Annotated in this window: 49 protein-coding genes and 1 other RNA gene (1 of these 50 running past the window's edge); 27 read left to right on the top strand and 23 right to left on the bottom strand. The window is 68.6% G+C overall.

The features are described from left to right. The 4 genes from CAM01S_RS09330 to CAM01S_RS09315 form a co-directional block, all read right to left on the bottom strand. On the bottom strand, positions 1-454 hold the beginning of the coding sequence (locus CAM01S_RS09330; protein ID WP_066520198.1) for a glycosyltransferase. 884 nt of this gene lie to the left of the window's left edge; 454 of the gene's 1338 nt are visible here — the first part of the coding sequence; it begins with the start codon at positions 452-454; its stop codon lies off the left edge, out of view. Beyond that, the gene (locus tag CAM01S_RS09325; RefSeq protein WP_066520195.1) at positions 451-1494 is read right to left on the bottom strand and encodes a glycosyltransferase; all 1044 of its coding nucleotides are present in this window, start codon (positions 1492-1494) and stop codon (positions 451-453) included. Before CAM01S_RS09325 ends, CAM01S_RS09330 begins: the two co-directional genes overlap by 4 nt. A gap of 90 nt (positions 1495-1584) precedes the next feature. Further along, positions 1585-2643 (bottom strand): glycosyltransferase family 9 protein, encoded by a 1059-nt coding sequence (locus tag CAM01S_RS09320; RefSeq protein ID WP_169795859.1) that lies wholly within the window; start codon positions 2641-2643, stop codon positions 1585-1587. A 4-nt stretch (positions 2644-2647) separates the two neighbouring features. After that, entirely contained in the window at positions 2648-3199 is a 552-nt protein-coding gene (locus tag CAM01S_RS09315) for a D-glycero-alpha-D-manno-heptose-1,7-bisphosphate 7-phosphatase (protein ID WP_245631596.1), read from the bottom strand. A gap of 129 nt (positions 3200-3328) precedes the next feature. On the opposite strand from CAM01S_RS09315, the gene CAM01S_RS09310 reads away from it, so the two are divergent. Together CAM01S_RS09310 and CAM01S_RS09305 are read left to right on the top strand one after the other, a co-directional pair. Continuing rightward, positions 3329-4342: a glycosyltransferase family 9 protein gene (locus CAM01S_RS09310; protein WP_066520187.1), complete on the top strand. Its 1014-nt coding sequence runs from the start codon at positions 3329-3331 to the stop codon at positions 4340-4342. Beyond that, positions 4339-5004 carry an HAD family hydrolase gene (locus tag CAM01S_RS09305; protein ID WP_066520185.1) on the top strand — a complete coding sequence of 222 codons (666 nt, stop codon included), beginning with the start codon at positions 4339-4341 and terminating at the stop codon, positions 5002-5004. Before CAM01S_RS09310 ends, CAM01S_RS09305 begins: the two co-directional genes overlap by 4 nt. Before the next feature lie 34 nt (positions 5005-5038). Here the strand turns inward: CAM01S_RS09305 and CAM01S_RS09300 are convergent, their stop codons facing one another. From CAM01S_RS09300 to CAM01S_RS09280, 5 genes are all read right to left on the bottom strand, one after another. Then, positions 5039-6181, bottom strand: a complete 1143-nt coding sequence (locus tag CAM01S_RS09300) for an enolase C-terminal domain-like protein (RefSeq protein WP_066520182.1) — start codon at positions 6179-6181, stop codon at positions 5039-5041. Continuing rightward, on the bottom strand, positions 6178-8001 hold the full coding sequence (locus tag CAM01S_RS09295; RefSeq protein WP_066520168.1) for a thiamine pyrophosphate-requiring protein: 1824 nt from the start codon (positions 7999-8001) through the stop codon (positions 6178-6180). The genes CAM01S_RS09300 and CAM01S_RS09295 overlap by 4 nt, the downstream gene beginning before the upstream one ends. A 65-nt stretch (positions 8002-8066) precedes the next feature. Next, on the bottom strand, positions 8067-9731 hold the full coding sequence (locus CAM01S_RS09290; protein ID WP_066520165.1) for a GMC family oxidoreductase: 1665 nt from the start codon (positions 9729-9731) through the stop codon (positions 8067-8069). Further along, on the bottom strand, positions 9728-10606 hold the full coding sequence (locus tag CAM01S_RS09285; protein ID WP_245631595.1) for a gluconate 2-dehydrogenase subunit 3 family protein: 879 nt from the start codon (positions 10604-10606) through the stop codon (positions 9728-9730). Before CAM01S_RS09285 ends, CAM01S_RS09290 begins: the two co-directional genes overlap by 4 nt. Then, a complete protein-coding gene (locus CAM01S_RS09280; RefSeq protein ID WP_217999728.1) occupies positions 10603-11121 on the bottom strand; it encodes a hypothetical protein in 519 nt (172 codons plus the stop codon). The genes CAM01S_RS09285 and CAM01S_RS09280 overlap by 4 nt, the downstream gene beginning before the upstream one ends. A 250-nt stretch (positions 11122-11371) precedes the next feature. Here CAM01S_RS09280 and CAM01S_RS09275 point away from each other — a divergent pair, with 250 nt between their 5' ends. Together CAM01S_RS09275 and CAM01S_RS09270 are read left to right on the top strand one after the other, a co-directional pair. Further along, positions 11372-12778, top strand: coding sequence for an MFS transporter (locus tag CAM01S_RS09275; protein ID WP_066520156.1), 1407 nt, complete (start codon positions 11372-11374; stop codon positions 12776-12778). Between the two features lie 168 nt (positions 12779-12946). After that, complete coding sequence (locus CAM01S_RS09270) at positions 12947-13315, top strand: hypothetical protein (RefSeq protein WP_157071502.1); 369 nt, start codon at positions 12947-12949, stop codon at positions 13313-13315. Positions 13316-13354: 39 nt separating this feature from the next. On the opposite strand, the gene CAM01S_RS09265 is transcribed toward CAM01S_RS09270, so the two are convergent. From CAM01S_RS09265 to CAM01S_RS09255, 3 genes are all read right to left on the bottom strand, one after another. Continuing rightward, positions 13355-13813 carry a hypothetical protein gene (locus CAM01S_RS09265; protein ID WP_066520150.1) on the bottom strand — a complete coding sequence of 153 codons (459 nt, stop codon included), beginning with the start codon at positions 13811-13813 and terminating at the stop codon, positions 13355-13357. 121 nt (positions 13814-13934) lie between these two features. Then, complete coding sequence (locus CAM01S_RS09260; RefSeq protein ID WP_066520146.1) at positions 13935-15383, bottom strand: phytoene desaturase family protein; 1449 nt, start codon at positions 15381-15383, stop codon at positions 13935-13937. 98 nt (positions 15384-15481) lie between these two features. After that, positions 15482-17104 carry an alpha/beta hydrolase gene (locus CAM01S_RS09255; protein ID WP_169795858.1) on the bottom strand — a complete coding sequence of 541 codons (1623 nt, stop codon included), beginning with the start codon at positions 17102-17104 and terminating at the stop codon, positions 15482-15484. 175 nt (positions 17105-17279) lie between these two features. Here CAM01S_RS09255 and CAM01S_RS09250 point away from each other — a divergent pair, with 175 nt between their 5' ends. The 3 genes from CAM01S_RS09250 (at position 17280) to CAM01S_RS09240 (ending at position 19836) form a co-directional block, all read left to right on the top strand. Further along, the gene (locus CAM01S_RS09250; protein ID WP_217999727.1) at positions 17280-17948 is read left to right on the top strand and encodes a DedA family protein; all 669 of its coding nucleotides are present in this window, start codon (positions 17280-17282) and stop codon (positions 17946-17948) included. 120 nt (positions 17949-18068) lie between these two features. Continuing rightward, positions 18069-18869: a universal stress protein gene (locus CAM01S_RS09245; protein ID WP_066520138.1), complete on the top strand. Its 801-nt coding sequence runs from the start codon at positions 18069-18071 to the stop codon at positions 18867-18869. A gap of 46 nt (positions 18870-18915) precedes the next feature. Continuing rightward, entirely contained in the window at positions 18916-19836 is a 921-nt protein-coding gene (locus CAM01S_RS09240; protein ID WP_066520136.1) for a putative endonuclease domain-containing protein, read from the top strand. Positions 19837-19879: 43 nt separating this feature from the next. Here the strand turns inward: CAM01S_RS09240 and CAM01S_RS15230 are convergent, their stop codons facing one another. Further along, complete coding sequence (locus tag CAM01S_RS15230) at positions 19880-20173, bottom strand: hypothetical protein (RefSeq protein WP_306306288.1); 294 nt, start codon at positions 20171-20173, stop codon at positions 19880-19882. Between the two features lie 380 nt (positions 20174-20553). Between CAM01S_RS15230 and CAM01S_RS09230 the strand changes: the two genes are divergently transcribed. Both CAM01S_RS09230 and CAM01S_RS09225 read left to right on the top strand, forming a co-directional pair. Next, on the top strand, positions 20554-21720 hold the full coding sequence (locus CAM01S_RS09230) for a SpoIIE family protein phosphatase (protein ID WP_169795857.1): 1167 nt from the start codon (positions 20554-20556) through the stop codon (positions 21718-21720). Positions 21721-21785: 65 nt separating this feature from the next. Beyond that, the gene (locus CAM01S_RS09225; protein ID WP_066521133.1) at positions 21786-24458 is read left to right on the top strand and encodes a phosphoenolpyruvate carboxylase; all 2673 of its coding nucleotides are present in this window, start codon (positions 21786-21788) and stop codon (positions 24456-24458) included. Positions 24459-24489: 31 nt separating this feature from the next. On the opposite strand, the gene CAM01S_RS09220 is transcribed toward CAM01S_RS09225, so the two are convergent. Next, positions 24490-25803, bottom strand: a complete 1314-nt coding sequence (locus CAM01S_RS09220; protein WP_157071501.1) for a PP2C family protein-serine/threonine phosphatase — start codon at positions 25801-25803, stop codon at positions 24490-24492. 137 nt (positions 25804-25940) lie between these two features. Between CAM01S_RS09220 and CAM01S_RS09215 the strand changes: the two genes are divergently transcribed. The 8 genes from CAM01S_RS09215 (at position 25941) to CAM01S_RS09180 (ending at position 34130) form a co-directional block, all read left to right on the top strand. Further along, complete coding sequence (locus tag CAM01S_RS09215; protein WP_083527909.1) at positions 25941-27935, top strand: glycosyltransferase; 1995 nt, start codon at positions 25941-25943, stop codon at positions 27933-27935. Further along, positions 27935-28267 (top strand): STAS domain-containing protein, encoded by a 333-nt coding sequence (locus CAM01S_RS09210; RefSeq protein WP_066520123.1) that lies wholly within the window; start codon positions 27935-27937, stop codon positions 28265-28267. Before CAM01S_RS09215 ends, CAM01S_RS09210 begins: the two co-directional genes overlap by 1 nt. 4 nt (positions 28268-28271) lie before the next feature. Beyond that, positions 28272-28685, top strand: coding sequence for an ATP-binding protein (locus CAM01S_RS09205; protein WP_066520120.1), 414 nt, complete (start codon positions 28272-28274; stop codon positions 28683-28685). A 109-nt stretch (positions 28686-28794) separates the two neighbouring features. Beyond that, the gene (locus CAM01S_RS09200; protein ID WP_169795856.1) at positions 28795-29757 is read left to right on the top strand and encodes an AraC family transcriptional regulator; all 963 of its coding nucleotides are present in this window, start codon (positions 28795-28797) and stop codon (positions 29755-29757) included. A gap of 65 nt (positions 29758-29822) precedes the next feature. Then, the gene (locus tag CAM01S_RS09195; protein WP_066520102.1) at positions 29823-31415 is read left to right on the top strand and encodes a S53 family peptidase; all 1593 of its coding nucleotides are present in this window, start codon (positions 29823-29825) and stop codon (positions 31413-31415) included. A 68-nt stretch (positions 31416-31483) separates the two neighbouring features. After that, on the top strand, positions 31484-32515 hold the full coding sequence (locus tag CAM01S_RS09190; RefSeq protein WP_066520100.1) for a hypothetical protein: 1032 nt from the start codon (positions 31484-31486) through the stop codon (positions 32513-32515). A gap of 24 nt (positions 32516-32539) precedes the next feature. Continuing rightward, positions 32540-33382 carry a Nif3-like dinuclear metal center hexameric protein gene (locus CAM01S_RS09185; protein ID WP_066520097.1) on the top strand — a complete coding sequence of 281 codons (843 nt, stop codon included), beginning with the start codon at positions 32540-32542 and terminating at the stop codon, positions 33380-33382. Positions 33383-33395: 13 nt separating this feature from the next. Continuing rightward, positions 33396-34130: a zinc ribbon domain-containing protein gene (locus tag CAM01S_RS09180; protein WP_066520092.1), complete on the top strand. Its 735-nt coding sequence runs from the start codon at positions 33396-33398 to the stop codon at positions 34128-34130. Between the two features lie 168 nt (positions 34131-34298). Here the strand turns inward: CAM01S_RS09180 and rnpB are convergent. The 3 genes from rnpB to map all read right to left on the bottom strand — a co-directional run bounded on the left by rnpB (position 34299) and on the right by map (position 36323). Then, positions 34299-34659, bottom strand: an RNA gene (gene rnpB, locus CAM01S_RS09175) — RNase P RNA component class A. 26 nt (positions 34660-34685) lie between these two features. Continuing rightward, on the bottom strand, positions 34686-35444 hold the full coding sequence (gene ppgK / locus CAM01S_RS09170) for a polyphosphate--glucose phosphotransferase (RefSeq protein ID WP_066520090.1): 759 nt from the start codon (positions 35442-35444) through the stop codon (positions 34686-34688). 3 nt (positions 35445-35447) lie between these two features. Further along, entirely contained in the window at positions 35448-36323 is an 876-nt protein-coding gene (map, locus tag CAM01S_RS09165) for a type I methionyl aminopeptidase (protein WP_066520089.1), read from the bottom strand. A gap of 59 nt (positions 36324-36382) precedes the next feature. On the opposite strand from map, the gene CAM01S_RS09160 reads away from it, so the two are divergent. Continuing rightward, positions 36383-36568, top strand: coding sequence for an SPOR domain-containing protein (locus CAM01S_RS09160; RefSeq protein ID WP_066520087.1), 186 nt, complete (start codon positions 36383-36385; stop codon positions 36566-36568). Positions 36569-36631: 63 nt separating this feature from the next. On the opposite strand, the gene CAM01S_RS09155 is transcribed toward CAM01S_RS09160, so the two are convergent. Beyond that, on the bottom strand, positions 36632-38395 hold the full coding sequence (locus CAM01S_RS09155; protein WP_066521128.1) for an NAD+ synthase: 1764 nt from the start codon (positions 38393-38395) through the stop codon (positions 36632-36634). 101 nt (positions 38396-38496) lie between these two features. On the opposite strand from CAM01S_RS09155, the gene CAM01S_RS09150 reads away from it, so the two are divergent. Continuing rightward, complete coding sequence (locus tag CAM01S_RS09150; protein ID WP_066520085.1) at positions 38497-39834, top strand: glutamine synthetase family protein; 1338 nt, start codon at positions 38497-38499, stop codon at positions 39832-39834. A 29-nt stretch (positions 39835-39863) separates the two neighbouring features. Then, entirely contained in the window at positions 39864-42812 is a 2949-nt protein-coding gene (locus CAM01S_RS09145) for a bifunctional [glutamine synthetase] adenylyltransferase/[glutamine synthetase]-adenylyl-L-tyrosine phosphorylase (protein ID WP_066520083.1), read from the top strand. A 54-nt stretch (positions 42813-42866) separates the two neighbouring features. Here CAM01S_RS09145 and glnA read toward each other — a convergent pair whose 3' ends face one another. After that, positions 42867-44291 (bottom strand): type I glutamate--ammonia ligase, encoded by a 1425-nt coding sequence (gene glnA / locus CAM01S_RS09140; RefSeq protein WP_066520080.1) that lies wholly within the window; start codon positions 44289-44291, stop codon positions 42867-42869. A gap of 149 nt (positions 44292-44440) precedes the next feature. Here glnA and CAM01S_RS09135 point away from each other — a divergent pair, with 149 nt between their 5' ends. Further along, the gene (locus CAM01S_RS09135) at positions 44441-44902 is read left to right on the top strand and encodes an RDD family protein (protein ID WP_066520079.1); all 462 of its coding nucleotides are present in this window, start codon (positions 44441-44443) and stop codon (positions 44900-44902) included. 73 nt (positions 44903-44975) lie between these two features. Here CAM01S_RS09135 and CAM01S_RS09130 read toward each other — a convergent pair whose 3' ends face one another. After that, positions 44976-45686: a DUF4191 domain-containing protein gene (locus tag CAM01S_RS09130; protein WP_066520078.1), complete on the bottom strand. Its 711-nt coding sequence runs from the start codon at positions 45684-45686 to the stop codon at positions 44976-44978. Between the two features lie 137 nt (positions 45687-45823). Between CAM01S_RS09130 and CAM01S_RS09125 the strand changes: the two genes are divergently transcribed. Then, on the top strand, positions 45824-47152 hold the full coding sequence (locus tag CAM01S_RS09125) for a hypothetical protein (protein WP_066520075.1): 1329 nt from the start codon (positions 45824-45826) through the stop codon (positions 47150-47152). Here CAM01S_RS09125 and sucB read toward each other — a convergent pair. From sucB to CAM01S_RS09110, 3 genes are all read right to left on the bottom strand, one after another. Next, the gene (gene sucB, locus CAM01S_RS09120) at positions 47146-48630 is read right to left on the bottom strand and encodes a 2-oxoglutarate dehydrogenase, E2 component, dihydrolipoamide succinyltransferase (RefSeq protein WP_066520073.1); all 1485 of its coding nucleotides are present in this window, start codon (positions 48628-48630) and stop codon (positions 47146-47148) included. The genes CAM01S_RS09125 and sucB overlap by 7 nt on opposite strands. 68 nt (positions 48631-48698) lie before the next feature. Further along, on the bottom strand, positions 48699-50072 hold the full coding sequence (gene lpdA, locus CAM01S_RS09115) for a dihydrolipoyl dehydrogenase (RefSeq protein ID WP_066520070.1): 1374 nt from the start codon (positions 50070-50072) through the stop codon (positions 48699-48701). Between the two features lie 138 nt (positions 50073-50210). After that, positions 50211-51695, bottom strand: a complete 1485-nt coding sequence (locus CAM01S_RS09110; protein WP_066520067.1) for a leucyl aminopeptidase — start codon at positions 51693-51695, stop codon at positions 50211-50213. A 117-nt stretch (positions 51696-51812) separates the two neighbouring features. Between CAM01S_RS09110 and CAM01S_RS09105 the strand changes: the two genes are divergently transcribed. The 5 genes from CAM01S_RS09105 to CAM01S_RS09085 all read left to right on the top strand — a co-directional run bounded on the left by CAM01S_RS09105 (position 51813) and on the right by CAM01S_RS09085 (position 57636). Further along, positions 51813-52727 carry a proteasome assembly chaperone family protein gene (locus CAM01S_RS09105; RefSeq protein ID WP_066520065.1) on the top strand — a complete coding sequence of 305 codons (915 nt, stop codon included), beginning with the start codon at positions 51813-51815 and terminating at the stop codon, positions 52725-52727. A 28-nt stretch (positions 52728-52755) separates the two neighbouring features. Beyond that, positions 52756-54096, top strand: coding sequence for an MFS transporter (locus CAM01S_RS09100; protein ID WP_066521125.1), 1341 nt, complete (start codon positions 52756-52758; stop codon positions 54094-54096). Positions 54097-54302: 206 nt separating this feature from the next. Beyond that, complete coding sequence (locus CAM01S_RS09095) at positions 54303-55598, top strand: RNA polymerase sigma factor (protein WP_174520427.1); 1296 nt, start codon at positions 54303-54305, stop codon at positions 55596-55598. Between the two features lie 5 nt (positions 55599-55603). Beyond that, complete coding sequence (locus CAM01S_RS09090; protein WP_066520061.1) at positions 55604-56863, top strand: MurT ligase domain-containing protein; 1260 nt, start codon at positions 55604-55606, stop codon at positions 56861-56863. Continuing rightward, positions 56860-57636 carry a type 1 glutamine amidotransferase gene (locus CAM01S_RS09085; protein ID WP_066520058.1) on the top strand — a complete coding sequence of 259 codons (777 nt, stop codon included), beginning with the start codon at positions 56860-56862 and terminating at the stop codon, positions 57634-57636. Before CAM01S_RS09090 ends, CAM01S_RS09085 begins: the two co-directional genes overlap by 4 nt. Positions 57637-57671 lie beyond the last annotated feature (35 nt).

Raw genomic sequence — 57671 nt, 5'->3', positions numbered from 1 at the left:
CTGCGGCCCCCTGATGGCGCCGCTTCACGACGCCGAGCGCATGGAACGTGTGCACGACCGGGATGCGCTGCCGTCCGTCGCGAGCCGCGAGACGGTCGGCAGCATCGAGCGCAGCCACGCCGGACATCCAGAAGTGACCGTGCACGATGTCGGGGCGCTCGATCGTCCACGCATCGACGAGGAACGCGGCGAAATCGCCCATGTACGGCAGCAGCGAGTCCTTCGAGATCCGTGTCGCCGGTCCGGCGTCGACGTGCACGACGTCGACGCCCGGTCGGAGCGGCACACGCGTCGGAACCGACGGATCGTCCCGCCGCGTGTAGACCGTGACCTGGTGTCCCCGGTCGGCGAGCGCTCCGGACAGTGCGGCAACGTGGACGTTCTGTCCGCCCGCGTCGACGCCGCCGAGCGTCGCCAGCGGGCTGGCATGCTCTGAGACCATCGCAATTCTCATGCCGGAGTCCTCTCGTGCAGTGGGATGGCAGGGGCGTCGGAGGCCGAGGGCCTGCCGGAGGGTCGGTGTCGGTGCTGCGCGCTGACGACGTCGTCGAGGAGCGCGTCCCAATCGGCCAGGAACCGGGCGAGCGAGTATTTGGCGAGCGCAGCCTCCCTGGCGACGCGTCCTCGACGCGCCGCTTCGTCTGGATCTTCCAGGAGGCGTCGCGCCGCGGCGACCAGGTCGGCGACGTCGGTGGAGATCGCTCCGGCGTCCGGTGGGACGAGACGTGCCGCTTCGGTGGTTCCAAGGACCAGCACCGGCATGGCGAGATGCATCGCCTCGATGAGGGAGAGCCCGAGCGATGTCCACCGATTGAGATGCAGGTAGGCGCGCCGCTCGGCGAGCGCCGCGTGCATCGGATCCGGCTTGACGTCGCCGAGCAGCGTGAGTCGATCCTCCGGCAGGCCGAGCGCGTCGCCGAGCCCGTCGCTGCCCATCCCGAACAGGTCGATCGGCGCCGCGGCAGCGAACGCGGGAAGGAGGTCCGCGCCTGCGACTCGCATCCGGCGCACCGGGTCGTTCACGACGACGCCGAAGCGCTCGAGCGCGCCGGTGTACTGCGGTCCGGGGTCGACGACGCCATGCTCGATCACGGTGGTGCGAGCACGACCCGTGTCCCACATCAGGGCGTTGAAGTGCGTGACGTGCGCGATGGTGATGGTCGGATCGTCGCGCAATGGGTGCAGCGACGCGGGCACGTCGACACGAGGCGTGTTGTGTTCCACGAACACGGCCGGGATGTCACGTCCGAGGCGGACGCCGAGCAGACGCTCCGCGGCCTCGATCTCCTCGGTCCGCTGCAGGACGACGACATCGATGTCGTCCGCCGAGATCAGCGCGGGATCGCGCTCGACGGCACCGTCCGGCCATTCGCGACCACCGCGCCCGAGGCCCCATGCGTCGCGCGCGTCAGTCGTGGGGATCACGTACGTGTGCGCGCCGCGGACGAACGCGTCCATCCAGCCGCCGTGGACGTGCCACACGAGAATGCGCACCCGATGCCTCCCTGTCTCCCGGGCGGGCAGGTCCCCGGGGCTCGAACGCTACGCACGGGGTCAGCGGGGCGGTGCGCGATCAGCCGCTTCTCAGTCCTCGTGTCCAGGAGGCGAAGCAGGACGTACCCCGAAGTCGTCGAGGAGTGTCCGCAGGACGCAGTCGGGGGACACCGACGCGAGGCATGGGTGGCCTGCGATCGGGCATTCCCGTGCTCGGGAGCCGCGACAGGCCGCGTTCTGGTCGCCCAGGAGCGCAACGCGCGTGCCGTAGGGTGCCCACCGGATCGCCGGGACGACCGGCGAGAACAGGCTGACGATGGGGGCGCCGACCGCTGCTGCGAGGTGCGCGGGACCGGTGTTGCCGACCACGACGGCGTCGGCGTGTGCGAGCACGACGGCGAGTTCGGCGGGTGTCGTCGCGCCGCCGAGGTCGATGGCAGTGGTGCCTGCGACGCGTGCGGTGAGCGCCCGTTCACCGGGCGAGCCGGTCACCACGACGGCGATGCCGTGCTGCGCGAGGAGGTTCACGAGCGCCGCGTGATGCTCGGGTGCCCACGATCGGGCAGGCACGCTTGCCCCCGGATGGACGACCACGTAGCGGGGTAGCGCTGCGACCGATTCGGGAAGGCGCGCGTCCGCAACGACGACCCGGAGCAGGCCGTCATCGTCGACGGGAAGCCTGTAGCCCGCCGCCGCCGCGATCTGCAGTGCTCGCTCCGGCTCCGGCTGGTCCTCGTCGAGGTCCTCACCGGGGCGAAGGCGGACGTCGAGCAGTGTGCCCGGATGGTCCACGCTCGCACCGCTGATCCGCGAGACGCCGGCGATACGTAGGAACAGCGCCGTCGGCAGCGGTGACTGGTGGAACGAGGTCAGGACGATCGCCTCGTCCGGAGCGATATCCGCAATCATCGTGCGGAACTCGTCGAGGACGCCGTCGTCGACGGGACGAGCCGATTCCGTCACCCATGGAGCGCCCCAGACGACCACGCGGGCGACACCGGGAAGCAGGGTGCCCGCCGGCGCTCCTTGCGGCCCGCACAGGAGGACCACCTCCGTATCGGGCGCGGCGGCAACGGCCCGGATGGCTGGCCCGCACACCAGGACGTCACCGAAGCTGTCCAACCGGACGACGAGTACGCGTCGCGGCATCGGCTCACCGCTCGCTGACGGCGCGCGCGGCATGCAATACGAGGGCGACCGCGTCGACGAGGGTGTCGGCCACGATCTCGGCAGCCTCCACCTCTTCGACCCGGGTCACGTCCGTGGGAACGAGGATGCTCGCGGCGCCGGCAGCGCGCGCTGCGGCGACGTCGGCGCCGATGTCGCCGATCATCACCACGTCCGCCGTCGACACGCCGAGCTGCTCCGCCGCGTGCACGATCATGCCGGGCTGCGGCTTCCGACAGGCGCAGTGGGCGTCGGGCCCGTGGGGACAGACCTCCCAGGCATCGAAGGGGCCGAGCAGCGCTTCGACGCGGTCGTTCACCGCGTCGACCTGGTCGCGCGAGACGATCCCGCGGGCGATGCCGGATTGGTTCGTCACCACCGCTGTGGCGAGTCCTGCAGCCCGGACCGCGGCAACGGCACGGCGTGCACCCGCGACCGGTTCGACCCGCCCCGGATCGCCGTTGTAGGGCACGTCATGCACGAGTGTGCCATCGCGGTCGAAGAAGACAGCTCGGACGGTCGAAGGGATGCGGCTCACTGGTCCACTGCATACCGCGTCTCGGCTGCTCTGGCCCATCCCGTCGGCGACTGCGGCGCAACGCGGATACCGGCCGACGCCGACTGGCGTGATCGGCCCGCGATCCCGTGTCCCCGATAGCGTCGTGCTGTGCCCGCACTCGCGCAACTGCCTCCGTCCGACGGCCGACCCGACTTGCTCGTGCTGCGCGCGATCAAGCTCGGGGATGTGCTCGTCGGCGTTCCCGCGCTCCGGGCGCTCCGGCGGTCCTTCCCCGACCACCGGATCGCGCTCGCGACGACCGCATGGCTCGCTCCCCTTGTCGAGCTGCTGCCGGTGGACGTGCACATCGCGCAGCACGGGTTGGACCACCCGATCGCCGCCCCCGACGCGCAGATCGACATCGCGGTGAACTTGCACGGCTCCGGCCCGGAGTCCGCCGACCTCATCGAGGCGCTCGGCGCCCATCGCGAGATCCGTCACGCCCGACCCGACGAAGCACCGGGGAGTCCGCATCCGCCGTGGGTTCGCGGCGTCCACGAGCGTGCCCGCTGGGCGGATCTCATGACGGCGCACGGCATCCCGGCGAATGCGGACGATGTGGCGATCGCCGTACCGAGCACACCGCCGATGGTGGGTGATGCCGCGATCGTGCACGTGGGGGCGTTCTACGGTGCGCGGCATTGGCCGGTCGACCGATTCGCGGCGGTCGCCCGGAGTCTCGCGCAGAACGGCGAGCACGTCGTGGTCACCGGGGGCGCCGAGGACCGAGATCGCGCGCTCGCCGTCGCACGGCAGGCCGGGCTCTCCGAGGATTCCGTCCTCGCCGGTCGCGCGGATCTCACCGCGTTCGCGGCGCTCATCGCTGCGGCACGCGCGGTCGTGACCGTCGACACCGGGGCGGCGCATCTCGCGTCCGCATACGGTCGGCCGTCGGTCGTGCTCTTCGGTCCGGCGCTGCCCGAGGAGTGGGGCCCGCCCGCCTCCGGCCCGCACGTCGTGCTCACGGATGCGCGCGTGCGGCGCGGGGACGTGTTCGCGTCCGACCCGGATCCCGCACTGCTCGCCGTGACCCCGGACGACGTTCTGGAGGCGCTCGCCGGCGTCATCGATCGGCCCACGCTGAGAGATCGGCAGGCCGCAGGGCGTTCGCTGGACCGATGAGCACTGCAGTTCTCTTCGATATCGACGGCACGCTGGTGGACTCGAACTTTGCACACGTCGACGCGTGGTCGCGGGCGTTCCGCAGCGTCGGCGCGGAGGTCGACGACTGGCGGATCCACCGCGCGATCGGCATGGACTCGGATCGTCTCCTCGGTACGCTCCTCGGCGCTGCCGACTCGGACCAGGCCCAGCAGGCGAAGGCGTTCCACACCGCCTACTACGCCGAGCGGTTTCCCACGCTGCGTCCGCTTCCCGGAGCGCGCGAGCTCCTGGCAGCGGTGGCGGCCGCGGGGCATGCGGTTGTGCTGGCGACGAGCGCTCCGGAGCGGGAGTTCGCCGTGCTGCGGGAGGTGCTCGACAGCGACGACGTCATCGCTGCGGTGACCTCGAGCGGCGATGTCGACGACGCGAAGCCGGCGCCGGGGATCCTCGAGATCGCCATGCAGCGCGCGGGCACCGGTCCCGGGTCCACCGTGATGGTGGGCGATGCGGTCTGGGACGTCGTAGCCGCGAAGAACGCGGCAGTGCCGTGCCTCGCACTCCGATCGGGTGGCACCGGCCCGGAGGAGCTCCGCGCCGCCGGCGCGATCGGCGTCTGGGAGGATCCCGCGGACCTGCTCGCGCACCTTGCCGACTCGGCGATCGGCTCCCTCCGCCGGTGACTCGACGCCGGCGCGGCGCGGCCGGTGCCTCGGCTCAGTCCGCCGAATCCCAGGCGCCGACGCGGTAGTGCGCCACCGCGTCGCTGCGGAGGGACAACCCGAGCCCCGGTGCCGTCGCATCCGGCACGAGATCCCCGTCGATGAGTGCGGGCAGTCCGTCGAACAGCTGTCGTTCGATGACGAGGTGATCGTGGAACGCTTCGACGTTGACCACACCGGGCATGGCGGCGCCGATGGTCGCGTGCAAAGCGGGTGACGTATGCGCGCTCGACGGGATGCCGACCGCCCATGCCTGAAGAGCCGCGCTGCGGAACCCGGTCACGCCACCGCACCGCGTCGCGTCGGCCTGGATCGTGTCGACCGCCTCGGCGGCGAGCATGTGGTGGAAGTATGCGGGCGTGTACCCGTACTCGCCCGCGGCGATCTGCATGCCGGCCGGTCCGCGATCTCGGATGAGGTGAAGGCCGGCGAGGTCGTCGCTCGACACCGGCTCCTCGAACCACGTGACGTGCGACTCGTCCATGAATCGGTCGGCGAGCTCGAGCGCCTGCTTGCGGCTGTAGGCGCCGTTCGCATCGACGAACACCTGTACGTCGTCTCCGACGGCGTTCCGCACGAGTGCGACCCGTCGGGGGTCGTCCTCGGGATGCGTACCGATCTTCAGCTTGACGGCGCGGTACCCCTCCTCCGCCCATCGCGACATCTGCTCGGTGAGCTCGCGATCGCTGCGGTCCGTGAACCCGCCGCTGCCGTACGCCATCACCCGATCCCGCGCCGCTCCGAGCATCCGGAGGAGCGACACATCGGACAGCCGGGCCGCGAGGTCGTGGAGGGCGACGTCGATCGCCGAGATCGCGGACGCGCACACGCCGGGCCAGCCCGCATTCCGGACGGCCGCCGCCATGGCCAGCCACGTGCCTCCGGACGCGTACGGATCGGTGCCGAGTACGACGTCCGCGAGCAGGCCGGACGCGATCGGCAGCGCTGCCGGGCTGGTGTAGGCGTAGCCGAGCCCGGTTCGACCACCCGCGCTGATTTCGGCCAGGAGGATCGTGGTGCTGTCCCAGGTCGCCGTCCCGTCCGACTCCGGCTGCGGCTTTCCGTCGAAGGTCGTGGGGATGGTGCAGGCCGTCAGCCGGATCCGGTCGACGGCCTGCTCGTGGGCCGTGCTGCTCACTTGCGGTCGCCGATGTGGAGCGCGTCCTTCACCCGCTCGACGCCCTCTGCCGCGAGGGCCTGCGCGGAGTCACGGATCGCGCCGACCTCGTGCGGGTCGCCCTTCACGAACGCCTCGAGGGTGTGCATCGCATATTCGCGGGTGATGTGCGGGGGAAGCGGCGGGACGTTCCGTGACACGTGCGCGTCGACGACGGTGACGCCCTGGTGGGCGAGCACGTCGTCCCAGACAGCGTCGATGTCGGTGTCCTTGTCCATGCGCACGCCCTTGAACCCGAGGAGTTCCGCGTAGCCGGCATAGTCGACGGACTCGACATCCTGCGAGCCGCGCCAGACGGGGTTGCCGTCTTCGGTGCGCATCTCCCACGAGACCTGATCGAGGTCGTCGTTGTGCATGATGAGGATCACGAACTGCTTGTTCGTCCACTCGTTCATGTACTTCTTGATCGTGATCAGCTCGTTCATACCGAGCATCTGGAACGCGCCGTCGCCGATGGTGCAGAACACCGGCCGGTCCGGGAACGCGAACTTCGCTGCCTCCGCATACGGCATCGCGGCGAGCATGGTCGCGAGTCGACCGGACAGGTCGCCCCGCATCTCGCCGCGCAGCCGGATGTGGTGCCCGTACCAGTCGGCGGTGGTGCCGGCGTCGCAGGTCACGATCGCGTTGTTCGGGAGGCGCGTGTTCAGCGACGCGAAGAGGCGCCGCGGGTTGGCGCCCACCTTGTACTCGACGTCCGCCTGGTCCTGCATCTCGCGTTCCCAGCTGGCCATGTCGTTCGCAGCCTTCTCCTGCCACGACTTGTCCGGTGCCTCGTGCAGGAGCGGGAGGACCGCGTCCATCACCGCTCCGACGTCGCCCCATACGTTGAGCTCGGTCGGGTATCGGAGTCCCATCTGCTCGGGCTTCAGATCGACCTGGACGGCTCGCGCCTGACCGGTCTTCGGCAGGTACTCCCCGTACGGGTAGTTCGTGCCGAGCAGCACGAGCGTGTCGCAGCCTTTCATCTGGTGGTGGCTGGCGAGCGTTCCGAGCAGGCCGACCTGCTGCGTGTGGAACGGGACGTCGGAGGAGATCACGTCTTTGCCGCGGAGCGCCGTGATGATGCCGGCGCCCACCTTCTCCGCTGCCGCGACGATCTGTTCCGAGGCACCGCGCGCACCGGCTCCGACGAGGAACGTCACCTTGGAGCCCGCGTTGATGATCTCGGCCATCTGCTCGATGACTGCCATCGGAGGGGCGACCTTGGTCGACGGCGCGACCGGGGAGGACCGCGACACCCAGTGGGCCGCGGGCGGGGGAGTGAACTCCATCGCCTGGACGTCGTGGGGGAGGATGACGACGGCCGGCTGCTTGCGCACGATCGCCGTCCGGAAGGCGGTGTCGACGACGGCTTGCGCCTGCTCCGGCTGGACGACGGTCTGTACGTAGCAGGCGACGTCCGCGAAGAGGCGCTCGAGGTTCGACTCCTGCTGATTGAACGTGCCGAACGCGTCCAGGCCCTGCTGGCCGACGATCGCGACGACCGGCTGGTTGTCCATCTGCGCGTCGTAGAGCCCGTTCACCATGTGGAACGCGCCGGGACTGGACGTGGCTGCGCAGACGCCGACCTCGCCCGTGAACTTCGCGTGCGCGGTCGCCATCAGCGCCGCGATCTCCTCGTGCGTCGGACGCACGTACTCGAGGCCGTCGCCGTCGCGGGAGGTCTTGCCGAGCGCTCCGTCGAACGCTCCGAGCCCATCGCCCGGATACCCGAACATGCGCGTGACGCCCCACGCTCGGATGCGTTCGATGACGAATTCGCTGACCGTTTGACTCATGGTCTCCCTTTCCTGATCTGTGGAAGGTCGTCCGTCCAGCGTCCTCGGACGGCGATCTGAGAATTTCAGCGACTGGCGGCTACGACGCTCGGCGCGCCCCGGTCTCCCGTCGGGTCGGCGATGAGGAGATCGGCGATGCGCGCGGCGTTCGCCATGATCGTCAGGGCTGGGTTCGCGCTGCCCTGCGTCGGCAGGATGCTGCCGTCGGCGATGAGCAGGTTCGGTACCGCGAACGATCGACCTGCGCCGTTCACCACGCCCTCTTCGGGCGTCGCCCCCATCCGGGCGCCGCCGACGAGGTGCGCGTAGCGGTTGATGGTGATGACCTCTTCGGCACCCGCTGCTCGGAGGACGTCCTCCATCACGCCGGTGGCCGCTTTCACCAGCTGCTTGTCGTTGTCGCACTGCGAATATGAGAAGTGCGCGACCGGCAGGCCGTACCGGTCCTTCTCATCGGACAGCGTCACCCGGTTCTCGGGAAGCGCCAGGAACTCGCAGAGGGCGCCGAGCGTCGACCAGTGCACGAAGTCGGACATGTATTGCCGAAGCTTCGGACCCCAGTAGCCCTGCGCCATCACGTGCTCGGCCCAGGTGATGGGCAGTGGCGACACCGTCTGGATCGAGAACCCGCGCTTGTACGGCTTCGTCGGATCCGTCTCGTAGTAGGCCTCGGTCGACACCTCCGGCGGCGGCGCCTTGTACATCCGAATCTCCTCGGCGAACCGGCCGGATGTCTGCGGCGCCCCCTGCACCATCAGGTATCGGCCGACGATGTCGTGCTCGTTGCACAGCCCGTCCGGGAATTGCGCGTTCGCCGAGTTCAGAAGCAGCCGAGGCGTCTCGATCGAATAGCCGGCGACGATCACCATGCGTGCCCGCTGGAAGCGGTGCTGGCCGTGGTTCATGTAGTGCACGCCCGTGGCGCGACCCGTCTTCGGATCGACCTCGATCTTCGTCACCATGCTCTCGGCGCGAATCTCGGCGCCGTGCGCGAGCGCATCAGGAATATGCGTGATGAGCGGCGACGCTTTCGCGTTCACCTTGCAGCCCTGCAGGCAGAACCCGCGGTAGATGCAGTGCGGACGGTTCCCGAAACGCCCGTTGGAGATCGCGACGGGGCCGACCTTGGCCTCCAGACCGAGCGCGAACGCGCCCCGCAGGAAGATCTGACCATTGCCGCCGACCGGATGCGGACGTTGCGGATACTGGTGCGGATACCCCCACGGCCAGTCCTCGCCCGCGACCGGGAGCTCGCCTTCGATGTCCTCGTAATACGGACGGAGGTCCTCGTAGTCGATCGGCCAGTCCTGGCCGACGCCGTCAGACGACCGGGTGTGCATGTCGCTCGGATGGAACCGGGGGACGTAGCCCGCGTAGTGGACCATCGATCCACCGACGCCACGACCCGAGTTGTTCGACCCGAGCGGCACCGGATCCGCGCCGCCGATCTGTCGTGGCTCGGTCCAATACAGCGTGTGCGATCCGGCCTCGTCGCTGACCCAGTCGCGCTCCGGATCCCAGAACGGGCCCGCGTCGAGCGCGACCACCTTCCAGCCCTGCCGAGCCAGGCGCTGCAGCATCGTGCCGCCGCCCGCACCCGCGCCGACGATCACCGCGTCGATCTCCTCGTCGTCCGAGAACCGGCGCATGTCGTGCCGGAGGCCGTGGTCGACTCCGCCCCGCGGCGTCAGCAGCCACGCGCTCTCGTTGCGATCCCTGACGGAACTCATCCGTGCCTCCCATCCGAGCCACGGCCCGCTCGCGGTGCCTCCGACCCATGCTTGTCGTCATCGAGCATCGGTGCGCCGTTCGGCCCCTGCCGATGCAACGGATCGTCCGCGGGCTGCGCGTCGCGAACCTCGTAGGTCTCGAGCTTGTTGACGCCCGCGTTCTTGTAGCCGCGCGGATAGGCCGGCCCGCTGAACCCGATTTCATTCCACGCCCACGGGTGCGCGTAGAACGCGGTGGCCGCGTACCGAGTCCACAGGCTCCAAACGCGCGCTCGCGGCAACTCGTGCCAGTGCTTGTCCTTCCCGTTCTCGATCGACTCGAGCAGTGCGTGCTGGTCGTCCCAGTCGAGCTCGGCGAACGAGCGTCCGTGCACGGCGACAGCATCCTCGTCGAGCGCGGCGAGCGATTGCCGCCAGGCGTTCGGATCGGTCGGCATGTCGTCGTAGTGCCAGCCATCGGTCTGATCCTCGGCGAGCCGACCATCGACCATGCGCACGAGCTCGATCTGGTCCTCCCCTCCGCGGACATGCTGATCCATCAGCTGATTGAGGAGGCACGTGGCCGCCGCTTCCTCCGCCGTCGAGAAGAAGCGGATCGGCGGCAGATCGTGCAAGCGGTCCGTGACCACGGCGCGCGTCGCGTCGTCCCAATGCGTGCGCTGCGCCATGACATCGAAGCCGGGGAACCGCGGACCCTGCGAATTCGCGGGCAGCGGCCCCGTTCCTCCGCGGCGATCCGGATCGCCGGAGCGCCCCCAGACGTGCCGGGCGCCTTCGTCGCCGCGCAACATCGCGCGGCGGGCATGCTCGCGATCCTCCTCGTTGCCGGTCGAAGGCTCGCCGGTCATCTTGCCGTTCGACGGCTCGCCGGTCATCGTTCCCGCCGCAGCACCGCAGCGAGCAGACCCATGCCGCCGACGAGGGTGACGAGCAGCGGCGCGAGGAGCGGCGGCCCCATCTCCATGTTGTAACGGAAGTTCGACCACCCCCCGGGCTTCTGCCCGATGCCCCGTGCGTGGAGGAACGTGCCCTGCAATCCGTTGGCGACCACGATGGCGCTCGCCGCCGGCAGCACCGTCTTCGCGGCCCGCTTGGACGTGTAGCCAGCGAGGCCGGCAGCTGCGGCAATCGGTCCGATCACGATCGGAGCCCACATCCACCGGTTCCCGAAGCTCGCCTTGTCGTGCTCGAAGAAGATTTCCCCCGTGGTGACGACGGCGCCCACGGCGGTGAGGCCGGAGAGCAACCGTTCGAATCGGCCGTGCCGGATTCGTTCGAGCTCACGCGCCGCGAGGAACCCGGTCTTCCGGACGCGTCGCCGCTTCGAGGCGGCGCCCACGCCGATCAGCAGGGCGTTCAGGGCTGGACGCTTGCGTCCGCGGGGACTCATTCGGTGTCCTCGGTCATGCGTTCCTCCTTGTCCAGGTTCGATCGTGCTCGCGACCACCTGATGGCGGTGCGCGTTTCGTTCTGCTCGGAGCCAGCACCACATGCGGCTGCTGTACCCCGTCCCGCGTCGCATTCGCCGTCTGCTGCATGAATACAAGCGATCGGCGGCTGAATGCAGTCACAGGCGCGCCCGACGTCGGGGCTCGGAGGCGTGGCTGCTGCATCGTGCCCAGTGGCTACGCTCGAATCCGATGACCCCACCGCCACGCGCCGAGCTGACGACCCGCCGCCGCGTTCTTTCGATGGTGGCGATCCTGCTCTCGACACTGATCAGCACGATCGACACGTCCATCGTCAACGTCGCCTTGCCGAAGCTGTCACGCGAATTGCATGCGCCTCCCAGCGAGACCGTGTGGATCGCCACGGCGTTCCTGCTGGCGGTCGCGTGCGCGGTGCCGGCGACGAGCGCGCTCGGAGACCAGTTCGGCCGGCGGCGCCTGTTCCTCATCGGGGTGCCGGTGTTCACCTTGGCCTCACTCGGCTGCGCGCTGTCGCCGACGCTGCCGGTCCTCGTCGGCTTCCGTATCGCGCAAGGTCTCGGCTCTGCCGTCGTGCTCGCCGTCGCGATCCCGCTGATCCGGCGCTTGTTCTCGCACGAGCAGCTCGGTCAGATGCTGGGCTTCAATGCGATGACCGTCGCCCTCGGCACCTCCCTCGGCCCGACGCTCGGCGGGGTCATTCTCGCCACGCTCAGCTGGCCGTGGCTGTTCCTCATCAATGTGCCGATCGGCGCAATCTCGTTCACGCTCGCGTACATCGTCATGCCACCCAGCCGACCCGAACGCGGCGACTACGACGTGCCCGGCGCGCTCTGGGCCGCGACGGCGATCGCCGCGACGCTCCTTGCCGTCCGGCAACTCGCCGAACCGCGCACGCTCTGGCAGGCCGCGGTGCTCCTCCTCCTCGCGGCGGCTGCGGTGATCTTCTTCATCCGACGCGAGCGTGTGGCACCACGGCCGCTGATCCCACTCGGGCTGTTCACCGAGACCTTCAGCCTGACCGTCGCGACGGCGTGGTCGTCGTTCCTCGGACAGGGAATCGCGTTCATCGCACTCCCGTTCCTGTTCCAGAGCGCGTACGGGGCGACACCGTTGCAGTCGGCGCTGCTGTTCACGCCGTGGCCACTGGTCATCGTGTTCGTCGCGCCGCTGTCCGGGCGTCTTGCCGACCGCGTCCGGCCCGCGGTGCTCGCTGTCAGCGGGCTCAGTGTGTTCACGATCGGACTCGTCATGCTCGCGACGCTCGGTGCCTCCCCACCGATCTGGCTGGTGCTCGTCGCGACCGCGGTGTGCGGCGCAGGCTACGGCCTGTTCCAGAGTCCGAACAATCGGGACATGATGGCGGCGGCTCCGCTTCGATTCTCAGCGAGCGCCTCCGCGGTGCTCAACACGAATCGGTCGGTCGGTCAGTCCGCGGGCGCGGCAGCGGTGAGCATCGCGCTCGTCCTCACCGGCGCGGGGACCGGCTCGATCGCTGCCCAGGCCAGCGCGGCGAGCGGCGTGCTCTGGGTGGCGGTGGCCGCGGCAGCCGCGGCGACGATCGTCAGCCTCACCAAGCTGCGCGTCGTCGTTCGCGCGGATCTCGGAGAGCTTTCCTGACACCGCCGTTGCGCGACCGGCTATACCGGTATGGAGGCCCGTGCGGAGCGCGGGCGGGATTGGCGGAGTCCGGCAGGGATCTGGTTCACGCTCGTCCCACTCGTCGGTTCGTGACACATCGGTGCGACGAACCTGACGATGATCGTTCGCGGCAATGAGGAGTTTCACGTGGCAAAGAAGATGAGCCGGCAGACCGTCGCTCTGCAGGAGCGGTCGGCGCTCGTCGAGGGAGCGAGGGCCGTCATCGGGGCCGCTCACCTCGTCGCCCCTGGGCGCGGCCCGCACGCGACCCGCGGAACGATCGCCGTCTCGCGGATCCTCGGGGCGCGCCAGATCGTCCAGGCGATCCTGATCCGCCGGAGCCGGACCGCGGACGCGCACACACTCGGCGCTGCGGTCGACGCGACGCACGCCGTCTCGATGCTGCCGCTGATGCTGGTCAGCGGTCGCTTCCGTCGGTTCGCCGGCCGACAGTTCGTGACCGCGATCGTGTTCGCCGTCCTCGAGATCTCGATGGTCGGACGCGGCGAGCACTGACCGCAGCCGATCCAGCGCACCGCGCGCCCCGAGGGCGGCTCAGGCGCGGAGCGTCTCCCGGTCGATCCGGTACTTTCCGGCGGCGATGTCGCCGAGCCTCCGGAGCGTTTCGCGGTTGCGGAGCCACACGATCGGATCGAGGAGGCGCCGGACGAGTCGGCCGGGACCGCGCTCGGCGTATTCCGTGATGCGAACAACGCAGCCACGATCCCGGGGCTTCACCTCGATCACCACACGTGCCTCCCCGAGCGGCCACCCGCGAGCCTGGAACGCTGCGCGTCGCTCCGGCTCCCAGACCAGGCTGCTCGTCGTGTCATTGATGAGGAACGGCCAGATGCCGAAGCTGTGGTGAATCAGGGTGTCTTTCTCGGGCCACTGCGCGTGCACGGCGCGCGTCCTCGCGGTGCCGACCACCCACGCCGTGTACAGCCAGCCGTCGGCAAGGACGTCGAACACGTAGCGCGGCGGACATTCGAAATACGCGGTTGTGGTTGCCATGGTGTCGCTTCCCTGTCAGGTCGGTTGGGTGTGTGGGGGAGTCCAAGATGTGTCGGCGTCATCGGAGCCATCGACGTCATCGGCGTGATCGCTGTGGCGCGGGACCGAGCTGGCCCGCGAATCAGCGCCCGATGCCGAGGTCGGGGCCCTCGGTCTGGCCGAAGCGGTCGCGGAGTGCGGTGCGAGCGGCATGCCAGCCGGCGAGTCCGTGGACGCCAGGACCGGGCGGTGTCGACTCGGAGCAGAGGTAGATTCCGCGTGCCGGCGTTCGCCACGGCGTGGGACTCACTGTCGGGCGTGCGAGGAGCTGTCGGACGGTCGCCTTTCCGGCCGCGATGTCCCCTGCCACGTAATTCGGGTTGTACCGCTCCATGTCCATAGCGGTGTGCGAGGCGGAGGCGAGGATCGTGTCGCGGAACCCGGGTGCGAAGCGTTCGATCTGGCGGATCACGGTCTCGGTCTGATCGATCGTGGAGCCGGCTGGAACGTGGCAGTACGTCCAGAGCACGTGCCGTCCCTCCGGCGCTCGGCTCGGGTCGACGATGGTCGGCTCCGACGCGAGCACGAACGGGAAGTCGGAGTGGCGACCTCGCGAGATTGCGCGCTCGGCCGCGGCGATCTCCGCCCGTGTCCCGCCGACGTGCACGGTTCCCGCTGCACGGAGCCCCGGGTTTGTCCACGGCACCGGTGCATCGAGCGCGAAGTCGACTTTGGCCACGCCGTTGCCGTATCGGAACCGGCGGAGCGATCGGCGATACCGGTCAGGAAGCCGAGTACCTGCGATCTCCACCAGTGCCCGCGGCGTCGTGTCGAACATCACGAGATCGGCAGGGGGAAGCTCGTCGATGGAGCGTATTTCGGTGTTGGTGACGATGGTGCCGCCGTGGTCGATGAGGTCTGCTGCCAGGGCGTCGACGATCACCTGGCTGCCGCCGACGGGAATCGGCCAGCCGCGCGCATGAGCGTACGCGCCCAGTGAGAACGCTGCAGCTGCCGTCGCGGGGCTGGGCATCGGGAGGATCGCGTGCGCGCCGACGCCGGAGATCATGGCCGGCGCGACCACATCCTCGAATCGGGCGTCCCACGCCGGCGAGCCCTGTTCGAGTACCCGGAGTCCGAACCGGACGGTGGTGATCGGGTGATGCGGGACGCGGAGGAGCGCCGAGCCGGTGAACGACGAGACGGCGTCCGCGTGCGCCGACATGGGGCCCATCAGCGCACGGAACGCGGGGCCGTCGACGCCGAGTTCGGCAACCGTCCGTTCGATGTCGGGGTAGGCGAGGCCTGCGCGCCCCCCGTCGATCGGATGGCCGTAGGAGATCTCGGGCTGGCGGAGTTCGATGCGTCGCTCGAGTTCGAAGGCCCGGAAGAAGGCCGATGCGAGCGCCATCGGGTGGACCGCTGAGCACACGTCGTGGAGGAAGCCGGGAAGTGTCAGCTCCTTCGTGCGGGCGCCGCCACCGATGGTGTCGTTTCGTTCGAACACGTGCACCCGCAGTCCTGCTCGAGCGAGGGTGACTGCGGCCGCGAGCCCGTTCGGGCCGGCACCGACGACGACCGCCTCGCTCATCGCTTCGCGTCCTCGCGGTGCCGGTCCTTGCGCTCGGGGTGCTGATGCATGAAGGGGACGCTAGTCGGCGTGCCCTGGACGGCCAGGGAGCGCGGCCGTCAGGAACAGCGTGTGCCCACTGCGGGCAGGGAGCCGCTCAGCAAATAGTTGTCGACGTCGGAGTTGATGCACGAGTCTCCGTGGTCGTATGCGGTGTGGCCTTCGCCCACGTGCGTGAGCAAGCGGGCGGTCGGCATCAACTTGGCGAGCGCCTGCGCGTCGTTATACGGAGTAGCCGGGTCACCAGTTGTTCCGACCACCAGCACCGGATCCATTCCATGGGCTGTTGGAGCTGCCGGCGCGGCCACCGGAGGTGCTTTCCAGACGTTGCATGTCAGCTCGCCAAAGGCCTCGTACTTGCCGAGCGTGGGCGCTGCCTGTTCCAGTTTCGTCGCTTCCTTGCGCATCTCGGCGAGCGAGGTCACGCCGCCGCTATCGAGGCATCCGATCGCGTTGAACGCTTCCGTCGAGTTGTCGTAATACTTGCCGCCGGGCCCGCGGCTGTTGTAGTCGTCGGCGAGCGCGAATGCACGGCTCGGATCGTTGGCCAGCGTCGCGCGGAACATCGCGGTGAGCTCCGGCCAACTCGACGTGGAATACAGCGGATCGATGATCGCGAGCGCGAGTGTCGCATCGCTGAGCTCACGACCGTCGGAGGCGCGAAGCGGGTGCGCGTGCACTCGGCGGAGCAGCGCGCGAATCGCCGCCATGCCCGACGTGACGCTCCCCGAGAACGGGCAGGTGCCTCCCGGCCCGATCGCGCTCGGGCGCTCAGCGAGGCACGCGGCCATCCACGCGCGGAGGTCACCCTCGAAGCCTCTCGCCTGGCCGACCACGCTGTCCGTGGACGATGTCGACCAGACATCGATCGCGCCATCGAGGACGAAGCGACCAACGTGCTGGGGGAACAGGCCCGCGTACACGCTCCCGAGCTCGGTGCCGTAGGAATAGCCGAGGTAGTTCAACCGGGCTTCACCGAGGTCGGCGCGAATGAGGTCCATGTCGCGGGCGGCGCTGACGGTGTCGACGTGGTCGAGCAGCGGCCCGGTGTCCTTCGCGCAGTCATCCGCGAATCGACGATCCGTGGCGGTGGCAGCGCTCAGCCACGCGGGGGAGCCGATGGTGCCCGGAAGGACCCCATACAGGTACTGGTCGAGTTCGGCAGCGCCACCGCAGTGCACCGCGCTCGAGTAGCCGACACCGCGCGGGTCGAACCCGATGACGTCGTAGTGGGCCGCCACCGCCGACGTCACCGCGTTCTGGACGTCCGAGCCGACGAGGTCGACCCCCGAACCGCCGGGGCCGCCCGGGTTCACAAGGAGCGTGCCGTCGCGCGTGTCGGTCGCCGGGTGCTCGATGAGCGCGAGGTGGATGGCGCCCGAGGCCGGATTGCCCCAGTCGAGCGGAGCGCGGATCGCGCCGCACCGGTACCCCTGCCCGCAGTCACTCCACGCGATCGACGAGGTGTACCGCGCGGTGAGAACCCGAGCGGCGAAGGCCGGGCTGTTCCACGTGACGACTGCCGCGACCACGAGGAGCACCAGCACGACGAGCGCGGCGATCCCGAACCGGAGGCCGCTCCGTCGACGCCGCCTGCGCCTCCCGCCCCACTGCGCATGCATCCAGTGATCGGGCGTCCGCTCCGGCGGAAGTGGAGAAGGGGTATCGGCCCAGATGCTCACAGGGTCCTTTCGTCGTGCGCTGACGGTATCAAGTCGAGCCGACATCCAAGCCCCCACCTTCGGGGCCGTGCGCCGTTGATGACGTGTAGGGTCCGGCACCAGGGCGTTCGACCAGGAGTGCATGTGAGAGTTCTTGGTCCGCGCCATCCAGAGTCGAGGCGACGAGAGGACCCTCATGCCGCTGACCATGCCGATGGTGTCGATCCTGAACGCGAGTTCGCTGCTGCACGCATTCGGACCGGCCGTGCTCATCGGGATCGCTGTCGTGATCTTCATCGAGTCCGGCATTCTCTTTCCGTTCCTGCCGGGCGACTCCCTGCTCGTGACGGGCGCCATCCTCGCGGGCGCCCTCAACGTGCAGATCTGGGAGATCATCGTCGTGGCGATCGTGGCCGCGTTCCTCGGTGACCAAGCGGGATTCTGGCTTGGACGTCGCTTCGGCCGTCGTCTCTTTCGCGACAACGCCCGGGTCCTGAAGACCGAACGGCTGCGCGACGCCGAGGCGTTCTTCGCCAAGTACGGGCCGGCCTCGCTCGTCATCGGTCGATTCGTTCCGATCATCCGCACGTACGTTCCGCTCGCGGCAGGGACGGCGCGCCTGTCCTGGCCCCGGTTCGTCCGTTGGAACGCCATCGGCGGCGTGGGCTGGGTCATCGTGATGGTGTTCGTCGGCGTCTTCCTCGGGAAGATCCCGTTTGTCGCGAACAATATCGACGCGCTGTCTGTCGTGATCGTCATCGTGTCGGTGCTCCCGATCGTCATCGGCGGCCTCCGTGCCCGGTCGAAGGCGAAGGCCGCGGCGCGCGCGCAGGTCGATCTCGACGAGGCGGACGCGCAACGCTAGCCGCGATTCGCCTCCGCCTGACCAGGGTTCCCAGCCCTGGATGCGGAAGTCGGGACGTTCGTCTCTTCGACTGACGCGCGACCCGACGGATCCTTGCTGCCTCTGCAGAAAGGGCCGGACATGAATCGAGTCGTCGTCGCGTGGAACGGATCGGAGGCGGCGCGAGCCGGACTCCGTTGGGCCGTGGAGCACGCTCGTGCTGCATCGAGTCATCTCATCGTCGTGCACGCGGTTCCCGACGATGGGGTGGCCGTGCCGCTCGAGAGCGCTGATGCGCACATTCGTGGGGCGGTCGGTGGTCTCGCGGAGGCGGGAATCGATATCGATGTGCAGGTCGAGCGCGGCGATCCGGTCGACGTGCTGGTTCGCTCGATGGACTCCGCGACGATGCTGGTCGTCGGCCAGGATCGCTCGGCGCCCGAGACATACCGACACCGCGCGACCGTCAGCCGAGTCCTCGCGCGCGTCGCGGGCTCGGTGGCACTCGTTCCGACGCCCCCACCGGAGCGGCCGGCCCGCGCCGATGTCGTCGTGGGTGTCGACGACGTCACCGGCTCTGCCGCTGCGATCCGATTCGCGGGCCAGGAAGCCGCCCGACGGGGTGTTGCGCTCCGCGCCATCACCGCGTGGTCGGCTCCCCTCGGCACCCGTCACGACCCGTCCTCGGAACGACGGCTCCGGGAGCGCGAGCGGATCCTGCAGCTCCTCGAAGAGCACGTCGAGCGCGCGCTGACAGCGCTGCCGAACCTGAACGTCGTGCGATCGGCGCCCGAGGACGGCGTGATCGCCGAACTGCTGCGTGCTGCCGACGAGGCGCAACTGGTGGTCGTCGGCTCGGGCCGTCACGACGGGCCCGGGGTCGGCACGGTTGCCCGCGCCGTTGCGACCGCATCGCCCGTTCCCGCCGTGATCGTCGCATGACGTGGGGGCCCGCGGAGATGTCGGCAGTCGTGCCTAGCCTCGACCCGTGCCCGAACCGATCAGCGCCTGGTGGGCGCGACGCCAGTGGTCGCGCTCCAGCGCCGTGCCCTACGCGGTGGGCACGTTTTCGGCCGCCTGGTCGGCGTTTCCCGTACTGATCCAGCAGTTCCACCCGGATCTCAACGCCGGCATCGTGCTCACGCAGATCCCGCCCGCCGCAGAGGTCTGGGTCATGTGGGAATGCGACCTCGGCCACCGGTTCATCGCGACACCCGCCGAACAGCGAAGCCGCCCTGGACGGGAGCGCCGTCGCTCGGCCTGGTGCCCCGAGTGCCACGAGATGGCGCGTCCGAAGCCATGGATCGAACGACCAGGGGCGTGGCCAGACGGCATACCGACGCCCGCGCGCCGTGCACGATCAAGTGGACCGCGCACACTGCCGAATGGCATCCGATCCGCGAGCAGCCCGCAGCGGACGTCAGAGGGCAGCCGCCGCCCTCGCCCACTGTGCTCGCGGACGCCGCCGCTCGCGCCGGGAACCGCGTTCGTGAGCACCTGCGCACCTGCGCCCGCCTCGGCGGCGGAAGGAGCGCTTCGCGAGGGACTTCGAGCGCGCTTCATTCTCCCGCTGACGGACAACGCGATCCGGCTGCGGAATCCGTTCTTCGATCATCTCGAGGTGTGGCCGGACATTCTCATCCCTGAGCTGCGGATCGCGGTCGAGTACGACACGCTCGGCCGGCACGGGCTGGAACATGTCGGGCGGCGGGAGGCAGTCGATCGCCGAAAGGATCGCGCAATCCGCGCCTCCGGCTGGGAGGTTGTCCGCGTCCGCATCGGACGACTCTCACCGATCGGTCCGTACGACCTCGCCCTCGGATCGGACTCCAATCGGCTCCCGGCTCTGCTCATTGATCGCTTTCGGGACATCCGCGGACCGCTGCTCGTGGATGCGTATCTCCGCTGATCGGCACTCGCAGCGCTCGCAATCCTGACGCCGCTCCGTGCCGCTACCGCGCGGCGGCGGCCTCTGCCATCCATCGTGCATACAGCCGCCACGGATCATCGATCCCGCATCGCAGTGTGTCGATGTGGTGCTCGAGCTCGTCACACGTTCTGAACCACTCCGTCGAGCCGATGCGAGCGAACGCGAACTGCCGATGGCGACGCTGCTCGGCCACGCGATCGCCACGCTCGAACGCCAACAGCGCGTCATGCCAGAGCACGCGAAGCCGGCGCCGAGGGTTCGCGCTCGTCCCGATCTTGATGCGGTCCTCGGAGCGGATGTAGTACACGACGTCCACGCGTGGAGGGGGGAGCTCCGCATCGGGAATCGACCCTGCGGGCCACTCGCACACCGCGCAGATCCATCCGGACGCGGTGCGCAGTCCCAGCTGCGACCCACATAACCGGCAGGGCACCGGAGCGCTGTCCGGTGCCTGCTCGGCTTCCGCGACCCAATCGTGGACTGCTCCAAGGTGCGTGGCGCACAGCGGCACCGGTGCCTCTGGCACCGCCCCCGCTGCACAACACAAGCACCCGGTCACGGCCGAAGCGTATGCGGTGGGACCGACAGCGCATCACCGACGGATTCAGACGGTCGGTTGCCGTTTACAGCGTGACGCCGTACGGTCGTGAAACGCCGACCGTCTTGCGGCTCCGCGACGGGGGAGGAGCTGACGGCATGGAACGCACCGGCTCAACGTCTGCCTCTGATCGCAGCGCGCTGCTGGACGCGCTCGATATTGCCCATCGCGAGCCGGCCGAACGCTTCGAGCGCATCGTGCGGACGGCGCGCGAGCTGTTCGGCGTGCCGCTGTCGTACCTGAACTTCGCGGACGCCGAAACGCTCTTTACCGTGACGCCGTCCGAACTCGATCCGGGCCGTTCCACGCCGCTCTCGTCCTCCTTCTGCCAGTTCACCATCGAACAGCCGGACCCGCTCGTCATCGCGGACACCGCGTCGGACTCGCGGACAGCGGGACTTCCTGGCGTGACGCGGCTCGGGATCCGCTTCTACGCGGGCGTCCCCCTCACCATGCCCGGAGGCGTTCGAATCGGCAGCCTCTGCCTGATGGACACCCAGCCGAGGACGCTCGATGCCGACGAGCGCGACGTGCTCACCGAACTCGCCAGATGGGCCGAACGCGTCCTTGCAGAGGGCCTCCAACGTGATCGACTGCAAACGGTCGTGCGCGCCGCGATGCCCGACCGGATCGCCACCGCCGACTACACCGTGGGCGGCGTGAGCGTCAGCCCGCACGGTGAGCTCGGCGGGACCGTGCTCGACTGGGGCACGTCGGCTGGCGCGATCCACCTCTCGCTCCTCGAAGTCACCGGCTCGGCACGAGCGGCGGGCCTCCTGGCGGCGGGCCTGCGCGGTGCCCTCCGCGCACGCGCAGCCAGTGAGCCGCTCGCCGCGATACTCGGGCTCGAAGCACAGGTCAGCGACGAGCTCCGTCGCGCCGAGACATTCGCCACGGCATTCCACTGCCGGCTCGATACGACGACCGGCACCGGCTCCTTCGTCGATGCTGGACACGGCATTGCGATGCTGCTCCCTGCCGACGGGCCGAGGGTCCCGATCCGATCGACCGACCTCCCGATCGGGCTGCACCCATCCGGGAGCGGCCGCCAGGCCGTTCCTGTCACGCTGCAGCGCGGCGACACACTGCTTGTGGGATCGGAGGGGCTGCTCGACCTCGGTGACGGAACGCTCGCGACCTTGGAGTACCTCGGCTCGCGTGTTCGCGAGGCCCCGAGTGTGGAGGCGTTCGAGGAGCTCATCGTCGACCGCTCCGCCTCCAAGGGTGGCGCGCCGTGCGCGGTGGCCGTCGTGTACCGGCACTGATCGAACCGCCCCTGCAGCCCGACATCGCGTGTAACGCATCATCCGGAATCGGTACGGTGGACCCGATGACTGCGACGGAAACCCCGAACCCGAACGGATCGGCCCGCTTTGACCGCGCTCGAACCGACATCAGCGGCGCGGTCGACGCCGAACTCCGCGGCGACGTCGGCTACCTCGGCAACCTGCTCGGCCGTGTGCTCCAGGAGTCGGGTCACGATGGCCTGTACCAGGACGTGGAGGCGCTCCGCACCGCCGTCATCGCCGCATACGAACGTGACGCAGACGCCGCCTTCGCAGACGTCGAGCAGGTCGTCGCGAGCTTTTCGCCGGAGCGCGCAGAACTCGTCGCCCGCGCGTTCACGTGCTACTTCCATCTCGCGAACCTGGCCGAAGAACATCACCGCGTGCGCGTGCTCCGACACCGTGGCGATTCCCACGGGCTCCCGGGAGACGGCCTCGGCGCTACCCTCGTCGCGCTCCGCGAACAGCTCGGCGATGCAGCTGCAGACGCGGCGCTCGCCGGTCTCCGCTTCCATCCGGTGCTGACGGCGCACCCCACGGAGGCGCGACGCCGGGCCGTTGCAACCGCGATCCGCCGCGTCGGCGAACTGCTCGACGAACGGGACAGCTCCGAGAACTCGATCGCGCTCGCTGAAAATGAGCGGCGCCTCCTGGAAGAGATCGAGACCCTCTGGCGAACGGACCCGTTGCGCACGACGCGACCCACACCGCTGGACGAGGTCCGGACAGCGATGTCGGTCTTCGATCAGACGCTGTTCGAGGTCGTGCCGCGGGTGTACCGGCTGCTCGACGACCGGATCGCCGGGTCAGCAGCGGGGAAAGCACGCCCCACCGCCCCCGCGTTTCTGCGGCTCGGGACCTGGATCGGCGGCGACCGCGACGGCAACCCGTTCGTCACCGCGGAGATCACCCAGCAGGCCGCTGCAATCGCAGCCGAGCACGTGCTGCTCGGCCTCCATCGTGCTGCAACGCGGATCGGGACCGCGCTCACCGTCTCGGACCTCGACACACCGCCGGATGCGGGCGTGAGCGCACTCCTCGCCGCCCAGCAACAGCTCGACCCTGACACCGCCGAGCGCATCGGCGTGCGTGCTCCGAACGAGGTTCACCGGCGTGTCATCCTCTTCACGGCTGCTCGAATCGATGCGACCCGTCGAGGGGACGCCCGCCTGGCGTACGCGGATCCGGAGCACCTGCTGGCGGACCTCCGGACCGTGCAAGGGTCGCTCCAGGCGGCGGGCGCGCAGCGCGCGGCGAACGGCGAGCTCCAGAACCTGATCTGGCAGGTCGAGACGTTCGGATTCCATCTCGCCGAACTCGAGGTTCGCCAGCATTCAGAGGTGCACCGGCGCGCGCTCGAGGAGATCCGTTCCGGAGCAGAGCGAAGCCCGATGACCAACGAGGTGCTGGAGGTGTTCCGCACCATCGCAGCGCTCCAGCGGCGGTTCGGCGTGCGGGCATCACGTCGGTACATCGTGTCGTTCACGCGGTCCGCTGCGGACCTCGCGGCTGTCTCCGAACTCGCGATCGCGGCCACCGGCTCGCTCGACGCCGCGCCGGTGCTCGATGTCATCCCGCTGTTCGAGACCTTCGCCGATCTCGAGGCATCGACGTCGATCCTTGAAGCGGCGATTCGCACCGAGCCGTTCCAGCGTCGGCTGGCCGCGAGCGGTCGTCGGATCGAAGTCATGCTCGGATACTCCGACTCCTCGAAGGATGTCGGACCCGTATCCGCGACCCTGGCGCTCTACCGCGCTCAGGAGCGCATCGCCGCCTGGGCGACGGCGAACGACATCGAGCTCACGCTCTTCCATGGGCGCGGCGGCTCCCTCGGTCGCGGCGGTGGTCCGGCGAACGAGGCCGTCCTCGCGCAGCCGCCGGGCTCAGTGGAGGGTCGACTCAAGATCACCGAGCAGGGCGAAGTGATCTTCGCGCAGTACGGCGATCAGGAAATCGCAGTTCGGCACCTCGAGCAGATGGCGGCAGCCACGCTCTACGCGTCTAGCCCGGAGAACGGCGCGGGCGTCAGTGCCGCCGCGGACGAATTCGCGGACCTCGCCACCCAGCTCGACACGGTGTCGCGAGGCGCATTCGCCGAGCTGGTCACCGCCGAAGGCTTCGCTCCGTGGTTCGCCCGGGTGACGCCGATGGAGGAAATCGGTCTGCTCCCGCTCGGATCGCGCCCGGCGCGGCGTGGTCTGTCGGTCGAATCGCTCGCCGACCTCCGCGCGATCCCGTGGGTGTTCTCGTGGACACAGGCCCGGATCAACCTCGCCGGCTGGTACGGGCTCGGGTCCGCGCTCGAAGCCGTGGGGGACATCGCGCTCTTGCAACGGGCGTTCCGTGCCTGGCCGTTGTTCGCCGTCATGATCCGGAACGTCGAGATGTCACTCGCGAAAACCGACGATCAGATCGCGGCGAAGTACCTCGCGCTCGGCGACCGCCCCGATCTCGCGTCGGCAGTGCTTGACGAGATGCAGCGCACACGGCGGTGGGTGCTCGCCACGAGTGGCAACCAGGACCTCGTCGCCGACCGGCCGACCCTCGCCAGGGCCGTCCGACTGCGCAGCCCGTACGTCGATGCGCTCTCGCATCTGCAGCTCCGCGCGCTCCGGTCCATCCGCGCCACGGGATCCGCCGATCCCCAGGATGCCGACCACCGCCTCCTGCTGCTCACCGTCAACGGCGTCGCTGCCGGACTGCAGAACACCGGCTGACGCGTCGCTGGCCCGGTCCGCCGCTCGGAGGTTAGAGCCGCACCCCACGTGGCACGGGCGCGGAGTCGGAATCCCCGCTCACGGCGAGGGGCTCCCGGCGCAGTGCGAGGACCGTGACATCGTCATCGTGCGGAACCTCGGTGGCGATCGCGACGATCCTCGCGACCACATCCTCCGGGTTCGAATTATCGCGTGCCAGCTCGGCAATCCGATCGACCGTGTCGAGGCCGCCGCCGAACAGGTCGAGTACGCCATCGCTGAAGCACACGAGAAGATCTCCGGCATCGATCGGGGTTGAGCTCGTCTCCCAGTTGTCGTCGATGCCGAGGCCGAGCGGAAGATCAGACGTCGCCAATCGCTCAGCCGAACCATCCGCGCGAACCACCACCGTCAGCCCGTGCCCGGCGTCCGCCCACCGAAGCGTGCCGTCCTCGAGTCGAGCGTGGAACACCGTCGTGAACGCGATTCCATCGGTGCGCTCGCTCGCGTCGACCGCGAGTCCTGCGGCCGCGCGCCGAAGGGCGTCGCCCGGATCCCCGTCGCCGCGTGCGCTCCGAATGGTCGCCCGAACCGCGGCAGCGATGAGCCCTGCTCCTACTCCCTTTCCCATGACGTCACCGAGGGTGATCGCAACGCCGGTGTCGGTGCGGTACCAGTCGAAGAAGTCGCCGCCGACGGATGCAGCCGGGAGGCACGTTCCCGCGATCGCGAAACCGGGGGCCACGGACCGCGTCTGCGGGAGCAACGATCGTTGTACGGCAGCCGCGCGATCGATCTCTCTGGTCACGCGCTCCTCGCCGCGCTGCGCGACTCGCACCTGACGCGATGCGCTCCGGGCGAGCATGTGCACGACGGTCGCCACCGCCCCGTAGCAGCAGAGCACGAACAGGAGCCGGAGGAGTTCCGTGGTCGGTACGTGCCCGGTTGGCTGCAGGAGGAGCGGCAGCATGAGCGACACGGAGACGCCCGCGAGCGCGCTCCAGACGAGGCTCGCGCTCCGCTCCGACGCCAGCCAGATGAGTGGCAGCGCGATCATCGACGTGAAGATCGAGCTCGACCCCCCGGTACTGAACCGGAGAAGTCCGATGCCGACGAAATCGATCATCGGAACGGCATAGCCCACGGCGGGGTATGCCTGAAGCGGCCGAGACGCTGCAGCGATGAGTGTGGCCACGCCGGTCACGACGAGACTCGCGACGAATGCCGGACCGGACGTCACGGCGATGGCATCGACCGTGGTGCTGAGGACTGCAGCGAACGCGATCAGCGCTGCGATCGGGCTCTGCTTCGCGAGTGGAAGCGCAAGCAGCCGGCGAAGCACGCTGGGCGATCCGACCGCTGACACCGGAGCGACGATACCGGAGCCCGAGAACCATGCGTGGCCCCAGAACGTGGGAGCGAACCGAAATCGGCGCCGTGCCGGATTAGTGTCATCAGTGCGCAACCCGACGAAGCGCGCACCCCGTTCCGAGGAATCAACGCATGTCGTCCGTGTCTTCAGATCAGACCGTCACCGAGCGCCACCAGCCCGAGCCGATCTCTGATCGTCGTCTGCTGTTGCTTCGCGTCGTCGCCGTCGCAACGGTCGTGCTCGCCGTCAACTACGTCGGATGGAGGTGGCTTGCGTCAGTGAACTGGGCGGCGTGGTGGATCGCCGTTCCGCTCGTCCTCGCCGAGACCTACAGCCTCGTCGACGTGAGCTTGTTCGCGTTGACGATGTGGCGCGCTCGTGCTCGTCCGCGCCCGGGTATCCCGCCTCGGGACGCCACCGTCGATGTGTTCATCGCGACCTACAACGAGCCGATCGACCTGGTGATGCGAACGGCGACCGCAGCCAAGGCGATGCGCTGGCCGCATGAGACCTACGTGCTCGACGATGGCAGCCGGCCCGAAATGCGTGTCGCGGCCGCAGAACTCGGCGTCGGCTACATCGCGCGCGGTGACGCCTGGAGTGGCTTCGACCGGCATGCCAAAGCCGGGAACATCAACAACGCCCTTGAGCAGACCACCGGGGAGTTCATCCTCATCCTCGACGCGGACATGATCCCGCGACCGCAGATGATCGACGAGATCCTGGGCTACTTCAACGAGCGTCGGATGGCGATCGTGCAAACCCCGCAGATCTTCTCGAACGTCGCCACCGGAGACCCGCTCGGCTCGCAGGCCCCGCTGTTCTACGGGCCGATTCAAGAGGGGAAGGACGGGTGGAACGCGGCATTCTTCTGCGGCTCCAACGCCATGCTTCGTCGCGAGGCCCTCATGCAGCTCGGCGTCACCGGGTACGTCCGCGAGGTCGAACGAACCATGCGTGGGACCCTCCGAGACGCAGCGGGGATCGTCCGGCGATCGCGTCGTCGAGCCCGAGACGCGGGTGTGCGAGAGGCGCTTGCTGCCACGGCCGCAGCCATCCAGCAGGCGCAACGGGAACTCCGTGGCCGGGAGCCGCTCGCCGAGATCACCTATCGGCTGCAACGAAGCGTCGACGCTGCAAGTGCTGGCCTCGTCTCGGCGGATCTCGGGTCGATCCGAGCCGACCTCGCGGAAATCGCGGCGCTCGATCCGGGGGAAGTGGTGGACCTCGCCGGTGTCGACGGCGACGAAGTCGTCGCGATGCTCGCGCGGCGCGATCTCTCGCCCTTGAACGCACTGGAGGCGGTGCAGCTCGCGATCCGACGGATCGACGTGGACCGCGCGGACGAGGCGCAGGCGATCATGCCGTTGGCGACGATCTCCGTCACGGAGGACATGGCGACATCGATGCGCCTCCATGCGCTCGGTTGGAAGACCGCGTTCCACAACGAGCTTCTCGCGGACGGCCTCGCTCCCGAAGACCTCGGCACGATGCTGACGCAACGACTTCGGTGGGCGCAGGGGACCATGCAGGTGTTCCTCCGAGAGAACCCCTTGTTCCTCAAGGGCATGCGCCTGACGCAGCGGCTCATGTACTTCTCAACGATGTGGAGCTATCTGGCTGGCTTCGCGGCCATCGTCTACTTCGCTGCGCCGGCGATCTTCCTCGGGTTGGGTGTGCTCCCCGTGCGTTCCTACGCGCCGGTGTTCTTCTGGCATTTTCTGCCGTTCTTCATCGTCAACCAGATCCTGTTCCTGGTAGCGGCGCGGGGCCTCCCGACCTGGCGTGGGCAGCAGTATTCGCTTGCGCTGTTCCCCGTCTGGCTGAAAGCGTGCACGACGGCGTTCAACAACGTCGTCCTTCGGCTTCCGCTCGACTTCGCGGTCACGCCGAAAGTCAAGACGGCGCCCAGCGGCGTGCAACTCGGCAAGGTCAAATGGCAGATCACGGTCGCGGCGGTGCTGCTGGTCGCTGCGGTGATCGGAATCATCCGTATGGTGGTGTTCGGCGCACAGCCACTGGCCACGGTCATCAATTTGATCTGGATCGCGTATGACTACGCCACGCTGTCGGTGTTGATCGGCGCGCTCAGATACAAGGGGTACCAGCCAGAGGAGGCAGCCTGATGGATTTCGCTGTGCAGGAGATCGACGCCGACCGCGCCGTCGTCGCGACGAACGGCCGGCTCAATATGGTCTCGGCGCCAGCGTTCCGCGAAACGCTGTCGAGCGTGGTCGCGAATGGCCGGAGCCGTGTGGTCGTCGATCTCGCCGGGGTCGAGTTCATGGACTCGTCAGGCTTGGGTGCCCTCGTCGGATGTCTGAAGACCGCTCGACAGGCGGGTGGCGACCTCCGGATCGCTCGGCCGAGCGAGCAGGTGCAGATGGTGCTGCGGCTTTCGAACATCGACCGGATCCTGCGCCCGTACCCCACCGTCGAAGCGGCGCAGGAGTTCTGACCCGATGAGCGAGCATCTCCTCGTCTTCGACGCGCCGCCCACGGACGTGACGGCGGTGCACGAATTCCTCGCCGGTGTGTGGGCCGTCGATCCGTCGGTGACGGAGGACGAGCGCATGGCGCTCGAGCTCGCGCTCGTCGAACTGACGTCGAACGTGCTCGAGCATGCCGCCGACGACAATGGCGTGCGCTGTCGCCTGGTGCTGCGGATCGAGGACACTGCGATCACGGCGAGCCTCCGCGACAGCGCGGAGCCGGGAACACTCTCACTGACCACGCGGGCGATGCCCGACGCCTTCGCGGAGAGCGGACGCGGTCTTGCACTGGTGCAGATGCTGGTGGATCGCCTCCAGTTCGACAGTTCGAACGGCGTCAACGAGTGGACCATCGAGCGCGGCCGGCCGACGCGGCTGACGTAGGACCGTTGCGCGGGCGCGCAGTACACCGAAACCGCGCCCGTCAGCCGGATTGCGCACTCGGTTTTGTGCGCATCGGTACGAATTCCCAGCACGTGTGATGATCGCCGGGATGAGCACCACGTCCTCCGACCCGCGCGTCCGCTTCGACGCATCGGGAACCGAACCGGATGCCGCCGTGCGAATGTACGTGGCCGGGTACAACGGTCGGGACTTCGTCGCGTCGAGCACCGGCAGACCCTTTTCCTACCGCCATAGTTCGGTCGGCGACGACCGGATGACCCTGGCGTCATCCCGCTTCGACGGACGCATGGTGGGAACGCTCGCGCCGAGTCGTCAGTACGTCGTCACCTGGATCACATCGGGCGACTGTCGCATGGACACCGGCGTCGACGAGATCCGGCTGCAGCCGGGCGTGCCCGTGCTGTTCCCGACCGGCCGCGAATTCTCGTTCAATTTCGCGGACTGCGAGCAGAGCCTCGTACAGTTCGACGGGCCCTTTCTCGAGCGCGTCGCCGCGCAGCGCGCCGCGACGCAGCCGGGGCCACTGGATTTCGATCGCTCCGGCGGCCCGACCGGGGAAGCGCTCTCGATCTGGCGCACGCGAATCGCTCGCGTCGCGCGGGTCGTGCTCGCGCGGAATCCGATCTCTCGCGAGGTGATGGACGAGACAGTCGGCGCAGCGGCCAACGCACTGCTTGACGCGTTCTCGTATCGGATCGGGGAGTTCCATGGGCGCATTCCTGATGCCGCGCGTGGTCGAGTTCGCCAGGCGATCGAGTTCATGGTCGAGCATGCAGCCGAACCACTGTCGACCGCTGAGCTCGCCGACGAGGTCGGTCTGAGCGTGCGCGGGTTGCAGCAGGCGTTTCGGAGACAGCTCGGTCAGGCACCGAACGTGGTCTTCCGTGCCATCCGTCTCGATCGCGCGCACGACGACCTGTGCGAGGCGAGTTCGTCCGAGACATCGGTCGCAGAGATCGCGGCACGGTGGGGGTTCGCGCACCTCGGCCGATTCTCGGGCGCGTATCTCGCTCGGTTCGGCGAGTACCCGCGGAACACGTTGCATCGCTGATCTCGTCCTGTGTCCCCTGGGTGGCCGGTGTTCACCGGGGGCAACGGGGGAGTAGACCGTTCGGTATGACTGAGCCCACGCCAGACGCCCCGCTCGACCTTGTCCCCGTTCCCGGCAGCGACCGTCCAGCGGCTCCAGGCGTGACGCCGGCAGCCGCGCCGCTCGCCGCCGATGCACGGGTGTCAGTCACCCTTGTGCTCCGGCGTCGGGAACCGCTCGACCCGGCTGCGGTCACCGGGCCAGTCGACGAGCGGGAGTTCCGAACGCGCTTCGGTGCCGATCCGGCCGACGTCGATCGCGTCGTCGAGACGCTCAGGAGCCTCGGCCTCGATGTTGTCGACGCGGATGCCGGGAGGCGCACCGTACGAGTCGAGGGACCGGTCGCCACCCTGCAGCGCGTGTTCGGGACGTCGCTGGCGCTGGTGACGAGCGACGGGCCCTCCGGCGAGCGCGTGACGCATCGCCACCGAACGGGAAGCCTCAGCGTGCCGCGCGTGCTCGACGGGATCGTCGTCGCGGTCCTCGGGCTCGATGACCGCCCGCAGGCGCGAGCCCATTTCCGTCCGGCCGCCTCCTCGGCAGCCACCAGCTATTCGCCGATCGATCTCGGCGCCGCATACGGGTTCCCTGTCGGCACGGACGGGTCGGGGCAGACCGTCGCCATCATCGAACTCGGCGGCGGGTATGAGCAGCAGGATCTCACCACCTACTTCAGCGGGCTCGGGGTCGCCGATCCCGTGGTGACCGCCGTGGGCGTCGACGGGGCCACGAACGTCCCGGGTGGCGACCCATCGGGAGCGGACGGCGAAGTGATGCTCGACATCGAGGTGGTCGGCGCACTCGCGCCTGGCGCTGCCATCGACGTGTACTTCGCCCCAAACACCGACGCCGGGTTCGTCGACGCGGTATCGACCGCCGCACACCGTTCACCCGCACCGACTGCCATGAGCATCAGCTGGGGTCAGAGCGAAGACGCGTGGACGGCGTCGGGCCGTGCCGCGCTGGATGCCGCTCTCGCAGATGCCGTCGTGCTCGGGACAACTGTGACGGTCGCCGCCGGCGACAACGGCAGCGCGGACGGGCAGAGCGCTGGTGCCCCGCACGTCGATTTCCCGGCGTCGAGTCCGCACGCCCTCGCCTGCGGCGGAACGCGTCTACGGCTCGCCGGGACGACGATCGCGCAGGAGACCGTCTGGAACGACGGATCCGGCGGCGGCGCGACCGGCGGCGGTGTGTCGGACACCTTCGCCGTGCCGGCATGGCAGCAGGCCGTCGGCGTGCCAAATCGTGCGGGCGGCGGTTCCGGTCGCGGCGTTCCGGACGTCGCGGGCGATGCCGACCCCCAGACCGGCTACCGCGTGCTGGTTGATGGCAGCTCGATGGTGATCGGCGGCACGAGCGCCGTCGCACCGCTCTGGGCGGCGCTCATCGCGCGCCTTGCGCAAGCCACGGGGCGCCATCTCGGCGCCGTCCAGCCGGCGTTGTACGCGAGCGCCGCGGCTGGTGCCGCTGCCCCTGGCTTCCGCGACATCACGAGCGGTTCGAACGGAGCCTATTCGGCAGGGCCGGGGTGGGACCCGTGCACGGGTCTCGGATCCCCGAACGGCACGGCGCTCCTGCAATTGCTCCAGTCTGGCCATTCCCCTTCTGGGTCATAGGCCGTACAATCCGCGACACACCGGGTCGGGAACCGCCTCCGCGTGCCACTGGTCCATACGATCACGCTATGGAGACTCAGGCTGGTGCGCGGACGGCGCTCGTCGACCCGTTCGGTCGTGACGTTGAGGCCTGGCTCGACGACAGTCAGGTGCGAGAAGTGCCGTACGTCTCCGACCTTGTCGTTCCGCGTGGGGACGAGTCTGATGCCGGGCCGGAGGTCGCGACTGCGCCGGCGACGGAGGTCACGACTGCGCCGGTCCCAGACGACGCGTCGGCGCCGATCTCGGACGATGCGCCAGCGCCGGAGGCCGAGGTCGCATCGGCCTCCCCAGTCGACGAGGCCCCGCAGCACGACGCCCCGCAGCAGGTCGACGCGTTCCGCCGCGACCGCGGTCGGCACCGTTCGGCGTGTGCGCCCGCCTTCCCGGAGCCCCCTGAGCGCCTCGCGCTCCGGATCGGAGAGTTGGCAGTGCTCGTCGACTCGTCGAGTGGGCGGCCGACGATCGAGCGCATCGAACTCCTCGAAGCCGAGCTTCTCGTGCGCGAATCGGACCTCGCCCGATTCAGGGCATGGGAGGCGTCCCTCCCGTCCGACGCGGACCCTGAGGTCGCTGCTGCACGCGCGTTCGCGCGCGCCCTGTTCGCCGACATCCTCGCCGGGGCAGCGGCCTCTGAAGCGGCGGCTCGGCACGTGGGAACGCGAACGTCCGCCATCTCGACGGACGTCGAGCGGCCCGCGCCCTTCGACGCGATCATCGGCAACCGTGAAGCTGAGGATGGCGAGTCGGTGAACGTCTTCTCCGCGATCGTGGAGGCGGTCCGCCTGGAGCGGCCGTCGGCGCCGGTTCCTGCACACACGCGTCCGACGCCCCTTGTGCTCCCGGCCACCGGTCCGAATGCCATCCACCGGCTTGCCGTCCAAGATGCGATCCGTACCCATGCGCTCTCGGAGTCCCGGCCGGTGGAGGAGTCGACCGCGTCAGTCCCCGACCCCGCTGCAGTGCGTGAGGCGGCGGCGAGGTCCGCGGCGACCGTCCGCCCGGGCAACTGGTGGAGCCGCCTCTGGGCACGGCTGACCCGTCCGATGCGCCGCGCCTGATCGGTGGGTCGCTAGGATCGTCGGGTGCCGACCCTCCGTGACATTCAGGCTGACCTGGAACGCCTCTGGCCGGCTCGTGGGGCTGAGCCGTGGGATGCCTCAGGCTTGATCGCTGGCGATCCGGATCGCCCGGTCACCGCGATCCATCTCGCCGTCGATGCCGTGCCCGATACCGCGGCGGAGGCCGTTCAGCTCGGCGCGGACCTCCTTGTCACACACCATCCCCTGCTGCTCCGCGGTGTCACGACGATCGCCGAATCGACGTACAAGGGCCGGGTTCTCGGCACGCTGATCCGCGGCGGGTGCGCACTCCTCGCTGCGCACACGAATGCCGATGTTGTCGCACGCGGCACTTCTGCCGTCCTCGCCCAGCGGCTCGGGCTCACGTCGCTGTCGCCGATCGAGCCGCCCCAAGATCCAGAGCAGCCCGAGACAGGAATCGGACGCGTCGGCGATCTCGCTGAACCCATCGCCCTCGGTGTCCTTGCGCGCCGACTCGTCGATGCGCTGCCGGCGACTGCCTCCGGCGCACGGGTTGCCGGCGAATGGGACCGCCCCGTCCGGCGGGTCGCTGTGTGCGCTGGAGCGGGCGACTCGCTTCTGCGTGCGTCGGCCGTGCTCGACGCCGACGTCTATGTCACGAGCGATCTGCGCCACCACCCTGCCTCGGAGTTCCGCGAGCAGTCGACGCTCGCCGGCGGCCCTGCGCTCATCGACATCTCGCACTGGGCGGCGGAATGGCTGTGGCTCGACGTCGCGGCGGCGGATCTGCGCGAGGCGACCGGTCTCCCGGTGACGGTGAGCGACCTCCGTACCGACCCGTGGGACTTCGCGGTCCTCCCGTCCACGCAGCCCCTCGACGAGTGAAGGAACTCCAGCCATGAAAGCCGCTCCGGAAGACCAGGCGCTGCTGCTCGACGTGCAGCGGTTCGACAATGAGCTCACGCGCATCGCGCACCGGACCACCGCACTCCGGAAGGGCACCGAGCTTGCGGAGGTGACGGGGCGCATCGCTGCACTCCGTGCCGAACTCCAGGTCGCGACCGGTCAGGCGGAAGACGCTGAACGGGAGCTTGCGCGGCTCGAGGCCGATGTCGCGACGGCGGAGGCGCGGGTCACGCGCGACACGACCTTGCTGCAGACCGCCGCGAACGCCAAGAACGCGGCCGGTCTCGAGAGCGAGCTCGAAAACCTGCGGCGTCGGATCGGAGAGCTCGAGTCGGCGGAGCTCGAGACGATGGAGCGCGTCGAGCAGTTGCGCGCACGTGTGGGTGACGTACAGGCGTCGCTGGCCGCCGCGGACACCGAGCACCAGCGCCTCACCGAGCACCGTGACGACGAGCTGGCTGCGCTTGCCGACGAACGCGCGTCGGTCGAGGCGAGTCGGCACGCGGTGGCGAGCCGGGTACCCGACGACCTGCTTGCACTGTACGAGCGGCAGCGCGCCCGATACGGCTTCGGCGCGAGTCTGCTGCAGGGCGGCGTTTCGACCGCATCTGGCGTGGCGTTGACGCCGTCCGATCTGGCGTCGATTCGACGCGCTGCGGAGGACGATGTCGTGCTGTGCCCGGACAGCGACGCGATTCTGGTGCGCACGTACGAGTCGGGTCTATAGCGGCCAGGCCGGGTCGAGCCCGCGTCTCCATTGCGGTCGGACGGCGTCTGAGCTTCGCCGGCTGCCAGGCCGCCCTGGCCGTGGTGGGGCCCTGGCCGTGGTGGGGCCCTGGCCGTGGTGGGCCCGGCCGTGGTGGGCCCCGGCCGCGCTGGGGCATTGCGGGATGACACGAGCGGGCCGGCCGTACGCCGGGTTCTGTCCCCCCGCTTGCGCGGGATCGACGGCCATCTCTCTCGGGCCGACGTTGCCGTCGGCCTCTAGCGGTCTACCCGAGGACTCAGCGAGCAGCCTCATCGTCCTCTGTCTGACCTTGCTCCGGGCGAGGTTTACCGAGCGGATCCGGTCACCCGGACCCCTGGTGGTCTCTTACACCACCGTTTCACCCTTACCGGCGTTGCCGCCGGCGGTCTGTTCTCTGTGGCACTGTCTCGCGGGTTGCCCCGGGTGGGTGTTACCCACCGCCCTGCTCTGTGGAGCCCGGACGTTCCTCGGCACCCTCTGGGGTGACGCGGCCGCCTCACCGACCCGCTCGCAGCACCCAGCGTAGCGGAGCGCCTATCGGCGTTCGACATCGCGCGCCGCGAGCTTCGCGGCACCGATGATGCCCGCGTTGTTCCGCAGCGTCGCCGGGATGATGTCGGCCTGGAGGTCGAGCAACGGCAAGAATTCCTCATGGTGCTTCGATACCCCGCCGCCGACGACGAAGAGCTCGGGGGAGAGGAGCGCCTCGACATGGCCGTAGTACTTCTGCAGGCGCTTGGCCCAGTGCTTCCAGCTGAGGTCGTCGCGTTCCTTCGCGGCGTAGGAGGCCTTGGTCTCGTAGTCGACGCCGTCGATCTCGAGGTGGCCGAGCTCGGCGTTCACGATGAGGACGCCGTCGTTGATGAGCGCGGTACCGATTCCCGTGCCGAGCGTCGTCATCACGACGAGCCCGTTCCGGCCTTTCGCGGCACCGAACTGCTGCTCGGCGTAGCCGGCGGCGTCAGCATCGTTCACCAAGTGGATCGGCCGCGCGAGCCGGTTTTCGAAGAGAGTCTGCGCGTCGAAGCCGATCCACTTCTTCGACACGTTGGCGGCCGACATGGTTCGTCCGTGGCGGATGATCGCGGGGAAGCAGATCCCGATCGGCTCGTTGTTCGTCATCTCGAGCTCATCGATGATTGCAGCGACGACGTCGGCGACGTCATCGGGCTTCGCACCCACCGGCGTCGACTTCTTGATCCGGTCCGTGGACAGTTCGCCGCTGTCGATATCGACGACGGCGCCCTTGATCCCTGTTCCGCCGACGTCGATTCCGACCGCCAGTGCTGCCATTGCTTACGCCTTTCCTTCGCTCGTCGTGAGGATCTCGGCGCCGCGTTCGGTGACGACGAGGGTGTGCTCGAACTGCGCGGTCCACGACTTGTCGCGCGTCGACACGGTCCAGTCGTCGTCCCAGATGTCGGCTTCGATCCCACCGAGGGTCAGCATCGGCTCGATGGTGAACACCATGCCTGGCTGCATGACCGTGTCGTACTGCGGTGCGTCGTAGTGCGGGATGATGAGGCCGGAGTGGAAGGCGCGGCCGACGCCGTGCCCGGTGTAGTCGCGCACCACCCCGTAGCCGAAGCGCTTGGCGTATGCCTCGATCGCTCGTCCGATGACGTTGACCTGCCTGCCGGGGGCGACCGCTTTGATGCCGCGCTGCATGGCGATCTCGGTGCGTTCGACGAGGTCGCGCACCTCTTGCCGCACATCGCCGACGAGGAAGGTGCGATTCGTGTCGCCGTGCATGCCGTGCTTGTAGGCGGTGATGTCGATGTTGACGATGTCGCCGTCGTCGAGCACGGTGTCGTCCGGGATGCCGTGGCAGATCACCTCGTTGACCGAGGTGCAGAGCGACTTCGGGTACCCGCGGTACCCGAGGGTGGAGGGGTAGGCGCCGTGGGCGATGAGATAGTCGTGGCCGATCCGGTCCAGCTCATCGGTCGTGACGCCCGGCCGAATCGCCGCTGCGACGGCGTCGATGGCATCGGCGGCGATCCTGCTCGACGCGCGGATCAGCTCGATTTCATCGGCCGTGTAAAGGTCGCCGAGCCCGCGTTCATGGGGCTCCGCATGGCCGACGTACTCGGGTCGTTCGATTTCCCGCGGCACCGCGCGCTGTGCGGTGAGGCGTCCGGCGGACAGATGACCGTGCGCGTCCCGGGGCATGTGATCGAGTCTAGCCAGCCGGGAGGGTCGGGGTTCGCCGGGCGCGTACGCTCGCGTCTATGAGTGAGGAACGTATCGAGTCCCAGTGGTGGTACAACGACCGCACGCACCAGGTCGAGCAGGGGCTGAAGTCGCCGAATCGCGATCACATCGGGCCGTTCGACACCCGCGAGGAGGCCGAGCACGCGCTCGACACGGTCGCCCGCAACAACCGGAAATGGGACGAGGACGACGCCGACAACTGATCGAGGTTCGTCGGCACGCGGACGCCCGGCCGGCCGCCGTTTCGTCGAGCCGCCGCCGCTCGGCTAGCGGTCCACGCGTTCCGGTCGGTACGTGATCGGGAGGCGGCGGTCGCGGCCGAACGCCATTCCGGAGATTTTCGGGCCGATCGCGCCCTGCCGGCGCTTCCATTCCGATCGGTCGACGAGACGGGTGACCTCCGACACGATGTCGGCATCGAACCCCATCGCGACGATGTCGTCGGCGCCCTGCGCGTTCGTGATGTATTCGTTGAGGATTGCGTCGAGGACCGGATACGGCGGAAGCGAGTCCTCGTCCTTCTGGTCGGGACGGAGTTCGGCCGACGGCGGCTTCGTGATCGAGTTCTCGGGAATGGGCGCTGTCTCGCCGCGGGATTCCGCAGCGCGGTTCCGCCATTTCGCGAGTTCCCAGACCAGCGTCTTCGGGACGTCTTTGATCGGCGCGAACCCGCCGACCGAGTCGCCGTAGATCGTCGAGTAGCCGACTGCGAGTTCGGTCTTATTGCCGGTCGTCAGGACGAGGTGCCCCTCGAGGTTCGACAGGCCCATGAGGATCAGGGCGCGAGCACGGGCCTGAATGTTCTCGGCAGCGAGCCCGGTGAGGCCAAGCTGCTCGTCGAACGGGGCGACGAGGTCTGCGATCGGCTCGACGCGGTAGTGCAGGCCCATCCGCGCCGCCACGTCGTCGGCGTCGCTGCGTGAGCCTTCGCTCGACCATCGCGAGGGCATCGACACGCCGTATACGCGATCGGCGCCAATCGCGTCGACGGCGATGGCCGCACACACAGCCGAGTCGATGCCGCCGGACAGGCCCAGGATCACCGATCGGAAGCCGTTCTTCTCGACGTAGTCTCGGGTGCCGAGCACGAGCGCATGCCAGGCCGCGGCGAGATCGTCGAGCGGTTCGGCGATATCCGGTTCGAGCGCGGGGCGAAGGCCGTCCGGTACGTTCCCGGCGGTGGAGTCCGGGGTGTCGATCGTGACCCGCTGAACGCCGTCCCCGATGATCGGATCGAGCGCCGGGGCCGGGTCGAGGTCGACCATCAGCAGATGCTCTCGGAACTGCGGGGCCCGCGCCACGATGCTGCCGCGTTCATCTACCACCACGCTGTCGCCGTCGAAGACGAGGTCGTCCTGCCCGCCGATGATGTTGACGTACGCGACGATGGTGTCCGATTCGGTCGCCCGGCGGGTGACGAGAGGGACCCGAACGCCGTCCTTTTCGGTGATCCAGGGCGACGCGTTGATCACGAGCAGGAGGCCCGCGTCCGCTTCGAGCACGCGCGCTACGGGCCCGCCTTCGCGCCAAAGGTCTTCGCAGATGATGATCGCGACATCGACGTCGGCGATTCGCGCCACCAGCAGACTCTCGCCCGGAATGAACACCCGGTACTCGTCGAACACCGAGTAGTTGGGGAGATGGTATTTCGCCGTGGTCGCGACGACGCGCCCGTGCTGCAGAATCGACGCGCAGTTCTGCGCGATCGCGGTGGGCGCTGCCGAGACGTCGACCGGACGCGATTCGAACGGACCGTCCGGGTGGCCGACCACCACCGGTATAGCCCCGAGCCCCTCGGACGCGAGCGTGCTCGCCAGGTGCTCGAGCGCACGCCGCGAGGAGCGCAGGAACGATGGACGTGACGCGAGGTCTTCGATCGGGTACCCGGAGAGCGCCATCTCACCGAACGCGACGAGATCGGCCCCCTGATCGGCGGCACGGCGAGTCATGCGGACGATGTCTGCGCTGTTCCGCTGGAACGCGCCGACGACGGGGTTGGTCTGGGCGAGTGCCAAGCGGAGTCGGGGCATGACCACTACCCTAGTAACGGGTTCTGACGCGCTTCGCGATCACCCGGCGCACTGTGGAATCCGGTGCGCGAGCGGCGTCGACCGACGCAGAAAGGGCGTGCATGGACAAGCAGACGGACTTCGTGCTCCGCACCATCGAAGAGCGTGGCATCAAGTTCATCCGACTCTGGTTCACCGATGTCATCGGCACCCTGAAATCGGTCGCGATCGCGCCGGCGGAGGTCGAGGGCGCGTTCGCCGAGGGCATCGGCTTCGACGGATCCGCCATCGAGGGACTCACGCGCTCGTACGAGGCCGACGTTCTTGCCCACCCGGATCCCTCGACGTTTCAAATCCTCCCGTGGCGCGGCGAGATCGATCCGACCGCACGCATGTTCTGTGACATCACCACCCCGGATGGGCAGCCGGCGGTCGCCGACCCACGCAACGTGCTCAAGCGGACGCTCGCCCGTGCTTCCGAGCGGGGGTTCACGTTCTACACGCACCCGGAGATCGAGTTCTACCTGCTGAAGAGCCAGAATCCCGTCGGCGGCGAGCCCGAGCCGGTCGACCATGCCGGCTACTTCGACAATGTGCCGGGTGGCAGCGCGCACGATTTCCGTCGCCGTGCCGTGCGCATGCTCGAAGATCTCGGCATCTCGGTCGAGTTCAGCCACCACGAGGCCGGCCCCGGACAGAACGAGATCGATCTCCGGTACGCCGATGCGCTCACCATGGCGGACAACATCATGACCTTCCGCACGGTCGTGAAAGAGGTTGCGATCGAGCAGGGTGTGTACGCGACCTTCATGCCGAAGCCGCTGTCCGGCCGGCCCGGGTCGGGCATGCACACGCACGTCTCGCTGTTCGAGGGCGATCAGAACGCGTTCTTCGAGCCCGGCGCCGAATACCAGCTCTCGACAATCGCCCGGCAGTTCATCGCCGGTCTCCTCCGGCACGCGCCCGAGATCACGGCGGTGACCAACCAGTTCGTGAACTCGTACAAGCGTCTGTGGGGCGGTGACGAGGCGCCGTCGTTCGTCACGTGGGGCCACAACAACCGATCGGCGCTTGTTCGTGTCCCGCTCTACAAGCCGAACAAGGGCCAGTCGAGCCGCGTCGAATACCGGGGAATCGACTCCGCTGCGAACCCATACCTGGCGTACTCGCTCATCCTCGCCGCCGGGCTGAAAGGCATCGAGGAGAGCTACGAGCTCCCACCCGAGGCCGAGGACAACGTCTGGAGCCTTACCGACGCCGAGCGCCGTGCCCTCGGGTACAACCAGCTGCCGGCGAGCCTCGATCACGCGCTCGAGTACATGGAGAACTCCGAGCTCGTGGCCGAGACGCTGGGGGAGCAGGTGTTCAACTACGTGCTCCTCAACAAGCGGCAGGAGTGGCACGCCTATCGCGACCAGGTGACGCCCTTCGAGCTCCGGACCAACCTCGGAGTGCTCTGACCGAACCGGAACGACCCCGCGAGCCTCGAATGAGCGACACGACGACGACGTCCCGCAGCGATCTGGCGCGCCTCGGATTCGCTGATCTGTCCGGATCACTCGAGCGGTTCACCGGACTGGAGGCGCGCCTCCCGTCAGACGTGCGCCTCCCGCTCGCATCATGGCCGGATCTCTGGGAGCGGACCGCCGACCCGGACGGTGCGCTCCGCGCGATCGAACGCCTCCTCGAGGTTGCACCCGAACCGACCATCGACGTCTTGCGCGACACGGCCGCGACGGAACGGCTCGTCCGCCTGCTCGGCGCGTCCGTCGGGCTTGCCGAGTTCTTCCAGCGTCGCCCGGCGGAGCTCGCCGTGATGCACGCACCCATCGAACCGCCGCGTGGCCAGCCGGCCTACCGCGAGTCGCTCGTCGCAGCGACCGCGGGCTGCAGCGGTGAAGCGGCGCGCGTCGCGCTCCGGGTGCGCTACCGGCGGCATCTCGCGGAGATCGCGCTGTTCGACGTGCTCCACGCGCAGCCGACGGACGCGTTCCCGGCGGTCGCAGCCGGGCTCGCCGACCTCGCCGGCGCCGCGCTCGACGTCGCGGTCGACATCGCCCGCGTCGACGTGTCCGGACCCGATGCAGCGGCAGTGCCACTGGCGGTGATCGCGATGGGCAAAGCGGGCGCCCGTGAGCTGAACTACGTGAGCGACGTGGACGTCATCTGGGTCACCGAGCCTACCGAGACCCTCGACACCGAGCGCGTGGTGCGTGCAGCGACCCGCGTCGCAATCGCCGCGACCCATGTGATCTCGGACCTCGCCGTCGAGCCGGCCCTGTGGGAGATCGATGCGAACCTCCGCCCCGAGGGCAAAGACGGCGCACTCGTGCGCACGCTCGAGTCGCATCTGGCCTACTACGCACGCTGGGCTCGCGAGTGGGAGTTCCAGGCGCTCCTCAAAGCTCGGGCGATCGCGGGATCGCGTGATCTCGGGGAGCGATACGTCGCGGCCGTCGCGCCGTACGTGTGGAACTCGTCGTCCCGTCCGGGCTTCGTCGAATCCGTGCAGCGCATGCGTGAGCGTGTCACCGAGCACATTCCTGCCGACCAGGTGGACCGCCAGCTGAAGCTCGGCCCTGGCGGGCTTCGTGATGTCGAGTTCACGGTGCAGCTGCTCCAGCTCGTGCACGGTCGCTCCGACGAGTCCGTCCGTGAGCGCTCCACGCTCGATGCGATGGCGGCGCTCACCGCTGGCGGATACGTCGGGCGGCAGGAGGCGGCACGGTTCGGTCCCGACTACGCGCTGCTGCGTGTCCTCGAGCACCGCATCCAGTTGCGCCGTCTCCAGCGCACGCACCTGATGCCGATCGACGAAGACGACCTGCGCGTTCTCGCGCGATCGAGCGGCCTGGCGAGCAGCGCCGGGCAGCTCGTCGATCGGTGGCGCGCCGTCAAGCTCGAGGTTCGCGGCCTGCACGAGCGCATGTTCTACCGGCCCCTGCTCGCCGCCGTCGCAGCGGTCGGCGACGAGGGCATCGTGCTGACCAGCGCTCAGGTGCAGGATCGTCTCTCCGCGATCGGGTTCGCGAACCCGGACGGCGCCGTCGAGCACATCCGTTCCCTGACCTCCGGGGTCTCCCGGCGAGCGACGATTCAGCGCACCCTGCTCCCGGTCCTGCTCCGGTGGATGGCGGAGGGCCCTGCCCCCGACCGTGCGCTTCTCGCGTTCCGCCGCCTCAGTGATGCCCTCGGCGATACGAGCTGGTATCTCCGCATGTTGCGCGACTCCGCCGGAGCCGCGTACGCACTCACGACGATCCTGTCGGAGTCGTCGTTCCTCGCGGGCCTGCTGGAACGCTCACCCGAAGCAGCAGCGTGGCTCGATGACCCGGACACCGCTCTTCGACCGCGTCCGGCGGCGACGCTCCTGCAGGAGGCACGTGCGACGGTGAACCGACATGGTGACGATCCGTCGGCAGCGGCCACGATCCTCCGTGCCGCGCGCCGCCGGGAGACGCTCCGGCTCGGGATGGCCGCGGTGCTCGGAACGCTCAGCGTCGACGAGTTGGGAGGAGCGCTGTCCGACGTCTCCGAGGCGATGCTGACCGGTGCGCTCGCCATCGCCAGGCAGGGTGTCGGGGAGGGGCTGGAGTTCGGCATCATCGCCATGGGGCGGTTCGGTGGGCGCGAGCTCGGGTTCGGCTCCGACGCCGACATCCTCTACGTGTATCGCGCCGATGGCTGGGATCCCGAAGCGGCCGCGCGGGCTGCCCGGGCGATCGTGAGCCGGATCAACGAGGTCACCGAAGACGCGCTCTATCCGTTCGAGCTCGACATCGACTTGCGCCCGGAGGGCAAGAATGGGCCTCCCGTCCGCACGCTCGAGTCGTACGCGGCCTATTACGCGCGGTGGTCGCTCACCTGGGAGGCGCAAGCACTGTTGCGCGCTCGGGGCGCGGTCGGCGACGAGGTGCTGCTCCGGAACTTCGAGCACATCGCCGACCTGACGCGGTATCCGGAATCGCTCTCCGAGCGAGAGGTCCGTGAGGTCAAGCGCATCAAAGCGCGCGTCGAAGCCGAACGCCTGCCGCGCGGAGCGGATCCGGCACGCCACCTCAAGCTCGGACGCGGCTCGTTGAGCGACGTCGAGTGGTTCGTGCAGCTGATGCAGTTGCAGCACGGGCTCAGCGTTCCGGGCCTCCGGACCACGTCGACGCTCGACGCGCTTCGCGCCGCTACGGTCGCGGGCTTCGTCGACCCGATCGACGCCGAGCGTCTCGAGGCCGGATGGATCATCGCATCCCGAGCGCGGAGCGCGCTCGTCCTGTGGTCCGGGAAGACCACGGACGTGCTCCCCATCGATCGTGCACAGCTCGACGGCGTGGCACGGCTGCTTGAGTATCCGCCCGGCTCTGCGACGCAACTCGAGGAGGACTACCTCGGGACCACCCGTCGAGCGCGCCAGGTGTTCGAGCGCTTGTTCTACGGGCAGTGACGATCGAGGGGCCTCGCACCAGGTGGTGCGAGGCCCCTCGATCGTTGGCAGGGATCAGACGCCGAAGTACAGCTCGTACTCGAACGGGTGCGGACGCTGCGCCATCGGGAGGATCTCCTTCTCGCGCTTGTAGTCGATCCACGTGCTGATGAGGTCCTCGGTGAACACGTTCCCCTTCGTCAGGAACTCGTGGTCAGCCTCCAGCGCGTCGAGCGCCTCGGAGAGCGACCCCGGAACCTGCGGGATGTTCTTCGCTTCCTCCGGGGGGAGCTCGTAGAGGTCCTTGTCCACGGGCTCGTGCGGCTCGATGCGGTTCTGGATGCCGTCGAGGCCCGCCATGAGCTGCGCGGCGAACGCCAGGTAGGGGTTTCCGGAGGCGTCTGGCGCGCGGAACTCGATGCGCTTCGCCTTCGGGTTCGTCCCCGTGATCGGGATGCGGATCGAGGCGGACCGGTTGCCGGCGGAGTAGACGAGGTTGACCGGCGCTTCGAATCCCGGAACGAGGCGGTGGTACGAGTTCACCGTCGGGTTCGTGAAGGCGAGGACAGCCGGGGCGTGCTTCAGGATCCCGCCGATGTACCAGCGGGCGATGTCCGAGAGGCCGCCGTATCCGTTCTCGTCGTAGAAGAGCGGCTTGCCGTCGTTCCACAGGGACTGGTGGGTGTGCATTCCCGAGCCGTTGTCACCGAAGAGGGGCTTCGGCATGAACGTGGCGACCTTGCCCCACTGCTCGGCCGTGTTCTTGACGATGTACTTGAACTTCAGGATGTCGTCGGCCGCGTGGACCATCGTGTCGAACTTGTAGTTGATCTCCTGCTGGCCGCCGGTGCCGACCTCGTGGTGCGCACGCTCCACCTCCAGGCCGGCGTCGATCAGCTTCAGCGTGATGTCGTCACGAACGTCTGCGGTCTTGTCGACCGGGGAGACCGGAAAGTACCCACCCTTGTACGCGGTCTTGTTGGCGAGGTTGCCGCCCTCTTCGACGCGGCCGGTGTTCCACGCGCCCTCTTCGGAGTCCACCGCGTAGAAGCTCTGGTTCTGCTTCACCTCGTAGCGGACGTCGTCGAAGATGTAGAACTCGGCTTCGGGAGCGAAGAACGCCGTGTCAGCGATGCCGGTCGAGGCGAGATACTTCTCCGCCTTCTTCGCGACCTGACGCGGGTCGCGGCCGTAGATCTCACCGTTGCGCGGGTTGTAGATGTCGAACACCATGACCAGCGTCCGCTCCGCACGGAACGGATCGACGTACGCCGTCGTGACGTCCGGGATCAACTGCATGTCGGACTCGTGAATCGACGCGAATCCGCGGATCGACGAACCGTCGAACAGCTGTCCGACGGAGAAGAAGTCCTCGTCGACCGTGGAGGCGGGGATGTTGAAGTGCTGCTGGACCCCGGGGAGGTCCGTGAAGCGGATGTCGAGGAACTTGACGTCCGTGTCCTTGATGAACGCGAGCACCTCGGAGGAATCACTGAACATGTGGTCGTTCTCCAATGGCGGGTGGTGAGTCAGGAGCCAGGAGGCTACCTCCGACGAGGCTATTGACACGCGGTTTCCCCAACGTGACTGCCCTGTTTCCGGCGTGTTACGCCAGCCGCCATTCCGCGCCGCTCCCGTACGCTGGGTGTATGGCTCGATCTCGCCCTACCGCCCGTGCCGTACCGCGAGACGGCCTCGAGTCGACCGATTCGTGGCCCGGTAAGGATCTCGGTCTTCCAGCGGACGGACCGCGGAGCGTCGGTCGGCTTGGGCGGCGTGTCGTCGCGCTCGTCATCGATGGCGCGCTGACCGATCTCGTTGCGTTCCTGTTCCGCGTCTGGACGCCGACCGCGCCGTCGCACGGCGTGAACTGGGGAATCGTAGCGATCTACTTCGTGCTGCAGGTCGGTTTCATCGCCCTGCTGTCCGGGTCGTTCGGCCAGATCTGTGTCGGCCTCCGGGTCGTGCCCATTCGCGGCGGATACGTCGGTGTCGTTCGGCCGATCGTCCGGACACTCCTGCTGTGTCTCGTGGTCCCGGCGCTCATCTGGGATCGAGACCAGCGCGGGCTCCATGATCGCGCGGCGGGGACGGTGCTCGTGCGCCGCTAGCGCGCGCCCCTGGACCGCTTCGGGCGTCCTTCACTCACGGCCGGCACTGTCCCGCAGCCAGGCGGTCGTTCGATCAGCGGGGTCGTCCGGCCCGAACGCGCATGGGGTCGATGCCTTTGGGCATCGCGGCAGTTGGGGAGTGCGTCATCGACTCGAGGCGGTTCGCCACCGCGAGGACCTCGTTGCGGTTGAGCGATCGCTTCAGCCGGTTCATTCGGCGCGCGAGCTTGGGGAGCGTGACCTCGCCGTCACCGTTTCCGACGGCGAGCACGGTCAGTGCGACGTTCGGGACGATGCGGTGCACCTTCCGCTTCTCTTCCTCGAGGAGGCGGGTCAGAACCGTGTGCTGCCCTTCGGTGATGAGCACGACGCCGGGCAAGCCGACGGCGCGATAGATCGCGGATTGCGAGCGGCCGTGCATCGCGACCGGCATCTCGCTGGCGCGCCAGTTGCGTCGCAGCGACTGAGCCAGCACGGACCCGACCGCGCCCGGCTGGCCTTCGATCTGACTGTATGCGGCACGTTCGGCCAGCCGACCGAGCGCGATGAGGAACAGCAGCACACCGGCGAGGACGCCCAGCACGATCCAGATGATCTCGCCGAGCACGGTCTGCCCGGGGAGCGCGAATGCGAGGACGAGACCGGCGACGACCGGCGCGCCGAACGCGAGGATGAACCACCAGATCGACTGCGGATTGATGCGCCGGGTCATCTTGAAGACCTGGTACATCTGCTTCAGACGACCGGGCTCCTTGTCAGCGCTGTCGCTGGTAGTTCGTGCCATGCGTCCAGGATACGACCCCGCCGCAGCGCGGCGCTCCGCTGTCGGCCCGGTCCCTCAACAGTGCCGCCAGCCTCGCGCAGTGCACAGTGTCGGCTCCGGGAAGAGCGGACGCGTCGCGATTGGTGACACTCGATCGCATGGTCGATGCCTCGCCCCCCGTCGATAGCCGCCGAGTCCTCGATCGAGCGCGCGCGCAGGAGCGACACCTCTGCCCCATTGCCTCGGTGGGCACCGACGACAGCGGCGAGCTCGTCCTTCGCTTCGATCAGGTCTCGGGAACGCCGCTGCCAGAGGCGTTGGACTTGTTCGGGGCATTGAGCACCGGCGTCGCGGTGACGCTGTCACTGCCGCTCGTCGACCTCGCACGGATGCTGGTCGATGCGGGCACGCCGATCGGCGCGGTGCGGCTGGATGACATTCTCATCGACGACAGCGGCGCACCGATCGTCGTCGATCGAATGCCGATCGATGGAAGCGGGCTGCGTGGGATCCTCGTCGGTGTCCGGAGCGTCTGGGACCGCGTCGACCCGCGCGTGGCTGAGCGCCAGCACGTCGATGACGCGATCGGTTCAGCGCTGGCTGCCTGCGTCGCAGGCGGCGAATCCGACCCTGCGGCGCATGGCCTCTCGCGGTCGCTCCTGCAGGTTCGCAGCGTCATCGTCGCCGCGGGCCCGGCTCGGCCGGTCCGCTGGGAGATCCCCGCTGCTCGTGTCGAGCAGCCGACGCCGCACGGCGCTGGGATGCGGGGTCTGGCGCGAGTGCTTGGTCGCATCATGACGGATGGGATACCGCTCGGTATGCATCGTCGGATCCCCGCACGAAGGGCGCTCATCGCGGCAGTCGTCGCAACCGGCGCTGCCCTCAGTTTCTTTGCGATCCTCCCCGCTCCCGAGGAGCAGCGGTCGCCGGTCGCCGATGCGACGCAGTCATCGACCGGGTTTCGGACTCCGGTTGCTCCGGCGTCGGCCGGCGCGACAGCCGACCCCTCCGGCACGGATGGCAGCGACCCTGCCGTCGGCGGCCCCGATCGCGAGGGACCAACCGCCGATGATCGGGCCTCTGCAGGTCACGAGCGCGATACCGCGACCGGATTCGCCGACGATCACGTCGACCGGACGGATGAGTCGGCGACGGAGGCGGCGGTCCGGTTGATGAATCGCCGCCGGGAGTGTAGAACCAGCGCCGACCAGCGGCGTTGCCTGGCGACCACGACGGCGCCAGGCGGCGCCCAGCGCGCACGGGATGCGGCCGCACCGACGCCACCAGACGCGCTGCAACCGTGGACGACCGCGGCGGTCGTCCAGGACATGAACGACGGGGCCGACGAGCGCGCGCTGATCCGGGTCGAAGACATTTCGGGCATGCAAACGGCCTCGGTGCTCATTATGCGCACCGAGGCCGTTTGGCTGATCATGGCCGAGGTCCTCGGTCCAGAGGCGTCCTCAGTCAGTCCTGCCGATCAGTAGCCGAGGTTCGGACCGAAGTTGCCCTCCTCGAGGCGCGTCTTCACGGCGACGAGGTAGCGGGCTGCGTCCGCGCCGTCGATGATCCGGTGATCGTAGGACAGTGCCAGGTAGACCATCGAGCGAATTGCGATCGCCTCTTGTCCGTCGACCGTGACGACGGCGGGCTTCTTCACGACGATGCCCGTTCCGAGGATCGCGGACTGGGGCAGGAAGACCACCGGGGTGTCGAAGAGCGCACCGCGCGACCCGGTGTTCGTCAGCGTGAAGGTTCCACCGGCGAGCTCGTCCGGCTTCAGCTGGTTGTTGCGAGTCCGATCGGCAAGATCGGCGATCGCTCCCGACAACTGCGCCAGGGACAGGTCGGAAGCGTCCCGGATGACCGGCGTCAGCAGACCACGTTCGGTGTCGACCGCGATCGACAGGTTCTCGGAGTCCGGGAAGACGATCTCCTCACCCTCAACCGTCGCGTTCAGCTTCGGGTGGGCCTTCAGCGCCTCTGCTGCAGCGAGCGCGAAGAAGGGCATGAAGCTGAGCTTCGTTCCGGTCTTCTCGAGGAACTCGCGCTTGCGCGCGTCGCGGAACTGGGCAACCTTCGTCACGTCGACCTCGACAACGCTCGTCAGCTGCGCCGTCGACTGCATGGACTGCACCGCGCGCTCTGCGACGACCTTGCGAAGACGGGTCATCTTCTCGCGCGTTCCGCGCAGCGGGGACACCGGGGCGACGAACGGACCTGACGGCGACGCGGCGGGCTGCGCAGCGGAGGAGGACTTCGCGGCGGCCGCAGCGAGCACGTCCTCCTTGCGGATCCGGCCGCCGACGCCCGATCCGGTCACGGTTGCCAGGTCGACGCCCTGCTCGTTGGCGAGCTTGCGAACCAGCGGCGTCACGTACCCGGAGCCGCCGGCGTTTCCAGGGGCAGGGACTGAGGCCGACGGGGCGGGCTGAGCGGGCGCCTCCTGGCTCGTCGCGACAGGAGCCGGGGGAGCTGCGACCGGCGGCGGTACCGGAGCGGCTGCGGGAGCCGGGGCAGCCGCTGGCGGCGCTGCCGGTGCCGGAGCCGCCGCGGGCATGCTCTGGCCACTCGGCGCCGGCTCGGCGGGAGCGGCGGGAGCCGCCGGAGCGGGCACCTCGTCGTCCTGCTCCGTGCTCGGAGCAGCCTGGGGCTCCTCGGCCTCGGCGGCCTGCTCGTTGGCGGACTCGGCGTCGCCGGCATCACCGGCGGGCTCGCCCGAGCCGGAGCCGTCGCCGATGCGGACCAGCGCCGTTCCGACCTCGACCGTCTCGTCCTCCTGCACGAGGATCTCCTCGACCACGCCCGCAATCGGCGACGGGATCTCGGTGTCGACCTTGTCCGTCGAGACCTCGAGCAGCGGCTCGTCGACCTCGACCCGGTCACCGACGTTCTTCAGCCAGCGGGTGACCGTTCCCTCGGTGACGCTCTCGCCGAGCGCCGGGAGGTTGACGGATTCGCTCATCAGGGGGACTCCTCTAGGCGGTTTCTTCAGTGGATGATGTCGTTACGGCGACGCGTGATCTTCGTCGATCAGAGCGCGTGGAGCGGCTTCCCCGCAAGGTGCAGGAACGCCTCTCCGAGTGCCTCGTTCTGGGTGGGGTGGGCGTGGATCAGCGGCGCGATGTCCTCCGGGTACGCCTCCCAGTTCACCGCGAGCTGCGCCTCCCCGATGAGTTCGCCGACGCGCGCGCCGATCATGCTGACGCCGAGCACCGGCCCGTCGATCAGGCGAACGACCTTGACCGCGCCGGACGTCCCGATGATGTGGCTTCGGCCGTTCCCGGCCAAGTTGTACTCGTAGGTGTCCACCTTGTCGGCGCCGTACTCTGCTTCTGCCTTGGCCTGCGAGAGCCCGACCGATGCGACCTCGGGGTCGGAGTAGGTGACCTTCGGGATGTTCTTGTCCTCGATCACCACCGGGTTCATTCCGGCGATCTCCTCCGCGACGAAGATGCCCTGCTGGAATCCGCGGTGCGCCAGCTGCAGCCCGGGGACGATGTCACCGACGGCGTACACACCCGGCACGTTCGTCTCGAGGCGATCGTTGGTCAGCACGTAGCCGCGATCCATGGCGACGCCGACCTCGTCGAAGCCGAGACCCTGGGTGACCGGTCCGCGGCCGACCGCGACGAGGAGGATGTCGCCGTCGAAGGTCTTGCCGTCCTCCAGCGTCACGTGGACGCCGTTGTCGCTCTGCTCGACGCTCTGGAAGCGGACGCCGAGCGAGAACTCGATACCGCGCTTCCGGAACGCGCGCTCGAGCTGCTTCGACATCGACTCGTCTTCCGCGGGGATGAGGTGCGGCAGCGCCTCGACGATCGTGACGTCCGCGCCGAACGACTTCCACACGCTCGCGAACTCGACACCGATGACGCCGCCGCCGAGGATCACGACCTTGTTCGGGACGTAGTCCATCCGCAGCGCGGTCTCAGAGGTGATCACGCGGCCGGAGATCTCGAGGCCGGGCAGCGACTTCGACGTCGAGCCGGTCGCGAGCACGACCTTCTTTCCGGTGATCGTCTGGTCGCCCACCTGAACGGTCGTGGGGGAGGTGAGGCGCCCCCACCCCTCGACAACGGTGATTCCCCGCGCCTTGACCAGACCCTGGAGGCCCTTGAACTTCGAGGAGATCACGCCCTGCTGGTACTCGATCACCTTGGGCACATCGACGTGGTCGAAGTGCGCGACGACCCCGAACTTCTCGGACTCCTTCGCGCCGTCTGCGATCTCAGCCGCATGCAGGAGCGCCTTCGTCGGGATGCACCCGCGGTGCAGACACGTTCCGCCGAGCTTGTCGCCTTCGATCAGCGCGACGTTCATGCCGAGCTCCGCGCCCCGAAGGGCTGCGGCATAGCCGCCGCTGCCGCCGCCGAGGATTACGACGTCGTAGGTCTGTTCCGTCACCTGGTGCAACTCCTTCGTGCGCGTGAACCGCGACTGCTTGTGCTGGACGCCGCGTTCGTGGCGTTCGAGAGCGCGGATCGTGGTGGATCCGGCTGTCTCGGGACGGCCCGGATCGAGCCGTCCCGAGCAACGACCCTACTACTCGGCGCCCATGTCTTCTGCGAGGCTCAACAGGGTCCGGACCATGACACCCGTCGCTCCCTTGCCAAGCCAGCCCGCGCCTCCGCCACGGTTCTCGGCGGGCCCCGCGATGTCGAGGTGCGCCCACGGGATAGTCGCGCCGTCGCTGTCGGTGCCCACGAACTTCTGCAGGAACCGGCCGGCGAGCAGCATGCCTGCTGCTGGCTGGCCCGGCGTTGCGTTGACGATGTCGGCGACGTCGCTCGCGAGCCGCGCATCGAGCTCCTCGGGCAGCGGCATCGGCCAGACCGCCTCACCGACGGCCGACGCGGCGGTGCGGACACGTTCGACCAGCGCGTCGTCGCCCATCAGGCCGCTCGTGCGATCACCGAGGGCGACCATCTGCGCGCCCGTGAGCGTCGCGACGTCGACGATCGCGTCGGGGTGCTCGTCTGACGCCGCGACGAGGCCGTCGCCGAGCACGAGGCGGCCTTCCGCGTCGGTGTTCGTCACCTCGACGGTGATGCCGTTCTTCAGGGTGAGCACGTCGCCCGGTCGCGTCGCGGACCCGGAGGGCATGTTCTCCGCGAGGCAGAGCCAGGCCGTGATCCGCACCGGTAGCCCGAGCCGGGCCGCGGCGAGCGTCGTGGCGAGGATCGTCGCCGCCCCCGTCATGTCGTCCTTCATCCCGAGCATCGCCGTCGCAGGCTTCAGCGACAGGCCGCCGGAGTCGAAGGTGATGCCCTTGCCGACGAGCGCCAGGTGCTTCGCCGCAGACTCGGGCTCGTATCGGGCGATCACGACGCGAGGTGGCCGGACGGAGCCGCGGCCCACGCCGATGACGCCGCCGAATCCCTGCGCCTCGAGCTGTGTCTCATCGAGGACCTCCAGTCGAATCGGGAGGCCCGCAGCAGCCTCCGCAGCCGCATCAGCGACGTCCGATGGACCGAGGTGGCCGGCGCCCGTGTTGACCAGGTCGCGGACCAGCGCGACCGCGTCGCCGATGATGGAGGCGCGCATCACGTCCGTCTCAGCGCCGTCGCCGATCACCGTGATGATCTGGTCGCCGCGCACCGGGCTCGTCGTTCCGGTTCCGTGGTGCTTGGTGAATACGTACGCGCCGAGCGCCGCGCCCTCGAGCGCGGCTGCGGTGAGCTCCGCGTCCGACGACGGCAATCCGATCGCGATCGAGCCGACGGTCGGAAGCTGGCGCACTGCGCTGCCTGCGGCGTACCGGATGCTGTCGGCGCTCACCGGGCTGCCCAGGCCGATCAGTGCGATCGATCGCGCCGCGAGCCCGGTGGCGGGGAGGCGTACCAACTGGTCCTTGGCGCCGGTCACCCCGAGCGCCACGAGATCGAAACCGAGTTCGACCGGGCCGATCGCGGAGGGCGCGATCGAGGGGCCGTCGCCGTGATCGGCGGGGAGGACCCCGAACACGATGACGTCGGCATCGACGGACTCTGGACGTTCGGAGGAGATCGAGAGAGTGGGGTGCGCCATACGCCGACCCTATCGGCGCAGGCATCGGCGCTGGCACCGGCGCAGGCATCGGCGACGTTCGCTGCAGGCGTCCGGGACAACCCGTGCGGCATCACGGGACCGCCTACGATGGGCGTGATGGAACACCCCGAGGAGCTCTACTCGCTCGAACCGATCGCGGACGAGGTTCCCGCCGGTTTGCATCTCGTCGCTGCGCTGACCGGGTTCGTCGATGCGGGCGGCACCGTCGCGCAGATCACGGCCACGCTGGCGGACGGACCATCCGCACAGCTCGTGGGTGCCTTCGACCTCGACGCGCTCCTCGATTACCGGGCGCGTCGGCCGGTGATCACCTTCGAACAGGACCACATCACCGCAGTGTCGATGCCGCGACTCGCACTGCATCTCGTGCGGGACGAGCTCGGGCAGCCATTCCTGTTCCTCTCCGGATACGAGCCTGATTTCCAGTGGGACCGCTTCGTTCGCGCGGTGATCGCGTTGGCGGACCGCTTCGCTGTCGCTGACGTGACCTGGGTGCAGGCGATCCCGATGCCGGTCCCGCACACGCGGCCGATCGGGCTCACGATCAGCGGGACGCGACGTGAACTCGCGCAATCCCTGAGCGTGTGGAGGCCCGAGACCCAGGCGCCGGCGAATGTGCTGCATCTTGTCGAGCACCGGCTCGCCGACCGGGGAGACGTCGTTGTCGGCTTGGTCATGCTGGTGCCGCACTACTTGGCCGACACGGAATATCCGGATGCCGCGATCGCCGCGCTCTCGGCGATCGGTTCCACAACGGGTCTCATTTTGCCGACCGAAGCGCTGCGCGACGAGGCGCGCGACTTCATCGCTCGCGTGGACGAGCAGGTTGGCGGAAACCCGGAGCTTCAGCGCCTCGTCGCGGCGTTGGAGGAGCGGCACGACACCTACATGGCGGGCAATCCTCTCGGCTCACCGCTGACCGGGGCCGATGGCGAGATGCCGACGGCCGACTCGATCGCCGCAGAGCTCGAGCGCTTCTTGGCCGACCGTCGGGACGACGACCCGCGCTGAGGCTCCCGCCCCCGGTAGCGTGAAGGGCGTGAACTCCCGTCGCGCATGGCTGATCTGGGGCATCGCGGTGTTCGCCTATGTGCTCGCGGTCATGCAGCGGTCGACACTCGGCGTCTCGGGAGTGCAGGCGCAGGAGCGATTCGCCGTCTCAGCGACGGTGCTCTCGACGCTCGCGGTCGTCCAGATCGCCGTCTACGCCGGGCTGCAGGTGCCGGTCGGCGTGCTGCTCGACCGGGTGGGTCCCCGGCGGCTCGTGCTCACCGGCGCCGTGCTCCTCGCGCTCGGGCAATTGGTCGTCGCGATGTCGGGAACGATCGGCCTGGCCATCCTCGGTCGCGTTCTCGTCGGCGCGGGCGACGCGATGACGTTCATCTCGGTCGTGCGGCTGCTGCCGATGTGGTTCACGGGGCCCGTGCTTCCTCAGATATCGCAGTGGACCGGCAACCTCGGGCAGCTCGGACAGATCGCGTCGGCGTTCCCGTTCACGATCCTCCTGCGGAGCCTCGGATGGTCCTGGGCGTATGCGACTGCGGCTGCCGTCAGCCTCGTCGGTGCCACGCTCGTGGCGTTCGTCGTCCGGAATGGCCCGATCGCGATCCGGACCGGAGCGATTCCCGTCGCCGGCGGTCGCCACGATGCGCTCGGAACCTTTCTGCAGGCGGTTCGGCGCCCGGGCACGCAACTCGGGTTCTGGTCGCATTTCGTGACACAGTCCTCCGGAACCGTCTTCACACTGCTCTGGGGCGTTCCGATGCTCGAGCGCGGACTCGGCTACTCGCCGGACGCGGCGGCGGGCCTCCTGACGGTGATCGTCGTGGTCGGATTCATCGTCGGACCGATCCTCGGCCTGCTCTGCGCGCGCTTTCCGCTTCGTCGGTCGAACCTGGTGCTCGGGATCGTGGTGGCGCTCGGCGTCGTCTGGACAGCCGTGCTTCTCTGGCCGCATCACCCGCCGGTCTGGCTGATGGTCCTCCTCGTCGTTGTCCTCGGGATCGGCGGACCGGGTTCGCTGATCGGGTTCGACTTCGCGCGAACCTTCAATCCGATCGGTGCGCTCGGGTCCGCCAACGGAATCGTCAACGTGGGTGGGTTCCTCGCCGCCTTCGTGATGATGTTCGGCGTCGGCGAGATCCTCGACATCGTTCATCGCGCGACCGGCGCGTCCACGTACTCGTGGGACGCCTTCCGCGCGGCGATGACCATCCAATATGTGGTCATCGGCATCGGCGTCATCATGCTCGTCCGAGCGCGTCGCCGCACTCGGGCGCTCCTGCACCGCGAGGAGGGAATACAGGTGGGTCCGCTCTGGGTTGCACTCATCGTGCGGTGGCGACGGACCGGACGCATCGGCCGTCGGAGCGTGCAATAATACGAGTGGACCCGTTGCGGGTTCCTTGCACCGTTTTTCCGTGAAGCCCGGTGCGGATCACGATCCGCTACCAGGCCCGACGTTCTGCGAGCGTAAGGGACTTGACAAGGGTCCTCATGCTGCCCGCGCGTCGGTCTTCTCCCCGGCTCGCTGTGACAGCGGACGAGGTCGCACCGCGAATGCGACATGACAGGAGAGGTGATCGCATGGCCGCTCGAAGCACGACAATCGATCCCACGAAGACCGACGCCGCACCGGACGAATCCGGCGCGGACGACACGACAGCTGCAGGCGCGACGAAGGCCGCGAAGAAGCCTGCCACCAAGAAGACCGCCAAGCCGCGGGCCAAGAAGTCCGACTCCGTCGACACGGATCCCGCCGACTCCGAGGAGGAGCTCCCCGAGGACGCGGACGCCGACTCCGATGTCGAGCCGGAGGCTGCGACCGACGACAAGGACGCCGCCGACGACGACACCGACGAGGACCAGGACGACACGGAGGCAGCGGCCGGCCAGCCCGCGCCCGCCGGTGCGCTCGTCATCTCGCAGGACGACGATGACGAGATCCCGGTCTACTCGACCACCATCACCGGCGCGACTGCGGACCCGGTGAAGGACTACCTCAAGCAGATCGGAAAGGTCGCACTGCTCAACGCCGAGCAGGAGGTCGAGCTTGCGATGCGGATCGAGGCAGGGCTCTTCGCCGAGGACAAGCTGCAGCATTCGACCGGGCTCAGCAAGCAGGAGGAGCGCGAGCTTCGGTGGGTCGCTCGTGACGGCCAGCGTGCGAAGTCCCACTTGCTCGGCGCGAACCTCCGTCTGGTGGTCTCGCTCGCCAAGCGGTACACCGGCCGCGGCATGCAGTTCCTGGATCTGATCCAAGAGGGCAACCTCGGGCTCATCCGTGCTGTCGAGAAGTTCGACTACACGAAGGGCTTCAAGTTCTCGACCTACGCGACCTGGTGGATCCGCCAGGCCATCACGCGTGCCATGGCCGACCAGGCTCGCACGATCCGGATTCCGGTCCACATGGTCGAGGTCATCAACAAGCTCGCCCGCGTGCAGCGGCAAATGCTGCAGGATCTCGGACGTGAGCCAACGCCCGAGGAGCTCGCCCGGGAGTTGGACATGACCCCCGAGAAGGTCATCGAGGTGCAGAAGTACGGCCGCGAGCCGATCTCGCTGCACACGCCGCTCGGCGAAGACGGCGACAGCGAGTTCGGCGACCTCATCGAGGACACGGAGGCCGTGGTGCCGGCGGATGCCGTCGGCTTCACCATGCTGCAGAAGCAACTGGAGAGCCTCCTCGACTCGCTTTCGGAGCGCGAGGCGGGTGTCATCCGGATGCGCTTCGGGCTCGGAGACGGCATGCCAAAGACGCTCGACCAGATCGGCGACACGTTCGGTGTCACGCGCGAGCGGATCCGCCAGATCGAATCGAAGACGATGGCGAAGCTCCGCCATCCGTCCCGCTCGCAGTCGCTCCGCGACTACCTCGAGTAGGCGGCGTGCGTTTCGTCATCCCGATCCTCATCGGGCGGATCCTCCGCGCCATCGCGCGAACGCGAGGCGGGGGATCCGCCTACCCGGGGTTCGTGCTCCTGAAGCTGGTTCCCGACTTTCTCTCGCACGTCGCCCGGCAGTTCCCGAACGGCATCGTGTTCGTCCTGGGGTCGAACGGAAAGTCGACGACCACCCACATGATCTCGGAGATCATGCGGGCGCACGGACGCCGCGTCTTCACGAATCCGACGGGTGCGAACCTCCCGCAGGGCATCACATCGGCGCTGCTCTCCGAGGTCTCGCTGACGGGACGCCTGAAGTCCGACATCGGCATCCTCGAGGTGGACGAGGCGTTCGCGGTCGAACTCGCGGGCATCCTGCGGCCGACCACCGTCACGATGCTCAATGTTCAGGTCGACCAGCTCTATCGGTTCTACGAGACCGAGCGCGTTGCGAAGATGATGCTCGACACTGCGGCGCTCGCGGCGAGCACCGTGGTCACGAACCGCGACGACCAGTTCCTCACCGCCTTCACCAGCGATGACAAGCGGGTCCTGCGGTTCGGTGCGAGCCCGGAGGTCGTGGCGGCCAGCCCGAACGGGCTCCAGAACGCGGATGACTTCTCCGCGGCGCTCGACCGCGCGGCAGAGCCCGCCGACGCGGAGGTGGTCGGCGTCGCTCCTGACGGCGCGCGCATCGCGATCGGCGGCGAGGAGATCGCGGTCCGACTGCCGGCACGCGGTTTGCACTACGCCGTCGACGCTGCGGCAGCGATGGCCACCGCTCGGGTCGCCTTAGGCAGCGCCTTCGACGCATCGCGCGTGACAGCCGCGTTCGCGGGCATGAAGCCAGCGTATGGCCGCGGGGAGCGACTGCCGATCGCCGGCGAGTTCGCGGAGTTCACGATGTTCAAGAACGCGGCGAGTCTTCAGCTCAATCTCGACGCCTTGCCCGAGCATCCCGAGCAGGTCCTCATGGCGATCGATGAGGGGACCCCCGATATCTCCTGGATCTACGACATCGACTTCTCGCGCCTGGATCACGTTGACGTCGTCTCCGGCGACAAGGCCTGGCAGATCGCCCTCGCGCTCGAGCATTCCGGGGTCAGTATCGGCTCGGTGGAGCCTGATGTGGAGACGGCGATCAATCGCATGTCCGCGCTCGGGCCGACGCAGAGCGGAACCAAGCACTTCATCGTCAACTACGAGATCATGATGATCGCGCGTCGATCGCTCGGTCATCCGGATCTGGAGAACGCCGCATGAGCGCCGACCGACTGGTCCTGCTGCATCTGTATCCACGCCAGATGGGTGTCTCCGGGGACCGTGGCAACGTCACGACCCTGGTCCGACGCGCCGCAGCCGCCGATATCGAGGTCGAGGTCGTCCTGCACAGCCCGGGTGACTCGGTGCCCTCGCATGCCGATCTCGTGGTCGTCGGAAACGGCCCGCTGAGCGCGATGCGCGCGCTGGAGTCGGACGTGCAGCGCGTGAGCCCGGCCATTCGAGCGTTCGCATCGTCGGGCGTGCCGGTCGTGGCCGTCGGGGGCGGTTTCGATCTCGCGACGAAGGAGATCGTGCCCACGACGGGCTCGCCGATCAATGGACTCGGCGTCTTCGATGCTCGCGCCGTTCGCGGCGCCGAACGGCGGGTGAACTACTTCATCCTCGACACGCGCTATCCGCTGCTCGCGGGTGCGTCGCGCCGCGTGCGCGGCTTCGAGGACCACGCCACGCGGATCGAGAACACGGACCCGGGGGCTGTCTTCGCAGACGTCGTCAGCGGAGGGGGTAACCAGGCTGGGGCGCCGACCGAGGGTGCGATCGCGGGAGCCTCGTTCGGCACGCACACGCAGGGCCCACTGTTGCCCCTGAATCCGCAGCTCACCGACGCGGTGCTCAATGCTGCGCTCAGCCGGGTCGGCCGGGCGTACGAGCCGGATCGCGCCGCGCTCGCAGCGCTCGACGAATACGCCCGGAACGCGGGCGCGACGATCGATCGATTCGTCGATAAGGCGTTCAAGCGCATGTCTGCCTAGTCGGCGTGCGGCGGCATGGGTGCCGAGTGCCCCCA

It is taken from the genome of Curtobacterium ammoniigenes NBRC 101786, from assembly GCF_001571045.1.
Lineage (GTDB): Bacteria > Actinomycetota > Actinomycetes > Actinomycetales > Microbacteriaceae > Curtobacterium > Curtobacterium ammoniigenes.
The sequence above is the reverse complement of the archived record's forward strand: the minus strand, read 5'-3'. Positions and strand labels throughout refer to the sequence as shown.

Bases quoted from the DNA above. Each gene is read 5' to 3' on its own strand.
- CAM01S_RS09210 (WP_066520123.1), top strand. From the start codon at position 27,935: ATGGATTTCGCTGTGCAGGAGATCGACGCCGACCGCGCCGTCGTCGCG.
- CAM01S_RS09290 (WP_066520165.1), bottom strand. From the start codon at position 9,731: ATGAGTTCCGTCAGGGATCGCAACGAGAGCGCGTGGCTGCTGACGCCG.
- CAM01S_RS09125 (WP_066520075.1), top strand. From the start codon at position 45,824: ATGGTCGATGCCTCGCCCCCCGTCGATAGCCGCCGAGTCCTCGATCGA.
- CAM01S_RS09205 (WP_066520120.1), top strand. From the start codon at position 28,272: ATGAGCGAGCATCTCCTCGTCTTCGACGCGCCGCCCACGGACGTGACG.
- CAM01S_RS09085 (WP_066520058.1), top strand. From the start codon at position 56,860: ATGAGCGCCGACCGACTGGTCCTGCTGCATCTGTATCCACGCCAGATG.
- CAM01S_RS09250 (WP_217999727.1), top strand. From the start codon at position 17,280: ATGCCGCTGACCATGCCGATGGTGTCGATCCTGAACGCGAGTTCGCTG.
- CAM01S_RS09275 (WP_066520156.1), top strand. From the start codon at position 11,372: ATGACCCCACCGCCACGCGCCGAGCTGACGACCCGCCGCCGCGTTCTT.
- CAM01S_RS09305 (WP_066520185.1), top strand. From the start codon at position 4,339: ATGAGCACTGCAGTTCTCTTCGATATCGACGGCACGCTGGTGGACTCG.
- CAM01S_RS09180 (WP_066520092.1), top strand. From the start codon at position 33,396: ATGAAAGCCGCTCCGGAAGACCAGGCGCTGCTGCTCGACGTGCAGCGG.
- map (WP_066520089.1), bottom strand. From the start codon at position 36,323: ATGCCCCGGGACGCGCACGGTCATCTGTCCGCCGGACGCCTCACCGCA.
- CAM01S_RS09265 (WP_066520150.1), bottom strand. From the start codon at position 13,813: ATGGCAACCACAACCGCGTATTTCGAATGTCCGCCGCGCTACGTGTTC.
- CAM01S_RS09190 (WP_066520100.1), top strand. From the start codon at position 31,484: ATGGAGACTCAGGCTGGTGCGCGGACGGCGCTCGTCGACCCGTTCGGT.
- CAM01S_RS09280 (WP_217999728.1), bottom strand. From the start codon at position 11,121: ATGAGTCCCCGCGGACGCAAGCGTCCAGCCCTGAACGCCCTGCTGATC.
- glnA (WP_066520080.1), bottom strand. From the start codon at position 44,291: ATGTTCAGTGATTCCTCCGAGGTGCTCGCGTTCATCAAGGACACGGAC.
- CAM01S_RS09160 (WP_066520087.1), top strand. From the start codon at position 36,383: ATGAGTGAGGAACGTATCGAGTCCCAGTGGTGGTACAACGACCGCACG.
- CAM01S_RS09150 (WP_066520085.1), top strand. From the start codon at position 38,497: ATGGACAAGCAGACGGACTTCGTGCTCCGCACCATCGAAGAGCGTGGC.
- CAM01S_RS09145 (WP_066520083.1), top strand. From the start codon at position 39,864: ATGAGCGACACGACGACGACGTCCCGCAGCGATCTGGCGCGCCTCGGA.
- CAM01S_RS09130 (WP_066520078.1), bottom strand. From the start codon at position 45,686: ATGGCACGAACTACCAGCGACAGCGCTGACAAGGAGCCCGGTCGTCTG.
- CAM01S_RS09295 (WP_066520168.1), bottom strand. From the start codon at position 8,001: ATGAGTCAAACGGTCAGCGAATTCGTCATCGAACGCATCCGAGCGTGG.
- CAM01S_RS09320 (WP_169795859.1), bottom strand. From the start codon at position 2,643: ATGCCGCGACGCGTACTCGTCGTCCGGTTGGACAGCTTCGGTGACGTC.
- CAM01S_RS09095 (WP_174520427.1), top strand. From the start codon at position 54,303: ATGGCCGCTCGAAGCACGACAATCGATCCCACGAAGACCGACGCCGCA.
- CAM01S_RS09230 (WP_169795857.1), top strand. From the start codon at position 20,554: ATGGAACGCACCGGCTCAACGTCTGCCTCTGATCGCAGCGCGCTGCTG.
- CAM01S_RS09215 (WP_083527909.1), top strand. From the start codon at position 25,941: ATGTCGTCCGTGTCTTCAGATCAGACCGTCACCGAGCGCCACCAGCCC.
- CAM01S_RS09285 (WP_245631595.1), bottom strand. From the start codon at position 10,606: ATGACCGGCGAGCCGTCGAACGGCAAGATGACCGGCGAGCCTTCGACC.
- ppgK (WP_066520090.1), bottom strand. From the start codon at position 35,444: ATGGCAGCACTGGCGGTCGGAATCGACGTCGGCGGAACAGGGATCAAG.
- CAM01S_RS09225 (WP_066521133.1), top strand. From the start codon at position 21,786: ATGACTGCGACGGAAACCCCGAACCCGAACGGATCGGCCCGCTTTGAC.
- CAM01S_RS09245 (WP_066520138.1), top strand. From the start codon at position 18,069: ATGAATCGAGTCGTCGTCGCGTGGAACGGATCGGAGGCGGCGCGAGCC.
- sucB (WP_066520073.1), bottom strand. From the start codon at position 48,630: ATGAGCGAATCCGTCAACCTCCCGGCGCTCGGCGAGAGCGTCACCGAG.
- CAM01S_RS09110 (WP_066520067.1), bottom strand. From the start codon at position 51,695: ATGGCGCACCCCACTCTCTCGATCTCCTCCGAACGTCCAGAGTCCGTC.
- CAM01S_RS09105 (WP_066520065.1), top strand. From the start codon at position 51,813: ATGGAACACCCCGAGGAGCTCTACTCGCTCGAACCGATCGCGGACGAG.
- CAM01S_RS09195 (WP_066520102.1), top strand. From the start codon at position 29,823: ATGACTGAGCCCACGCCAGACGCCCCGCTCGACCTTGTCCCCGTTCCC.
- CAM01S_RS09260 (WP_066520146.1), bottom strand. From the start codon at position 15,383: ATGAGCGAGGCGGTCGTCGTCGGTGCCGGCCCGAACGGGCTCGCGGCC.
- CAM01S_RS09135 (WP_066520079.1), top strand. From the start codon at position 44,441: ATGGCTCGATCTCGCCCTACCGCCCGTGCCGTACCGCGAGACGGCCTC.
- CAM01S_RS09155 (WP_066521128.1), bottom strand. From the start codon at position 38,395: ATGCCCCGACTCCGCTTGGCACTCGCCCAGACCAACCCCGTCGTCGGC.
- CAM01S_RS09200 (WP_169795856.1), top strand. From the start codon at position 28,795: ATGAGCACCACGTCCTCCGACCCGCGCGTCCGCTTCGACGCATCGGGA.